This is a genomic window from Luteimonas sp. 9C (assembly GCF_902506295.1).
In the GTDB taxonomy this organism is placed as follows: Bacteria; Pseudomonadota; Gammaproteobacteria; order Xanthomonadales; family Xanthomonadaceae; genus Luteimonas.
In genome coordinates this window covers 1,725,047-1,781,372 of sequence record NZ_LR733312.1, presented here as the reverse complement: position 1 = coordinate 1,781,372, position 56,326 = coordinate 1,725,047, and the positions used below count along the sequence as shown (strand labels likewise).

The 56,326-nt window shown below is 68.0% G+C and carries 52 protein-coding genes and 1 other RNA gene (2 of these 53 cut by a window edge); 28 read left to right on the top strand and 25 right to left on the bottom strand.

The window, feature by feature from the left end:
- Both secA and CURTO8I2_RS08130 read left to right on the top strand, forming a co-directional pair.
- On the top strand, positions 1-1,914 hold the 3' portion of the coding sequence (secA, locus tag CURTO8I2_RS08135; RefSeq protein ID WP_159680222.1) for a preprotein translocase subunit SecA. Its footprint begins 840 nt before the window's first position; only the last 1,914 of its 2,754 coding nucleotides appear in the window; its start codon lies off the left edge, out of view; the stop codon is at positions 1,912-1,914.
- A gap of 319 nt (positions 1,915-2,233) precedes the next feature.
- A complete protein-coding gene (locus CURTO8I2_RS08130; RefSeq protein WP_159680219.1) occupies positions 2,234-3,181 on the top strand; it encodes a Nudix family hydrolase in 948 nt (315 codons plus the stop codon).
- Positions 3,182-3,248: 67 nt separating this feature from the next.
- Here CURTO8I2_RS08130 and coaE read toward each other — a convergent pair whose 3' ends face one another.
- The 4 genes from coaE to pilB form a co-directional block, all read right to left on the bottom strand.
- Complete coding sequence (gene coaE, locus CURTO8I2_RS08125; protein WP_159680217.1) at positions 3,249-3,863, bottom strand: dephospho-CoA kinase; 615 nt, start codon at positions 3,861-3,863, stop codon at positions 3,249-3,251.
- 13 nt (positions 3,864-3,876) lie between these two features.
- Positions 3,877-4,740 (bottom strand): A24 family peptidase, encoded by an 864-nt coding sequence (locus tag CURTO8I2_RS08120; protein ID WP_159680215.1) that lies wholly within the window; start codon positions 4,738-4,740, stop codon positions 3,877-3,879.
- 26 nt (positions 4,741-4,766) lie between these two features.
- A complete protein-coding gene (locus CURTO8I2_RS08115; protein WP_236551131.1) occupies positions 4,767-5,921 on the bottom strand; it encodes a type II secretion system F family protein in 1,155 nt (384 codons plus the stop codon).
- Between the two features lie 344 nt (positions 5,922-6,265).
- On the bottom strand, positions 6,266-7,990 hold the full coding sequence (gene pilB, locus CURTO8I2_RS08110; RefSeq protein ID WP_159680210.1) for a type IV-A pilus assembly ATPase PilB: 1,725 nt from the start codon (positions 7,988-7,990) through the stop codon (positions 6,266-6,268).
- 119 nt (positions 7,991-8,109) lie between these two features.
- On the opposite strand from pilB, the gene CURTO8I2_RS08105 reads away from it, so the two are divergent.
- From CURTO8I2_RS08105 to CURTO8I2_RS08095, 3 genes are read left to right on the top strand one after another with little or no spacing between them, the layout of a single operon-like run.
- Positions 8,110-8,961 (top strand): glycosyltransferase family 2 protein, encoded by an 852-nt coding sequence (locus tag CURTO8I2_RS08105; protein WP_159681605.1) that lies wholly within the window; start codon positions 8,110-8,112, stop codon positions 8,959-8,961.
- On the top strand, positions 8,958-9,563 hold the full coding sequence (locus CURTO8I2_RS08100; RefSeq protein ID WP_159680207.1) for a class I SAM-dependent methyltransferase: 606 nt from the start codon (positions 8,958-8,960) through the stop codon (positions 9,561-9,563). Before CURTO8I2_RS08105 ends, CURTO8I2_RS08100 begins: the two co-directional genes overlap by 4 nt.
- Positions 9,560-10,504 (top strand): hypothetical protein, encoded by a 945-nt coding sequence (locus tag CURTO8I2_RS08095; protein ID WP_236551035.1) that lies wholly within the window; start codon positions 9,560-9,562, stop codon positions 10,502-10,504. Before CURTO8I2_RS08100 ends, CURTO8I2_RS08095 begins: the two co-directional genes overlap by 4 nt.
- On the opposite strand, the gene CURTO8I2_RS08090 is transcribed toward CURTO8I2_RS08095, so the two are convergent.
- The 5 genes from CURTO8I2_RS08090 to CURTO8I2_RS08070 form a co-directional block, all read right to left on the bottom strand.
- A complete protein-coding gene (locus CURTO8I2_RS08090; protein WP_159680202.1) occupies positions 10,480-10,899 on the bottom strand; it encodes a pilin in 420 nt (139 codons plus the stop codon). The two genes, CURTO8I2_RS08095 and CURTO8I2_RS08090, sit on opposite strands and share 25 nt — an antisense overlap.
- Positions 10,900-10,915: 16 nt before the next feature.
- The gene (locus CURTO8I2_RS08085; protein ID WP_159680199.1) at positions 10,916-12,844 is read right to left on the bottom strand and encodes a hypothetical protein; all 1,929 of its coding nucleotides are present in this window, start codon (positions 12,842-12,844) and stop codon (positions 10,916-10,918) included.
- A gap of 84 nt (positions 12,845-12,928) precedes the next feature.
- Entirely contained in the window at positions 12,929-13,357 is a 429-nt protein-coding gene (locus tag CURTO8I2_RS08080; RefSeq protein ID WP_159680196.1) for a pilin, read from the bottom strand.
- A 391-nt stretch (positions 13,358-13,748) separates the two neighbouring features.
- Positions 13,749-15,179: a sigma-54 dependent transcriptional regulator gene (locus tag CURTO8I2_RS08075; protein WP_159680194.1), complete on the bottom strand. Its 1,431-nt coding sequence runs from the start codon at positions 15,177-15,179 to the stop codon at positions 13,749-13,751.
- Between the two features lie 310 nt (positions 15,180-15,489).
- Positions 15,490-17,112, bottom strand: coding sequence for an ATP-binding protein (locus CURTO8I2_RS08070; RefSeq protein WP_236551034.1), 1,623 nt, complete (start codon positions 17,110-17,112; stop codon positions 15,490-15,492).
- A gap of 174 nt (positions 17,113-17,286) precedes the next feature.
- Between CURTO8I2_RS08070 and sucC the strand changes: the two genes are divergently transcribed.
- The 5 genes from sucC (at position 17,287) to rpoD (ending at position 23,723) form a co-directional block, all read left to right on the top strand.
- Complete coding sequence (sucC, locus tag CURTO8I2_RS08065) at positions 17,287-18,447, top strand: ADP-forming succinate--CoA ligase subunit beta (RefSeq protein ID WP_159680189.1); 1,161 nt, start codon at positions 17,287-17,289, stop codon at positions 18,445-18,447.
- 134 nt (positions 18,448-18,581) lie between these two features.
- A complete protein-coding gene (sucD, locus tag CURTO8I2_RS08060; RefSeq protein WP_159680187.1) occupies positions 18,582-19,454 on the top strand; it encodes a succinate--CoA ligase subunit alpha in 873 nt (290 codons plus the stop codon).
- Between the two features lie 153 nt (positions 19,455-19,607).
- Positions 19,608-21,245, top strand: a complete 1,638-nt coding sequence (locus CURTO8I2_RS08055) for an NAD+ synthase (protein ID WP_159680184.1) — start codon at positions 19,608-19,610, stop codon at positions 21,243-21,245.
- A gap of 105 nt (positions 21,246-21,350) precedes the next feature.
- Positions 21,351-21,788, top strand: coding sequence for a D-aminoacyl-tRNA deacylase (gene dtd / locus CURTO8I2_RS08050; RefSeq protein ID WP_159680181.1), 438 nt, complete (start codon positions 21,351-21,353; stop codon positions 21,786-21,788).
- Positions 21,789-21,842: 54 nt separating this feature from the next.
- Positions 21,843-23,723 carry an RNA polymerase sigma factor RpoD gene (gene rpoD / locus CURTO8I2_RS08045; RefSeq protein ID WP_159680179.1) on the top strand — a complete coding sequence of 627 codons (1,881 nt, stop codon included), beginning with the start codon at positions 21,843-21,845 and terminating at the stop codon, positions 23,721-23,723.
- A gap of 177 nt (positions 23,724-23,900) precedes the next feature.
- Here the strand turns inward: rpoD and rpiA are convergent, their stop codons facing one another.
- The 7 genes from rpiA to CURTO8I2_RS08010 all read right to left on the bottom strand — a co-directional run bounded on the left by rpiA (position 23,901) and on the right by CURTO8I2_RS08010 (position 28,777).
- Entirely contained in the window at positions 23,901-24,551 is a 651-nt protein-coding gene (gene rpiA / locus CURTO8I2_RS08040) for a ribose-5-phosphate isomerase RpiA (protein ID WP_159680177.1), read from the bottom strand.
- The gene (locus CURTO8I2_RS08035) at positions 24,548-25,027 is read right to left on the bottom strand and encodes an EVE domain-containing protein (protein ID WP_159680175.1); all 480 of its coding nucleotides are present in this window, start codon (positions 25,025-25,027) and stop codon (positions 24,548-24,550) included. The genes rpiA and CURTO8I2_RS08035 overlap by 4 nt, the downstream gene beginning before the upstream one ends.
- Positions 25,028-25,037: 10 nt before the next feature.
- Positions 25,038-25,622, bottom strand: a complete 585-nt coding sequence (locus tag CURTO8I2_RS08030; protein ID WP_159680172.1) for a 5-formyltetrahydrofolate cyclo-ligase — start codon at positions 25,620-25,622, stop codon at positions 25,038-25,040.
- A 55-nt stretch (positions 25,623-25,677) separates the two neighbouring features.
- Positions 25,678-25,862, bottom strand: a non-coding RNA gene (ssrS, locus tag CURTO8I2_RS08025) — 6S RNA.
- 110 nt (positions 25,863-25,972) lie between these two features.
- Complete coding sequence (locus CURTO8I2_RS08020; protein ID WP_159680169.1) at positions 25,973-26,272, bottom strand: cell division protein ZapA; 300 nt, start codon at positions 26,270-26,272, stop codon at positions 25,973-25,975.
- A complete protein-coding gene (locus CURTO8I2_RS08015; RefSeq protein ID WP_159680166.1) occupies positions 26,269-26,490 on the bottom strand; it encodes a TIGR02449 family protein in 222 nt (73 codons plus the stop codon). The genes CURTO8I2_RS08020 and CURTO8I2_RS08015 overlap by 4 nt, the downstream gene beginning before the upstream one ends.
- Positions 26,491-26,521: 31 nt before the next feature.
- Positions 26,522-28,777 (bottom strand): bifunctional diguanylate cyclase/phosphodiesterase, encoded by a 2,256-nt coding sequence (locus tag CURTO8I2_RS08010; RefSeq protein WP_236551033.1) that lies wholly within the window; start codon positions 28,775-28,777, stop codon positions 26,522-26,524.
- Positions 28,778-28,873: 96 nt separating this feature from the next.
- Between CURTO8I2_RS08010 and CURTO8I2_RS15435 the strand changes: the two genes are divergently transcribed.
- On the top strand, positions 28,874-29,413 hold the full coding sequence (locus CURTO8I2_RS15435; RefSeq protein ID WP_255475805.1) for a UPF0149 family protein: 540 nt from the start codon (positions 28,874-28,876) through the stop codon (positions 29,411-29,413).
- A gap of 1 nt (position 29,414) precedes the next feature.
- Positions 29,415-30,740 carry an aminopeptidase P N-terminal domain-containing protein gene (locus tag CURTO8I2_RS08000; protein ID WP_159680161.1) on the top strand — a complete coding sequence of 442 codons (1,326 nt, stop codon included), beginning with the start codon at positions 29,415-29,417 and terminating at the stop codon, positions 30,738-30,740.
- 84 nt (positions 30,741-30,824) lie between these two features.
- Here the strand turns inward: CURTO8I2_RS08000 and pepQ are convergent, their stop codons facing one another.
- The 7 genes from pepQ to rph form a co-directional block, all read right to left on the bottom strand.
- Positions 30,825-32,177 (bottom strand): Xaa-Pro dipeptidase, encoded by a 1,353-nt coding sequence (gene pepQ / locus CURTO8I2_RS07995; protein ID WP_159680158.1) that lies wholly within the window; start codon positions 32,175-32,177, stop codon positions 30,825-30,827.
- Positions 32,178-32,443: 266 nt separating this feature from the next.
- On the bottom strand, positions 32,444-32,788 hold the full coding sequence (locus tag CURTO8I2_RS07990) for a PilZ domain-containing protein (RefSeq protein WP_159680156.1): 345 nt from the start codon (positions 32,786-32,788) through the stop codon (positions 32,444-32,446).
- On the bottom strand, positions 32,785-35,055 hold the full coding sequence (locus CURTO8I2_RS07985; RefSeq protein WP_159680154.1) for a DUF1631 family protein: 2,271 nt from the start codon (positions 35,053-35,055) through the stop codon (positions 32,785-32,787). The genes CURTO8I2_RS07990 and CURTO8I2_RS07985 overlap by 4 nt, the downstream gene beginning before the upstream one ends.
- A gap of 182 nt (positions 35,056-35,237) precedes the next feature.
- On the bottom strand, positions 35,238-36,401 hold the full coding sequence (gene hemW / locus CURTO8I2_RS07980; RefSeq protein ID WP_159681603.1) for a radical SAM family heme chaperone HemW: 1,164 nt from the start codon (positions 36,399-36,401) through the stop codon (positions 35,238-35,240).
- 46 nt (positions 36,402-36,447) lie between these two features.
- Entirely contained in the window at positions 36,448-37,053 is a 606-nt protein-coding gene (gene rdgB, locus CURTO8I2_RS07975) for an RdgB/HAM1 family non-canonical purine NTP pyrophosphatase (RefSeq protein WP_201295491.1), read from the bottom strand.
- A complete protein-coding gene (locus CURTO8I2_RS07970) occupies positions 37,050-37,442 on the bottom strand; it encodes a VOC family protein (protein ID WP_159680151.1) in 393 nt (130 codons plus the stop codon). The genes rdgB and CURTO8I2_RS07970 overlap by 4 nt, the downstream gene beginning before the upstream one ends.
- A complete protein-coding gene (gene rph, locus CURTO8I2_RS07965) occupies positions 37,439-38,167 on the bottom strand; it encodes a ribonuclease PH (RefSeq protein WP_159680149.1) in 729 nt (242 codons plus the stop codon). The genes CURTO8I2_RS07970 and rph overlap by 4 nt, the downstream gene beginning before the upstream one ends.
- A 106-nt stretch (positions 38,168-38,273) precedes the next feature.
- On the opposite strand from rph, the gene CURTO8I2_RS07960 reads away from it, so the two are divergent.
- The 11 genes from CURTO8I2_RS07960 to CURTO8I2_RS07910 all read left to right on the top strand — a co-directional run bounded on the left by CURTO8I2_RS07960 (position 38,274) and on the right by CURTO8I2_RS07910 (position 49,752).
- On the top strand, positions 38,274-39,134 hold the full coding sequence (locus tag CURTO8I2_RS07960) for a YicC/YloC family endoribonuclease (RefSeq protein WP_159680146.1): 861 nt from the start codon (positions 38,274-38,276) through the stop codon (positions 39,132-39,134).
- Positions 39,135-39,254: 120 nt separating this feature from the next.
- A complete protein-coding gene (gmk, locus tag CURTO8I2_RS07955) occupies positions 39,255-39,893 on the top strand; it encodes a guanylate kinase (protein WP_159681602.1) in 639 nt (212 codons plus the stop codon).
- 112 nt (positions 39,894-40,005) lie between these two features.
- Positions 40,006-40,308, top strand: coding sequence for a DNA-directed RNA polymerase subunit omega (gene rpoZ, locus CURTO8I2_RS07950; protein WP_159680144.1), 303 nt, complete (start codon positions 40,006-40,008; stop codon positions 40,306-40,308).
- A gap of 150 nt (positions 40,309-40,458) precedes the next feature.
- Positions 40,459-42,633 carry a bifunctional (p)ppGpp synthetase/guanosine-3',5'-bis(diphosphate) 3'-pyrophosphohydrolase gene (locus CURTO8I2_RS07945; protein ID WP_159680143.1) on the top strand — a complete coding sequence of 725 codons (2,175 nt, stop codon included), beginning with the start codon at positions 40,459-40,461 and terminating at the stop codon, positions 42,631-42,633.
- A 63-nt stretch (positions 42,634-42,696) separates the two neighbouring features.
- Positions 42,697-43,080, top strand: a complete 384-nt coding sequence (locus CURTO8I2_RS07940; protein ID WP_159680141.1) for a RidA family protein — start codon at positions 42,697-42,699, stop codon at positions 43,078-43,080.
- A 16-nt stretch (positions 43,081-43,096) separates the two neighbouring features.
- Positions 43,097-45,205, top strand: a complete 2,109-nt coding sequence (gene recG, locus CURTO8I2_RS07935) for an ATP-dependent DNA helicase RecG (RefSeq protein WP_159680139.1) — start codon at positions 43,097-43,099, stop codon at positions 45,203-45,205.
- A 196-nt stretch (positions 45,206-45,401) separates the two neighbouring features.
- Positions 45,402-46,052 carry a response regulator transcription factor gene (locus CURTO8I2_RS07930; RefSeq protein ID WP_159680138.1) on the top strand — a complete coding sequence of 217 codons (651 nt, stop codon included), beginning with the start codon at positions 45,402-45,404 and terminating at the stop codon, positions 46,050-46,052.
- Between the two features lie 175 nt (positions 46,053-46,227).
- Entirely contained in the window at positions 46,228-47,163 is a 936-nt protein-coding gene (locus CURTO8I2_RS07925; protein WP_159680136.1) for a nucleoside hydrolase, read from the top strand.
- Between the two features lie 81 nt (positions 47,164-47,244).
- On the top strand, positions 47,245-47,496 hold the full coding sequence (locus CURTO8I2_RS07920) for a type B 50S ribosomal protein L31 (protein WP_159680134.1): 252 nt from the start codon (positions 47,245-47,247) through the stop codon (positions 47,494-47,496).
- A 260-nt stretch (positions 47,497-47,756) separates the two neighbouring features.
- Positions 47,757-49,058, top strand: coding sequence for a citrate synthase (locus tag CURTO8I2_RS07915; RefSeq protein WP_159680133.1), 1,302 nt, complete (start codon positions 47,757-47,759; stop codon positions 49,056-49,058).
- A gap of 232 nt (positions 49,059-49,290) precedes the next feature.
- Positions 49,291-49,752, top strand: a complete 462-nt coding sequence (locus CURTO8I2_RS07910) for a hypothetical protein (protein WP_159680131.1) — start codon at positions 49,291-49,293, stop codon at positions 49,750-49,752.
- 34 nt (positions 49,753-49,786) lie between these two features.
- Here CURTO8I2_RS07910 and CURTO8I2_RS07905 read toward each other — a convergent pair whose 3' ends face one another.
- On the bottom strand, positions 49,787-50,419 hold the full coding sequence (locus CURTO8I2_RS07905) for a hypothetical protein (protein ID WP_159680130.1): 633 nt from the start codon (positions 50,417-50,419) through the stop codon (positions 49,787-49,789).
- Positions 50,420-50,583: 164 nt separating this feature from the next.
- Positions 50,584-53,133: a penicillin-binding protein 1A gene (locus tag CURTO8I2_RS07900; RefSeq protein ID WP_159681601.1), complete on the bottom strand. Its 2,550-nt coding sequence runs from the start codon at positions 53,131-53,133 to the stop codon at positions 50,584-50,586.
- 204 nt (positions 53,134-53,337) lie between these two features.
- Here CURTO8I2_RS07900 and CURTO8I2_RS07895 point away from each other — a divergent pair, with 204 nt between their 5' ends.
- The 5 genes in view from CURTO8I2_RS07895 to pilQ are tightly spaced (at most 23 nt apart) and all read left to right on the top strand, a layout consistent with a single transcriptional unit that may run on beyond the window.
- Entirely contained in the window at positions 53,338-54,396 is a 1,059-nt protein-coding gene (locus CURTO8I2_RS07895) for a pilus assembly protein PilM (protein ID WP_159680128.1), read from the top strand.
- A complete protein-coding gene (locus CURTO8I2_RS07890; RefSeq protein WP_159680126.1) occupies positions 54,396-55,046 on the top strand; it encodes a PilN domain-containing protein in 651 nt (216 codons plus the stop codon). Before CURTO8I2_RS07895 ends, CURTO8I2_RS07890 begins: the two co-directional genes overlap by 1 nt.
- A complete protein-coding gene (gene pilO / locus CURTO8I2_RS07885; protein ID WP_159680124.1) occupies positions 55,043-55,714 on the top strand; it encodes a type 4a pilus biogenesis protein PilO in 672 nt (223 codons plus the stop codon). Before CURTO8I2_RS07890 ends, pilO begins: the two co-directional genes overlap by 4 nt.
- Before the next feature lie 23 nt (positions 55,715-55,737).
- Positions 55,738-56,256: a pilus assembly protein PilP gene (locus CURTO8I2_RS07880; protein WP_236551129.1), complete on the top strand. Its 519-nt coding sequence runs from the start codon at positions 55,738-55,740 to the stop codon at positions 56,254-56,256.
- Between the two features lie 14 nt (positions 56,257-56,270).
- Positions 56,271-56,326, top strand: the beginning of a protein-coding gene (pilQ, locus tag CURTO8I2_RS07875; protein WP_159680120.1) for a type IV pilus secretin PilQ. It continues 1,843 nt past the right edge of the window; only the first 56 of its 1,899 coding nucleotides appear in the window; the start codon lies at positions 56,271-56,273; its stop codon lies beyond the right edge, outside the window.

Here is a 56,326-nt window from a genome sequence, read left to right as displayed (position 1 = left end):
CTGCTGCGCAAGGCCGGCATCCTCGGCGAGGACGAGAGCCTCTACGCCCCGCAGAACATCCACGTCGTGCACCACCTCAACGCCGGCCTGCGCGCGCACGCGATCTACCAGCGCGACGACCACTACATCATCCGCGACGGCGAGGTCATCATCGTCGACGAGTTCACCGGCCGTACGCTGCCGGGTCGCCGCTGGTCGGACGGCCTGCACCAGGCGGTGGAAGCGAAGGAAGGCGTGCCGGTGCAGCGTGAGAACCAGACGCTCGCCAGCATCACGTTCCAGAACCTGTTCCGCATGTACGGCAAGCTTTCGGGCATGACCGGTACGGCCGATACCGAGGCCTACGAGTTCGAGAGCATCTACTCGCTCGAAGTGGTGGTGATTCCGACCCACCGTCCGATGATCCGCAAGGACAATCCCGATGCGGTGTTCCTCAACCGCGCGGGCAAGTACCGTGCGGTCGCGCGCGAGATCCAGGCCGCCAACGAGCGCGGCCAGCCGGTGCTGGTCGGTACGACCTCGATCGAGGTGTCCGAGCTGCTCAGCGAACACCTGCGCAAGGAAGGCATCCACCACGAGGTGCTCAACGCCAAGCAGCACGAGCGCGAGGCGACGATCATCGCGCAGGCCGGTCGTCCCGGCGCGGTGACCATCGCGACCAACATGGCCGGCCGCGGTACCGACATCGTGCTCGGCGGCTCGCTCGAGACCGAGCTGGCGACACTGGAAGCCGAGTCCGGCGTGCCGGTCGACGAGGCCACGAAGACCAGGCTGCGCAGCGAGTGGCAGGTGCGCCACGACGCGGTCAAGGCCGCCGGCGGCCTGCACATCATCGGCACCGAGCGCCACGAATCGCGTCGTATCGACAACCAGCTGCGCGGCCGTTCGGGCCGCCAGGGCGATCCGGGTTCGAGCCGCTTCTACCTGTCGCTCGAAGACAACCTGATGCGCATCTTCGCCGCCGACTGGGTGCAGAAGGTCATGGCGCGCATGGGCCTGCAGGAAGACGACATCATCGAGTCGCCGCTGGTCACCAAGCAGATCGCGAACGCGCAGCGCAAAGTGGAAGCGCACAACTTCGACATCCGCAAGAACCTGCTCGACTTCGACGACGTGAACAACGACCAGCGCAAGGTGATCTACGGCCAGCGCGACGAGTTGCTGGACGCGGAGAGCATCCAGGACAACGTCGACGGCATCCGCGCCGACGTCGTGGCCGGCATCGTCGGCCGGTACGTGCCGCCGCAGTCGATCGACGAGCAGTGGGACCTGCCGGGCCTGGAGTCGGAAATCGACCGCGAATTCGGCGTGCGCCTGCCGCTGGTCGACATGGCCAAGTCCAGCGACGAACTGGATGCCGAGCAGATCGCCGAACACGTGCAGAAGGAAGTCGACCGCCTGTTCGTTGAGAAGGAAGCCTCGCTCGGCGACGAGACGATGCGCATGCTCGAGAAGCACATCATGCTCAACGTGCTCGACCAGGGCTGGAAGGAACACCTCGGCCGCATGGACTACCTGCGCCAGGGCATCCATCTGCGCGGGTACGCGCAGAAGCAGCCGAAGCAGGAATACAAGCGCGAAGCGTTCGAACTGTTCTCGGAGATGCTCGACAAGGTCAAGCATGACGTCGTGACGATGCTCGCCCGCGTGCGCGTGCGCAGCGAGGACGAGATCGCCGCGCTGGAGGCCGAGGAGCGTCGCCAGATCGAAGCCAAGCTCAACCAGGCCCAGTTCCAGCACGCCGACGCGGGTGGCTACGGCGCCGACGAGGAAGCCGAGGACGTGCGCGCGTCCGCGGCCGCCCAGGGCCCGCAGGCCACGATCGTCCGCGACGGCGACAAGGTCGGCCGCAATGACCCGTGCCCGTGCGGCAGCGGCAAGAAGTTCAAGCACTGCCACGGGCAGCTGAGCTGAGTTCCGTTCAGCGGGTTTTCCGGTACCTCTTCCTCCGCGAGTGGGTCGTCGACGCGCAGAGCGCGTCGGGTGAGGGTCGGCGTCTCGCGTAGAGCACCGTCACCCCGACCCCACTACAGGCCCCAGCCCTCGCGCCAGCGCGAGGGCGTTTGTAGTCACGGAAGCCGGTGGCTCGCACGCGTGCTTTTACCCTGGAGGGAGAGGGGCTCGACGGCGTCGAAGCCGGGGCGACTGGGCGGTCTTCCGGCGATTGCGGTCATGGCTGGCAAACCGCCCGCACCCCGCCTAACCTGAAGCCCTGTCCGGAGCGTCGAGCGGCATGAGCGAACGCGTCATCGAAGTCGTCGCCGGCGTCATCACCGACAAGCGCGGCCGGATCCTGCTGTCACGCCGCACGCCCAATCGCGACATGCCCGGACTCTGGGAATTTCCCGGCGGGAAGCGCGAAGCCGGCGAGACGCCGGAAGCTGCGCTGATTCGCGAGCTGGACGAGGAACTCGGCATCCGTGTCACCGTCGGCGCGCCGCTGATGACCGTGCCGCAGCGCTACCCGAGCAAGCGCCTGCGGCTCGACGTCCGGCATATCGCGCACTGGGAGGGTGTGCCGAAGGGTCGCGAAGGCCAGGCACTGACCTGGGTGGCGCCCGACAAGCTGGGGCGCTATTCGATGCCCCCCGCCGACCTGCCGGTCGTGGCCGCGCTGCAGACGCCCGATCGCTATCTGGTGACGCCGCCGCCGGGCGCCGACGATGGACCGTGGCTGGAGACGTTTGAGACCGCCCTGCGCCGTGGCGTCCGGCGCATCCAGTTGCGCCTGCACGGCATGCCCGCTGCTCGCCAGTCCGTGTTGCTGCAGCAGGCGGCGGCGCGCTGCCGCAGGTACGACGCGCAGCTGCTGTTCAACGGACCGGTCGAGGCCGCGCTGGCTGCCGGCGTCGGTGTCCATCTCCGGTCGGACGCGTTGCAGGCACTCGCGGCGCGTCCCGTCCCCGAGGGCACGCTGCTGGCGGCCTCCTGTCACAGCGCGGAAGACCTGTCCCACGCTGCCCGTCTGGGCTGCGATTTCGTCGTGCTCGGGCACGTCGCCGACACCGCCAGCCATCCCGGTGTGCCGGGCATCGGCTGGGACGCGTTCGCGCGGCTGCGCGAGACCACGGCGCTGCCGATCTACGCGATCGGTGGCATGACGCCCGCCGACATTCCCGAGGCCCGCCGCCATGGGGCCCAGGGCATCGCTGCGATCCGGAGCCTGTGGTCGCCCGGATGAGCGCGCGTCGGGTCGTGGTCGCGCAGGCAGGGCGCGGGTCGCCCGGTGGCCGCGCCACACGCGAAGCTCAGCGGGTCGCGCCTGCCATCTGCCGATATTTCGCATCGAGAACACCGACGGCGGCGTCCAGCGCATCGAGTGATCCATCGTTGAAGATCACGTCGTCCGCAATCGCCAGGCGCGCTGCGCGCGTGGCCTGGGCCGCCACCATCCGCTCGGCAAGCGCGGCATCGATCCCGTCGCGCGCCAGCAGCCGCGCCAGTTGAAGTTCGCGCGGCACGTCGATCACCAGCACGCGGTGCAGCCACGGGTACGCCGCGCGGCCGCCTTCGGTCAGCAATGGAATCGCCGCGACCGCGTACGGTCCGGGCGCCGCCTCGCAGGCGACGCGCAGGGCCTCGCGCACGCGGGGATGGATGATCGCTTCCAGTCGCAGCCGCGCCTCGGGATCTTCGAAGATCCGCCGCCGCATCGCAGCCCGATCAAGGCTGCCGTCGTCGGTCAGAGCGTCGGCGCCGAACGCTTCGACGACCGCTGCGAGGCCCGCACTGCCGGGTGCGACTGCATCGCGCGCCGCCAGGTCCGCATCGGCGACGACGATGCCGCGTCGTTCGAATGCCTGCGTGGCCGCGGTCTTGCCCGAGGCGATGCCGCCGGTCAGGCCGATGATCAACGCGCTCATTGCGAGGCAGTGGTCAGCCGAGGCCGGCGAACTGCTTGTAACGCTCGACCAGATCGTGGCCGAACATGAAGGTCACCCAGCCGGCGATGGCGAGATACGGCCCGAACGGAATCGGCGTGGACCGGTCACGACCCTGCACGGCCAGCATGATCGAACCGATGATCGCGCCGGCCACGGCTGAGAGCAGGATGATCGGCAGCAGACCGCTCAGTCCACACCACGCGCCGAGTGCGGCGAGCAGCTTGAAGTCGCCATGGCCCATGCCTTCCTTGCCGGTGGCCTGCTTGAACAGCCACCAGACCGTCCACAGGCTCGCATAGCCCACCACCGCGCCCAGCAGCGCAGGTTTTGCGGGCATGTAGAGATTGTCGAGACTCGCGATCAAGCCCAGCCACATCAACGGCAAGGTCAGGGAGTCGGGCAGCAGCTGGGTCCGCAGGTCGATGCCCGAGGCCGCGACCAGGAACCCGGTCAGCACCAGCGCACCGAAGCCCTGCCAACCGAAGCCGAAACGCCACACGCAGGCCACGAACAGCAGCATCGTCAGCAGCTCGACCGCCGGGTACTGCATCGAGATCGGCGTCTTGCAGCTGCGGCACTTGCCGCGCAGCGCCAGCCAGCTCAGGACCGGGATGTTCTCGTACCACGACAGCTGATGGCCGCAATGCGGGCAATGCGACCGCTCGACGACGATGCCGGGCGGCGGCGGATCATAGAGCTCCGGCTCGCCGAGGATCTCGCGCGAATCGCGTTTCCACTGCCACTCCATGCGCCGCGGCAGCCGAAGGATCACGACATTGAGGAAGCTGCCCACCAGCAGGCCGAAGCCGGCGGCGAGCGGGAAGCCCAAGGCGGGGTTCTGGTCGAGAAACGCCATTTACAGGATCACTGCGGAAAAACGCATCAGACGACCGACGCCAACTTGAAGATCGGCAGGTACATGCCGATGACCATGCCGCCGACGAGGCCGCCGATGAACACCATGATCATGGGTTCGAGCAGACTGCTCAGCGCATCGACCGCATTATTGACCTCTTCCTCGTAGAACTCGGCCACCTTGAACAGCATCGTGTCGAGTGCGCCGGCCTCTTCGCCGATCGCGGTCATCTGCACCACCATGTGCGGGAACAGATTCACCTGCTTCATCGCCATGTTGACTTGGTAGCCCACCGACACGTCATCGCGCATCCGCAGCACGGCTTTTTCGTAGACAGTGTTGCCCGTCGCGCCCGACACGATATCCAGCGCTTCGACCAGTGGGACGCCCGCTTTGAATGTCGTCGCCAGCGTCCGCGCGAATCTTGCAATGGCCGCGTTGTGCAGCAGCTGGCCGATCACAGGAATCTTGAGCAGAAGACGATCAATGCCGTGCTGCATGGGTACAGAGCGTCGATACGCGAACATGAAGCCTGCGATGCTTCCCGCAAAAACCAGCAGGACGATCCACCACCACGCCACCATGAAACGGCTGGCCGACACGATCATCTGGGTAAACGCGGGCAACTCGGCGCCGAAATCCTTGAACACCGACTCGAACTGCGGCACCACGAAGATCAGCAGAATCGCGCTGACGATGATGGCAACCGCGATCACCGCGATCGGGTAGAACAGGGCCTTCTTGATCTTGCCCTTCAGTTTTTCGGTGTTCTCTTTGTAGGTCGCGATGGTGTCGAGCACCGTCTCCAGGACACCTGCAGATTCGCCAGCGCGGACAAGATTCTGGTAGAGCTCATCGAACTGGACCGGGTGCTTGGACAGCGCCTCGTTGATCGACGAGCCGCCCTCGATGTCCAGGCGCATCGTATTCAAGAGCTTTGCCATGCGTGGGTTCTTGTTGCCGTTCCCCACGATTTCCAGCGCCTGCACCACGGGCACGCCGGACTTGATCATGGTCGCGAACTGGCGACTGAAGACCGAGATGTCCTTCGGTGTGATCTTCTTGCCAGCACCACCGAACAGAGGCTTGCCCTTCGCTTTGATGACGCCGGGCTGGATTCCCTGTCGCCGCAACTCGGCGCGCAGCATGTTGACGTTCTTCGACTGCTGCTCGCCCTTCATCTTGACGCCGCGCTTGTCGGTGCCCTCCCAGACGAACGTCTCCAGGGTCACGCCCTCGCGGACGGGGAGCGCGGGCTTGTTGCCGACGGTTTTGCGGGCGGCGGTGCGGGTGGCAGACATGCGGGTGTTCCCCCAGATGAACCGGCTTTCCCCAGCCGGGCAGATGGCCGCATGGTAGCGGCTTGGCGTACAAAGTGGCAGATCGCGCCGTGACCGGTTGCCGGGTTCCGTACTCGGGTCTGAAGCGCCGGGCGGCCGGCTCGACCTCAGGACGCGCGTCTACCCCCGCAGGCGGCTTGAACCGGACCATGGAACTGCGCGCACGTGTGCGCGACTCCCCATGGTCAATCCTTCGTGACCCGGTTGATCTCCGCCAGGCTCGTCAATCCCTGCCGCGCCTTCTCCAGCGCCGACTTGCGCAGATCGTTGACGCCTGCGCGTGCGGCGACCTCGGCGATCTGGATCGCGTTGCCACCCTGCAGGATGATTTCCTGGATCTGCTCGCTCATCGGCATCACCTGGTACACGCCCACGCGACCCTTGTAGCCGTTGGTGCACTCGTCGCAGCCCACTGCTTCGTGGATCTCGATTCCCGCGCGCACCTGGTCTTCGGTATACCCCTCGGCCAGCAGCGCATGGTCGGGCAGGTCCACCTTGCGCTTGCAACGTGAGCACAGACGGCGGGCGAGTCGCTGCGCGATCACCAGCGTGACCGAGCTGGTGATGTTGTAGGGCGCAATGCCCATGTTCATCAGGCGGGCGATGGTCTGCGGCGCATCGTTGGTATGCAGGGTGGACAACACCATGTGGCCGGTCTGCGCGGCCTTGATCGCGATTTCCGCGGTTTCAAGGTCACGGATTTCGCCGACCATGATGATGTCCGGGTCCTGGCGCAGGAACGAGCGCAACGCGGCGGCGAAGGTCATGCCGCGCTTGTTGTTCTGCTGCACCTGGTTGACGCCGGGCAGGCGGATTTCCACCGGATCCTCGGCGGTCGAGATGTTGCGGGTCTCGTCGTTGAGAATGCCCAGCGCCGTGTACAGCGACACCGTCTTGCCCGAGCCGGTCGGGCCGGTCACCAGCACCATGCCGTAGGGCTTGTGAATGGCTTCGAGGAAGAGTTTCTGCTGCTCCGGCTCGTAGCCCAGCTTGTCGATGCCCAGCTTGGCCGCGCTGGCATCCAGGATACGCAGCACCACCTTCTCGCCGAACAACGTGGGCAGGGTGCTGACGCGGAAGTCGATCTGCTTGGTCTTGGACAGGTTGAGCTTGATGCGCCCGTCCTGCGGGATGCGCTTCTCGGCGATGTCGAGCTGCGCCATGACCTTCAGGCGCGCAGTGATGCGCCCGTTGAGCTTGACCGGCATCTTGGCGACCTGCTTGAGGATGCCGTCGATGCGCAGGCGCACCCGGTAATCGGTCTCGTAGGGCTCGAAGTGGATGTCGGAGGCGCCGCGCTTGATCGCATCCACCAGCACCTTGTTGACGAACTTGACGATCGGCGTGTCGTCCTTGCCGTCGACCGCGTTCTCCATCTTGCCCGGATCGTCGTCGGTGCCGACATCGAGCGCGTCGAGTCCGTCCCCGTCGTCGAGTGCGTCGCCGAAGCTGTCCGAGGACTGCAGCCAGACCTCCAGCGTACGGCGGATGCTCTCCTCGTCGACCAGGATCGGTTCGACCGTGAGGTTGGTGTGGAACTTGATCTCGTCGAGTGCATGCGTATTGGTGGGGTCCGCCGTGCCCACGAACAGCCGGCTGCCGCGCTTGAACAGCGGCAACACGCCGTGCTTGCCCAGCAACTCCTCGCTGACCAGCTTGACCGCGCTGGCCTGGGCATCCATGACCGCCGGGTCGAAGACCGGCATGCCGAATTCGATCGAGTTGGCAGCCGCCATCTGCGCCGCGGTCACCAGCTTCTGTTCGCGCAGATAGGCCGAAATCTGCTTGCGCGCTGCGGTCGCTTTCTCCAGCGCATCGCGCGCGGCGGCTTCGTCCAGCGCACCGTCGAGGACAAGACGGCGGGCGATGCCGGTGATACCGACCAGATTCGGGGTCGCGACGGCGCTCATAGGCGGTTTCCAGTGTGGCTGGACGCACTTTACTGCATGGAGACCGCCCGGACGCGCCTCCGCGCACTTTGCGCGCGGCAGGGCGCAGGCTACGCTCTCATCCGGGAAAGGGGAGCGCGATGCGGATATCGGTGGTGATGCCGGCCAAGAACGAGGCCGAAGGACTTCGGAAGATCCTGCCGCTGCTGCTGCAGTGTCAGCCCGACGCGGAAGTCGTCGTGGTGGACGACGGCTCGAGCGACGACACCGCGGAAGTCGCACGCGCGCACGGGGCACGCGTCGTGGGCGCGCCCTACTCGATGGGCAATGGCGCCGCGATCAAGCGTGGCGCCCGCGCGGCGACCGGCGACGTGCTCGTCTTCATGGATGCCGACGGCCAGCATGACCCTGCGCACATCGAGCCGCTTCTCGAGCGTTTGCGCGCGGGATACGACATGGCGGTAGGCGCGCGCGACGCGTCGGGTCAGGCCAGCCGCGGCCGCAGCTTGGCCAACGGCTTCTACAACCGCCTGGCCAGCTGGATGACGGGGCATCGGATCGCCGATCTCACGTCCGGATTCCGAGCCGTGCGTGCGGACAAGTTCCGCGAGTTCCTGCATCTGCTGCCGAACGGGTTCTCCTATCCCACCACCTGCACCATGGCGTTCTTCCGCAGCGCCTATCCGGTCGCCTACGTGCCGATTCCAGTGGCGCAGCGCATTGGCAGAAGCCATCTACGGCCGATGCGGGATGGTGTGCGGTTCCTGCTGATCATCTTCAAGATCGCGACGCTGTATTCGCCCTTCAAACTCTTCATGCCGGCCAGCGTCGGATTCTTCCTGATCGGACTGGGCTACTACGGCTGGACGTTCGCAACCGAGCATCGTTTCACCAACATGAGTGCGTTGCTGCTGAGCGCGGCCGTCATTGTGTTCCTGATCGGTTTGGTCTCCGAACAGGTCACCGCGTTGACCTACCGGCGCGACGCATGACCCACGATTCCGACGCCCAGTTCACCGGCAAGTACGAGAGCGGTGGAATCGGCGCGCGTCTCGTGGACGGGTTCTATTCGGGCGTGCGCAGCCTTCTGGAGCCCGCGTTACGGGGCGGGGATACCCTGGTCGAGGTCGGCTGCGGTGCCGGATATTCAACCGAGCGACTGCGCCGCTGGTTGCCCGCGGATGTGTCGATCTGCGCATCCGACATCGGCGACACGCTGGTGGCGGCCACGTCTGATCGCAATCCCGGTGTTCCCGTCTTCCGGCAGTCCGCATATGCGCTGGCCATGGGCGATGCGTCGGCGGACGTCGTGGTCATGATGGAAGTCCTCGAGCATCTCGACGCGCCCGAACGCGCACTCGACGAGTTGGCCCGTGTCGCGCGTCGACATGTGCTCATTTCCACGCCACGCGAGCCGGTCTGGCGCGCAATGAACATGTGCCGCGGCAAGTATCTCGGGCAGTGGGGCAATACGCCGGGACACGTGCAGCACTGGTCGCGCAGTGGACTGGTCAGGCTGGCGGCCACGCGCTTCCGTGTGGAGGCGGTGCGCTCACCGTTGCCGTGGACGATCCTCCTGCTGTCACCACGATGAGCCGCGGGCGACTGGTCCGCTGGATCAAGGCGCTCTATGTCGTTGCCGTGTGCGTCGCGATGGTCTGGTATGCGCGTGATCTGGATGTGGCGTTGGTGGCGTGGGCCGAATGGCTTGCGACGCCGGCGCCGTATGCCTTCGCGATCGCCTGGGTGGCGATGGCGTGGATACTCGGCTTCGCCTGGACGGAAGTGGTGCGTGCGCATCTCGGCCTGCGCTTGGCCGCGAAGGACTGGCTGCCGCTGCAGGCCATGGCCTGGCTCGGGCGCTATCTTCCCGGCAAGGTCGGACTCTTCGCCGGCAAGCTGGGACTGGTGTCGCGCCATGGCGTGACGGCGCGTGCGCTCGGATTCACCGTGCTCTACGAACAGCTCGCCTTCGTCTTGGCCGGCCTGGCGCTGGCGGTGTGCGTATCGGCGGCGGCACTGGGGCTGGATGGGTCGATCGCACGCGCGTGGGACACTGCGGTGGTGTGGCGCCTGCTGACAGCCTGTGCGCTGGCTGTCGTGATCGTGCCGGCGATGCGAGTGTCGCGACCGCTCGGCGGGCTGCAGCGCACGCCGCCCACCCACCGAGAATGGGGCGTGCCGCTGCTGTATCTGCTCGCGCACGTGTGCGCAGGTGCCGGTCTGTTCGTGTGCCTGCGCTCGATGCCCGGCATGGAAGGGGCGGGCCCATCGATGACGTACGTCGTCGGATTGCTGGCTGCGGCCAATGTGGCAGGCATCCTCGCCGTGTTTGCGCCGGCGGGGCTGGGCGTGCGCGAGTTCGTGCTGGTGGCGGGCCTCGCCCCCTGGCTGCCTGCGTCGGACGCGGTGGTCCTTGCCGCCGTGTTGCGTGTGCTGTCGGTGGCGGCGGACCTGTGCTTCAGTGCGCTGGCCTGGTCATTCGCGCGGCTGCTGGGCAGCACCCGGTCTCAGCGGCAGGCCGAGGGTACGTAGCGCGCGTCCACGCCGCTGCAGTTCCAGTGCAGGCTGCCGGCGTCCAGTACGGCCTGCATGGCCAGGGTCTGGCCGGCGATGCGGTTGCTGGCCTGATTGCCCAGCCGCACATCGATCTGTCCGGCCGGCCCGATCGTGACCGACTCCACATAGGGCCCGGCGATCGAGCCCGGCTGCGCGATTCCGGCCGCCGCGTTGTCGGCTGGAAACGTACCCGAGTATGCGTGACGCATCGCGATGGCGGTGCGCGCATCGCTGGACAGCGAGAAGCCCTCGGCGACCTGCGCGCGCGCCACGTAGTCCTGGTAGGCGGTCAGCCCGATCGCGGCCAGGATGGCGATGATCGCGACGACGATCATCAGTTCGATCAGCGTGAATCCCCGGGTACGTCGCATCGATGGGCTGCCTTGTTCAAGGGGGCGGATGTCCGTCCCGGGTGTCGGCGGCGCTGGACAACGCGTCCAGTTCCGCCAGTTCCTGACGCAGCAGGCCGGCCTCGGGTCCGCTCGCCAGCGCCAGGGTCACCGCGCGGCCCTCCTGCACGGCCGCCGCGTCCCCGGATGCAAGCAGGAACTTTGCCAACGCCACGCGGTAGCCGGTATAGGCCGGCGCCAGTGCGACTGCCTCGCGCTGCATCGCGATTGCCAGCGGGCGGTCGTCGAGCACGTTCCAGGCGAAGTTCGCGTACAGCGTGTGTACGGCGGGACTGTCGGGATTGCGCTGCAGCACTGCGAGGAACGTCTGCAGAAGCTGCGCGTCGTCAAACCGGCAACGCATCTGGATGCGGCATTCGGACAATGCGAACAGCGCGCTCAGTCCTTCCGGTCCCAGTGCGCGACGGGTGATCCGCTCGCGCAGCGCCTTCCAGGTCGCGGGCGCGCTCGGGCGCCCGGCGCGTCCCTCGATCAGCAGCAGGCCCTGGAGCGGCAGTGACGACGGCCCGGGCAGTGCGGCCGCGCGCGACATCTGTGCGTGGGCCAGGCCCCAGGCCGGGGACGCGGGATCTTCACCGGCGCGCGCCATGAGTTCCTTGGCCAGATCGTAGCTGGCGCGCTGCGAAGTCGGGTTGCGGTTCTCGAGCGTCCACGCCAGCCGCAGCGGATCGCCCCAGCTCGCGGCCTGGATCCAGCACAGCGTCGCCAGCGCGATCACAGGCAACATGGCCAGCACTGCGCGCGCGTCGGCATGCAGCCTCGCTCCGACGGCTGCCAGTGGCTGCACCAGGGCCAGCAGCACCCCGAACAGCGCCAGATAGTTGCGATGTTCGAACGCCAGCTCCAGCGGGATGACATTGCTGGTCAGCGCATGGGCCATGAAGAACCAGCCGATGCCCAGCGTCACCAGGGGCCAGCGTCGCCAGCAGGCCAGCGCCACCCCCAGCATTGCCAGCAACAGCGCGCCCGCCCAGGCGGTGCTCGCCGGCTGCAGCGGCCCGCGCGAGATCGCGACGTTGTCGTAGTAGAACCACAGGCTGTCCGGCAGCGGCAGCAGGCATTGCCGCAGGTACATCGCCAGCACCGGCAACTGGGTCCACAGTCGCTCCGTGAGCGAGAACTCGCGGATCGCGTAGAGCGAGTCGGGCGCGGTCAGCGGGAGGACGATGCGGACGTATGCGGCCATCGCCAGCGCGGCGCCAATGCCGTAGGCCCACAGCCACCCCCGGTCACGGCCGCCGCGCGCATTGCGGAAGCGGAAGACCGTCAGTTCGATCAGGAAGGCGAAGCCCGGCGCGAGCGCGGCGGTCTCCTTGAAGCCGAGGCCGAACACGATGGCGGCGCCCATCGCCAGCAGCCAGGGCCAGGCGCGTGCGCCGCGCAGCTGGGACTGGCGCAGGCGGACATAGGCCAGCAGGGCCAGCAGGGTGCCCGTGGCGGCGCCCAGTTCCATGCGCTGCACCACGTACAGCGCGCTGGAGACCTGCAGCGGATGCAGGGCCCAGGCCGCCGCCAGCAGCGCGGGGGCGAGTGCGCCGGTGAGCGCCGCATGCGGCGCCGCGCGCAGCAGGGCGCGGGACAGCGCGTAGACCAGCACGCCGTTGAACGCATGCAGGGCGAGACCGGTGGCCTTGAGCCAGAACGGGTCCATGCCCGTCAGCACGTGGTTCAGCGCGAAACTCGCGATCGCCAGCGGCCGGCCGGCGGGGCTGGCCACGCCGCTGCGCAGCGCGGCCAGCCATTCCTGCAGCGCGAAGCTGCGCAGCTTCCAGCCGTCCTCCAGCACCAGATTGCTGAAATCGTCGAAGAGGAAACCGCCGGCCAGGCCAGGCGAGAAGACGACGAATGTGGCCAGCGCCAGCAGCGCGGCAATCCAGGGCGGCGACGGAATCCGGAGGCTCTTCATCACTCGTTCCAAAAAAAGGGGCCGCTTGCGCGGCCCCTCGATGAGCAGATGTCGACGCGACGCGTCGTCACCGTGTCTCCGCGATTAGCGGCAGGCGCTCGGCAGGAACTTGTTATCGATGGTGCTGGCGTCGCAAGCCCACGAAATCGAACCGTCGTTGTCGGTCGGGGTGAACACAAGCGTGTCGCCCGAGACCTTGTCACTTGCGTCATTGCCCATGGTGGCGGTGACCGTGCCCGCGGCAACTGCCACCTGGGTGACGTACTTGCCGACGATCGAACCCGCTGCCGACAGGCCGGCGGTGCTGTTGGTGATGCCGGTGAACGTGCCCGTGTTGGCGAACTGTTCGGCAACCGCAGTCTTCGCACCCGCGGACAGGGTGGCGGCTTCCGACACCTGCGAACGGGCGACGTAGTCCTGGTAAGCCGGCAGCGCGATGGCGGCCAGGATGGCGATGATCGCGACCACGATCATCAGTTCGATCAGGGTGAAGCCCTTCTGCATCTTCTTCATGGTGTATCCCCTAGGAGTGATTGATTCCACGTGCCGCGTGGCCGGCTGGTGCCGATCCGTGGGCAGCCGTGCGACCTGCACGTGCGTAGGGGATAACGCACAAGGCGTGCCAACTTTTCCGCCCACGATTGACCCCGTAATGTGCCGGTGCGCACGGTCGGTGGGCACGTGCGGGAACGGATGGTGCGCGATCGCGTCACAAGGTGACGCATTGTGTCGAGTCGGGGCCCGCGTCCAGCGCAGCGACGCCGATGGCTTATCCGGCCTTCGGTGTCCGGATCGATGCAACGGGGCCGCGGCAACCTGCACGCAGCGGCGCGCAGCATGCGGGATAGGGTGTGATATCCGCGGCGCGGCCTGGATCACGCGCCGCCGGCCATCGACGTGCCGATCAGTCGATACCGAGCTTCTTCAGCTTGTAGCGCAGCGCCCGGAACGTGATGCCCAGCGCCGCCGCAGTCTTCGTCTTGTTGTAGCGGTTTTCCTGCAGCGCCTGCTGGATGGCGGCGCGCTCGATGTCCTCGATGAAGGACGGCAGCGCCGAGCTGGCAGTGTCGTAGGGACTGAGCGTGCGCGGGTCGCGCGGCGGCGCGGCGCTGGGCGGCAGGGCCTGGTGGGTGCCGGTGACGAAGGGCGAGGCCTGCTGCGGCTGTGCGGTCTGCTGGGCGCCCCGGGCGACCGGCAGATGCAGGTCGGCGGCAGTGATGAGGTCGTCGTCGGCCATGGCCAGGGCGCGCTCGAGGATGTTCTCGAGTTCGCGGACGTTGCCGGCGAAGCCGTAGGCCTCGAGCGCGGCGACGGCGTCGGGTGCCAGCGTCGGCGCGGGGCGGTGCATGGCCTGGGCGAGGCGCTGCAGGATGGCGTCCGACAGCAGCGGCAGGTCGCCGGCACGCTCGCGCAGCGGCGGCACGTGCAGGCCGATGACGTTGATGCGGTAGTAGAGGTCGTGGCGGAAGCGGCCGTCGTTGACCAGCTGCGACAGATCCTTGTGCGTGGCCGAGAGGATGCGCACGTCGACCTGGATCTCGGCGGCGGCGCCGACCGGGCGGATCGACTTCTCCTGGATCGCGCGCAGCAGCTTGACCTGCATCGCCAGCGGCAGCTCGGCGATCTCGTCGAGGAACAGCGTGCCGCCGTCGGCAGCCTGGAACAGGCCCGGCTTGTCGCTGTGCGCGCCGGTGAAGCTGCCCTTCTTGTGGCCGAAGAACTCGCTTTCCATCAGTTCGCCGGGGATGGCGCCGCAGTTGACCGGCACGAACGGACTGCTGGCGCGCGCGCCCTGCGCATGGATGGTGCGGGCGACGAGTTCCTTGCCGGTGCCGGACTCGCCCTGGATGAACACCGGCGCCTGGCTGCGGGCGACCTTGGCGATGGTGTTGCGCAGCGTGACCATGACGTCGGAGGTGCCGAGCAGGCGGCTGCTGTGTTCCTCGGTGTCGCGCTTGGCGCGATCGCCCAGTTCCAGCGCCTGGCGGACCAGGCCGCGCAGGACGTGGATGTCGACCGGCTTGCTGACGAAGTCGAAGGCGCCGACCTTCAACGCCTCGACCGCGGCCTCGACGTTGCCGTAGGCGGTGATCATGGCGACCGGCGTGCCGGGAAAACGCGTGCTGATCTCGCCGACCAGATCCAGGCCCGAGCCGTCCGGCAGGCGCATGTCGGTCAGGCACAGATCGTAGGTGGACGCGGCCAGCAGTTCGCGTGCGGCGGCGAGGGTCGGTGCGGTCTCGGTCCGCAGCCCCATGCGGCTGAGCGTCAGCACCAGCAGCTCACGGATATCGTGTTCGTCGTCGACGATCAGCACGCTGCGGGTTTCGCTCATCGATTCGCCACACAACCGGGTCCGAGGTGTGACGCATAGTGACAGATTCTGTCAAAAGCGACGAGGCTTGCGCGGGGTCGGCGCGCGCAGCGCGCCCGGTCGGTGACGCGTCCGTCGGCGGTCTGATCTTGCGCCTGCGTGCCGGGCGATACGGACCGGATGCCCCGGGGCGAGGATGTCGCGGGAAGGCGCAGTGCCGTCCGCGGCGGCATGCCGCTGGAGTCACGCGGTTGCTCCGGCCTGGGAGGACAGCCGCCCGGAGCCGCGACGGCCGTGCGCACTCCAGCGCGATCTCGCGCCGCAGCCGGCGTCAGCCTGCGTTGCGCAGCAGTGTCTGCCGCGCGGCCAGGGTGACGCGGAAGCAGGCGCCGCCGCCCGGCACCGCCACGTATTCCAGATGGGCCTCGTTCGCGCGGCACAGTTCGTGGCCGATGTAGAGGCCCAGGCCGGTGCCGCTTTCGGATGTGGTGAAGAACGGACGGAACAACTGGGATGCGACGGCGTCGGGAATGCCGGGGCCGCGGTCGAGCACACTGAGCGTGGGGCAGTCTCCGGCCTGCTCGAGGCGCAGGGTGATGCGCGCCGGCTCGCCCGGCATCCGCCCGTAGCGGACGGCGTTGTTGACGAGCGCGGTCAGCACCTGCTGCAGGTGGCGCGGGTCGAAGATCGCGCGCAGCGTGGGCTGGTCGCAGCTCACCTTCAGTTCCGCGTTCTCGTCGGTGACGATCATCCGGTAGTCCTGCACGAAGCCGTGCGCCACGGCGACGAGGTCCACGTGTTCCGGGCGCGCACGTTCGCGGCGGGCGAGGCCGAGCACGCTTTCCACGATGCCGTTGGTGCGCATGCATTGCTGGTGGATGATCTGCAGCAGGCGGCGATCGGCCTCTCCGATCTGGTCCGATTCCTCCATCAGCTGGGTCGCGTAGCTGATCGCGGCGAGCGGATTGCGGATCTCGTGGGCGAGGCTGGCGGAGAACCGGCCCATGGTGGCGAGGGTCAGCGATTCGGCGCGGCGCGACACCAGCGAGGTGTCGTCGAGGAACACCAGCGTGCTGTCGCTCTCGGCCAGCAGGCGGACGAAGCGCGGCATCACGTCGGTGTGTTCGCGCAGAGTGAGCGGGGCACTGTCGATGCTGCCGCTGCGCAGCCACTCGGCCAGGCGCATCGCCAGCGGCGGCGCAAGCTGGCCCAGCGTGCGGCCGTGCAGGCCGTCCTCGCCCGGCGTTTCGGCGTCGCCGATCAGCAGCGTGGCGGCCTCGTTGGTCAGGCGGATGTGGCCGCTGCCGTCGACCAGCAGCACGCCGGTCTGCATGCGCCGGATGATCAGCTCGTTGATCTCGGCCAGGTTCGCGGCCTCCGCGCCGCGGCGGTCGGCCAGCGCCTGCGTCTCGCGCACCTGCTTGCCCAGCTGCCGGGTCAGCGAGGCGGCGGCGAAGAAGCCCAGCCCGAACATCAGCATCTCGGCGAAGGGGCGGTCGAAGGTGCCGGTGCCGAACAGGCCGGACAGGCGCTCGACCAGCAGCGCCAGCGCGGCGGCCGTGGCGATCAGCAGGCTGGTGCGCAGGGTGACGAACAGCGACGCGGCGCCGATGTTGAACAGCAGCAGCATCGCGATGCCGGGCGCGACTTCCGGGATCGCGTGGGTGATCAGGGTGGCGACGCCGATGTCGACGCCCACGCCCACGACCGCATGGCTGGCGAAGTCCGCGCGGGCGCGCCGCGCATGCCACCACAGCCCGGCCGAAGCGATCAGATAGCCGACGCTGACCGAGATTGCGACCGGCGCATCGGTCATCGCCCCGAGCGTTTCGCCCCAGGGACTGAACACCAGCAGCGCGAGCAGGGCGGCTTCCAGCACCCGGTAGAGCGCGAACAGCGCGAGTTCGCGCTGCAGCAGCGACGGGGTCAGCGTGGACGCTGCGGACAGGGGCACGGGGGCGTTCCATCGGAGCTGGACGGCCGAGTATAGGCGTCGGTCCGGGACGGCCGGGTGGGGCGGTTTTGCCCGCCGCCGCCGCATGGGCGAGAATAGCGGACCCCCGTCGACCCGCCGCGCCCTCCGCGCCGCCCGTCGGCCGGTGTCTTTTCCTTTCCGTACGGACCCCACATGAACTTCCACGAATACCAGGCGAAGCAGTTGTTTGCCGATTACGGCATCCCCGTGCCGGCAGGACGCGTCGCGTCCACCGCCGATGAAGCAGTCGAAGCAGCGAACGCCCTGGGCAAAGGCCCCTGGATGGTCAAGGCCCAGATCCACGCGGGCGGCCGCGGCAAGGCCGGCGGCGTGAAGTTCTGCAAGACCACCGACGACGTGAAGGCCGCTGCGGCCAAGATGCTCGGCACCAGGATGGCCACCTATCAGACCGCCGGCGTCGAGCTGCCGGTCAATCTGGTGCTGGTCACCGAAGCCGGCGAGATCGCCAAGGAACTGTATCTGTCGGTGCTGGTCGACCGCGGCACACAGTCCATCACCTACATCGTCTCGAGCGAGGGTGGCGTGGACATCGAGCAGGTCGCTGCCGAGACGCCGGAGAAGATCGAGAGCCTCAACGTCAACTTCGTGGAAGGCTTCCAGGCCTACCAGGGCCGCGAGATCGGCTTCAAGATCGGCCTGACCGCCAAGCAGGCCAACCAGCTCGCCAAGATCATGGGTGGCCTCTACACCCTGTTCAACGAGAAGGACCTCGCGCTGGTCGAACTCAACCCGCTGGCGATCCTCGACAACGGCGACCTCTACGCGCTGGACGGCAAGGTCGACTCCGACGACAACGCCGCGTTCCGTCACAAGGATCTGGCGGCGATGCGCGACGCCACGCAGGAAGACGAGGCCGAGGCGCGTGCCAGCCAGTACGACCTGAACTACGTGACCATGGACGGCAACATCGGCTGCATGGTCAACGGTGCGGGCCTGGCCATGGCGACGATGGACGTGATCGCACTCAACGGCGGTTCGCCGGCGAACTTCCTCGACGTCGGCGGCGGCGCGACCAAGGAGCGCGTCACCGAAGCGTTCAAGCTCATCCTGTCGAGCGACAAGGTCAAGGCGATCTTCGTCAACATCTTCGGCGGCATCGTCCGCTGCGACATGATCGCCGAGGGCATCATCGCCGCGGTCAAGGAAGTGGACGTCAAGGTGCCGGTGATCGTGCGCCTCGAAGGCACGAATGTCGAAGCGGGCAAGCAGCTGCTGGCCGACTCGGGCCTGGCCATCACCGCGGCCGACGACATCAACGACGGTGCCAAGAAGGCCGTCGCGGCCGCCGCCTGATTCCGATCGACTCTATTTCCTTCCCTTCTCCCTCTGGGAGAAGGTGCCCGAAGGGCGGATGAGGGTGCTTGCATCCATGCGGCCCTCACCCCAACCCCTCTCCCAAGGGGAGAGGGGCTCAACAGGACAATTCCATGAGCGTTTTGATCAACAAGAACACCAAGGTGATCGTGCAGGGCTTCACCGGCCAGCAGGGCACCTTCCACGCCACCCAGATGGTGGAGTACGGCACCCAGGTCGTCGGCGGCGTCACGCCGGGCAAGGGTGGCACCACGCACATCGAACTGCCGGTGTTCAACACCGTGCGCGAAGCGGTCGACGCCACCGGCGCCGACGCCTCGGTGATCTACGTGCCGCCGCCGTTCGCGGCCGACGCGATCCTCGAAGCCGCGGCTGCCGGCATCAAGGTCATCGTCTGCATCACCGAAGGCATCCCGGTGCTCGACATGCTGCGCGTCAAGAACGTGCTGAAGTCGCATCCGGACGTGACCCTGGTCGGTCCGAACTGCCCGGGCGTGATCACGCCGGGCGAGTGCAAGATCGGCATCATGCCGGGCCACATCCACATGCCGGGCAAGATCGGCATCGTGTCGCGCTCGGGCACGCTGACCTATGAAGCGGTCAAGCAGACCACCGCGGCGGGCCTGGGCCAGTCGACCGTCATCGGCATCGGCGGCGACCCGATCAACGGCCTGAACTTCGTCGACTGCCTCAAGCTGTTCAACGAAGACCCGCAGACGCTGGGCATCATCATGGTCGGCGAGATCGGCGGCGACGCCGAGGAAGCGGGCGCCGAGTACATCAAGGCGCACGTCAAGAAGCCGGTCGTGGGTTTCATCGCCGGCGCGTCGGCCCCTCCGGGCAAGCGCATGGGCCACGCCGGTGCGATTGCCTCGGGCGGTTCGGGCACGGCGGAAGGCAAGTTCAAGGCGATGGAAGCGGCGGGCGTCAAGACCGTCCGTTCGCCGGGCGACCTGGGCGAAGCGATCGCTGCGCTCGTCAAGTAATCGCCCTCGGGTGATTCGAAAAAGGCCGCCCCCGGGCGGCCTTTTTTTTGCGTCGCGAACCGCGTCCCCGCACGACCGATGGCGGCGCAGGTGCGTGCGGCGTGCGCAGGCCCGGCCGCTATGATGGATGCTCCCGACCGCGTGCCCGCCGACATGACCGATTCCCTGCGTATCGCACTCGCCCAGTTCGACTTTCCGGTCGGCGACGTCGGCCGCAACGCCGAGCGCATCGCAGAGATGATCAGCGCGGCGCGCGACGAGTTCGGTGCCCACGTCGTGGTGTTTCCGGAGCTGGCGATCAGCGGCTATCCGCCCGAAGACCTGCTGATGCGCCCCGGGTTCCTGATCGACTGCGAGGCGGCGCTGATGCAGATCGCCAAGGACGTGCGCGGCATCGTTGCGGTGGTCGGCTGGCCGGAATCGGCAGGCAGCGTGCTCTACAACTCCGCCAGCGTGCTGCGCGACGGCAAGCTCGAGCGCACCTACCGCAAGCGCGAGCTGCCCAACTACAACGTGTTCGACGAGCGCCGCTATTTCCACGTCGACCCCGACGGCGAACCCTGTGTGGTCGATGTCGGCGGCGTGCCGGTCGGCGTGCTCGTCTGCGAGGACCTGTGGTTCCCCGAGCCGCTGGCCGACACCGCCGCGGCCGGCGCGGCGGTCGTCGTCGTGCCGAACGCTTCGCCCTACGAGCGCGGCAAGCATCGCCAGCGCGACGCTCTGCTGGCCGAGCGCACCCGCGAGAGCGGCGTGGCGCTGGCCTACGTCAACGTGGTCGGTGGGCAGGACGCACTGGTGTTCGATGGCGCATCGGTCGTGGCCGACGCCGACGGCACCGTGCACCCGGCAGCGGCCGCCTTCGACGACCAGTGGCTGGTGGTGGATTTCGATCCGGACTCGCGCGCGTTCTCGCCGGTGGTCTGGGTCGATGATGGCGACGAGAGCATCGATGCGCTGGCCTGGCGCGCGGTGGTGCGCGGCACGCGCGACTACTGCGGCAAAAACGGGTTCTCGAAGGCGTGGGTCGGGCTGTCGGGGGGCATCGACTCGTCGGTGGTGCTGGCGATGGCCGTCGATGCACTGGGCGCGGACCACGTCACCGCGGTGCGCATGCCGTCGCGCTTCACCGCGGGCCTCAGCAACGACCTGGCCGCCGAGCAGTGCGAGGCGCTCGGCGTGCGCATGCTGACCATTCCGATCGAGCTGCCGTTCCAGGGCTTCCTGGACACGCTGACCGACGCCTTCGAAGGCAAGGCCGTCGACATCGCCGAGGAAAACCTGCAGTCGCGCACCCGCGGCGCGATCATGATGGCGCTGTCGAACAAGCACGGCGGCCTGCTGCTGACCACCGGCAACAAGAGCGAATACGCGGTGGGCTACGCGACGATCTACGGCGACATGTGCGGCGGCTATGCGCCGATCAAGGACCTCTACAAGACCGAGGTCTTCGGCCTGTCGAAATGGCGCAACACGGTCGGCGGTGCGCCGGTGATTCCGCCCGCGGTGATCGCCCGGCCGCCATCGGCCGAATTGCGCGACAACCAGCTCGACCAGGACTCGCTGCCGCCCTACGACGTGCTCGACGCGATCCTGCGCCGCTTCGTGGACCAGGAGGAATCGCGCGACGAGATCGTCGCGGCGGGCTTCGATGCGGCCACCGTCGACCGTGTGCTCCGGCTGGTACGCATCAGCGAATGGAAACGGCACCAGGCCGCGCCGGGGCCGAAGATTTCGCGCCGCGCATTCGGGCGAGAGCGGCGGTATCCGATCAGCAACCGGTATTCGGGCTGATGGGCCGGCACCTCGGTCAGTCTGCGAGCGCGCGCCTGCGGAGGGGAGGCGTGGCGTGACCGGTGCCTCCGAGCTTCGCGAGGGGCCGGCTGGCGGTGCCCGCCCGTGCTGAGCCTGATCCAGCGCGTCAGCGAAGCCGCCGTCCGCATCGACGGCGCGGTCGTCGGCCGGACCGGTCCGGGGCTGCTCGCGCTCGTCGGCATCGAGCCCGGGGACGGCGAGGCCCAGATCGCCCGCATGGCCGAACGCCTGTTGGCCTACCGGGTCTTCGCCGACGACGCGGGCCGCATGAATCGCTCGCTGGCGCAGACCGGCGGCGGCCTGTTGCTGGTGAGCCAGTTCACGCTGGCGGCCGATACCGGCTCAGGCAATCGGCCCGGCTTCAGCACCGCGGCGACGCCCGATGTGGCTGAACGGATCTTCGACCGCCTGGTCGCCGTCTGCAGGTCGCGTCATCCGGGGGTGGAAACCGGCCGCTTCGGTGCCCATATGGAAGTCAGCCTGGTCAACGACGGCCCGGTCACCTTCCTGCTCAGGGCATGATCCCGGCCCCGCTGGTGGTATAATTACGGGTTCACTTTTCAGACGGTGCGCCACATGGCGAATGAACGTCCCGCCCAGCAGTCCGACATCAAGATCCTGATCAGCAAGGGTCTGGAGCAGGGCTATCTGACGTATGCCGAGGTCAACGACCACCTGCCCGACGACATGGTCGATCCGGAGCAGATCGAAGACATCATCGGCATGATCAACGGCATGGGCATCGCGGTCCATGAAGTGGCGCCCGATGCCGAGACCCTGCTGCTGGCCGGCGAATCCAGCGGCAACCGCGAAGTCGACGAGACCGCCGCGGAAGAAGCCGCGGCCGCGCTGACCTCGCTCGATACCGAAGGCGGTCGCACCACCGACCCGGTGCGCATGTACATGCGCGAGATGGGCACGGTCGAGCTGCTGACCCGCGAGGGCGAAATCGCCATCGCGAAGCGTATCGAGGAAGGTCTGAACCAGATGATGACCTCGGTGGCGAGCTTCCCGTGGTCGGTGCAGCTGCTGCTCGAGGAATATGAACTGCACAAGGGCGGCAAGAAGCGTCTGGCCGAGGTCGTGGCCGGCTTCAACGATCAGCTGCTCGAAGAGCTGGCCGCCGAGGAAGAAGCGGCGGCGGGCAACGCGCCGGCCGCCGTCGAGGCGGTCGAAGAGGCCGACAGCGACGACGACGACTCCGACGATTCCTCCGACGAGGAAGAGAGCACCGGCCCGACCGGTCCGGATCCGGAAGAAGTCCTGCGCCGCATGGACCTGATGGCCGACCTGTTCAACAAGTTCCAGAAGTCGTACGCCAAGAATGGCGCGACGGCCAAGGCCTCGATCAAGCTGCGCGCGGAGATGGCCGAGGTCTTCATGACCTTCAAGCTGCCGCTGCCGCTGACCGACCTGCTGGTCCGCAAGCTGCGCGAGGTCGTGTCCGAGCTCAAGGACCACGAACGCCGCATTCTCGACCTGTCGACCCGTGTGGCCAAGATGCCGCGCAAGGACTTCATCCGCGCCTGGGACGGCAACCAGACCAATACGGGCTGGGCGGATGAGATGATCAAGCGCAAGCAGAAGTGGTCGTCCGGCCTGAAGGACGTGCGCGACCAGATCGTCGCCGAGCAGGAAGCCACGCTCGCGATCGAGAAGGCGATGGGCGTGACCCTGGGCGATCTCAAGGAGATCAACCGCGCGATGGCCTATGGCGAGGCCAAGGCCCGCAAGGCCAAGAAGGAAATGGTCGAGGCCAACCTGCGCCTGGTGATCTCGATCGCCAAGAAGTACACCAACCGCGGCCTGCAGTTCCTCGATCTCATCCAGGAAGGCAACATCGGCCTGATGAAGGCCGTGGACAAGTTCGAGCACCGTCGTGGCTTCAAGTTCTCGACCTATGCCACGTGGTGGATCCGCCAGGCGATCACGCGCTCGATCGCCGACCAGGCGCGCACGATCCGCATCCCGGTGCACATGATCGAGACGATCAACAAGCTCAACCGCATTTCCCGCCAGATGCTCCAGCAGTACGGCCGCGAGGCCACGCCGGAGGAGCTGGCCAAGGAAATGGACATGCCGGAAGACAAGATCCGCAAGGTCATGAAGATCGCGAAGGAGCCGATCTCCATGGAGACCCCGATCGGCGACGACGAGGACTCGCACCTGGGCGACTTCATCGAGGACACCAACGTGGAGTCCCCGATCGATGCGACCACCAACACCAACCTCATGGAAACGGTCCGCGACGTGCTCGCCGGCCTGACCCCGCGCGAGGCCAAGGTGCTGCGCATGCGCTTCGGCATCGACATGAATACCGACCACACCCTCGAGGAAGTCGGCAAGCAGTTCGACGTCACCCGCGAGCGCATCCGCCAGATCGAGGCGAAGGCGCTGCGCAAGCTGCGTCATCCCTCGCGCAGCGAGCAGCTGCGGAGCTTCCTCGACGTCGAGTAAGTCGAGGCTGCCTGCAACAAGAAAAAGCCCGCCGGAAGGCGGGCTTTTTCGTGGCTGTCTTGTCCGGCCCGGAAGAGCATGTCTGGCCTCAGCCCCGCCAGCCTTCCTGCTGCTCTTGCACGGTGGGTGCCCGCTCACCCGTATGACCGAAGTGATCCGGTGCGCCCAGCCCGCGGCTCACTCCAGGACGGTCGGCGTCGCCGTGCCCACGATCACCACGTCGGCCTTGCGGCGGGCGAACAGCCCGACGCTGACCACGCCCGGGATCTGGTTGAGCTGCGTCTCCAGCGCCACCGGATCGGTGATCGACAGGCCGTGGATGTCGAGCACCCAGTTACCGTTGTCGGTCTTCACGCCTTCGCGCCAGACCGGCTGGCCGCCGGTGGTCTCCAGGATCGTGCGCGCGACGAGGCTGCGCGCCATCGGGATCACTTCGATCGGCAGCGGAAACGCACCCAGGACCGGCACCTGCTTGGCGGGATCAATGATGCAGACGAACTGCTTGCTGGCTTCGGCGATGATCTTCTCGCGCGTCAGTGCCGCGCCGCCACCCTTGATCAGGTGTTTGCCCGGATCGCATTCGTCGGCGCCGTCGACGTACAGCGCCAGCGGACCGGTCGCATTGAGTTCGAGCACGTCGATGCCGTGCCCGCGCAGGCGTTCGGTGCTCTGGTCCGAACTCGACACCGCGCCGTCGATGCGGTGCCTGATGCGCGCCAGTGCGTCGATGAAATAGGCGACGGTCGAACCGGTGCCGACGCCGACGATCATGCCGTCTTCCACGTATTCGATCGCCTTCTCGGCGGCCAGGCGCTTGCCTTCGCTCATCGCTTCTTCTCCAGGGACACCAGCAGTTTCCATTGCGCGGCCGTGACCGGCAGCACAGACAGGCGTGCGCCTTTCCGGATCAGCGCGAACTCCTCGCCGAGCTCGGCGCTGTGCTCGCGGATCTCCGCCAGCGCAATCGGATGGGCCAGCGTGCGCACGTAGCCAACATCGACGAGAAACCAGCGCGGCGTCTCTTCGGTGGCCTTCTCGTCGAAATACTTCGAGGTCTTCTTGAACTGGCTGGGATCGGGGTACGCGGTGGATGCGACCTCGGCGATGCCGTAGATCCCGGGCACGTCGGTGTTCGAGTGATAGAACAGCACGCCGTCACCGACTCGCATGCCGTCGCGCATGAAGTTGCGCGCCTGGTAGTTGCGCACGCCGGTCCAAGGCTCGGTGCCCACGCGGGCGAGATCGTCGATCGAGAAGTCCTCGGGTTCGGACTTCATCAGCCAGTAGCGTTTGCGGGTGCTCATCGTGTCTCGATCAGGCGGCGGCGGTGGGCGGGTGGAGCGTGTTCGATTCGGTGCAGATCGCGTCGAGCGGCACGTCCCAAGGCGCGGCATCGAGCGCCTCGACCTGCTGCAGCGCGAATGCTGCGCCGACCAGCAATGGCGGCGCCGCCTGCGCAAGCCGGAAGTCGAAGCTCCGGTCGTACCAGCCGCCGCCCATACCCAGCCGGTGGCCGCGCGCATCGAAGCCCACCAGCGGCGCAACGACCAGCGCCATCGCGCTCGCGTCGAGCGCGGAGGCCGGTTCGACGTCGGGCTCGGGAATGCCGTAGCGGTTGGTGACCAGCGGGTCGCCGGCGCGCCAGGGCGCGAAGCGCAGCACCTCGTCGTGCAGCACCGGCAGGCAGTAGACGAGCCCGGCGGGCAGTCGCATCTGGAAGACGTGGAGGCCGATCTCGCCGTCGCTGGCCCAGTAGCCGGCCACGTAGCCGGCACTCGGCCAGGCAGGCAGCGCGAACAGTTGCGCCGCGAGCCCTTCGGCGGCGGCGATACGGGCAGGCGCGGGCAGGGCACGACGCTGGTCGCGCAGGCGTCGGCGGAGGGCGGTGCGGTCGGTCATGCGGCCGGGCTCGTCGTCGGTAGTGCCGGCGACGCGGCAGGCAGACTCAAAAAATACGTTCTCCGCCGATGCCGATGCAGGCGAAACGACCTTGAACCCGGGGTTCAAGTGGGAACGCTGGGATTCCTTCGGGCTTTCCGCTCGGGGGCGGACCGGCACTCCCGGTTTCCTGACGTCCCCGGTGTCGTTATTAAGGGACAAGGCGAATGTTTTGCACGCTGTCGAACACGGCAGAGAACGCAGGCGCAGTATAGCCAATCGATCCGCAGCGGGTGTTCCGTTCGTCGGTCGCGACGTGGCGGACCGCGGTGTGGATTCAGTTGCGTGCAGGCGTCGCGAAGACGGAATGATCAGCGCTGTTCGGTGTCCAGCACGTCGAGCTTGCGGTGCAGCGACGCCACCGTGCTGGCGACTTCGTTCGAGCCGCGCGACTGTCCGTCACCGAGCTGCTGCAGTTCGTGCGCCAGATTGAGCGCTGCGAGAATCGCGATGCGATCGACGGCGGCCATGCGGTTGGCGCCGCGGATTTCGCGCATCCGCGTGTCGAGCAGCTTGGCCGCCGCCATCAGGCTGTCGCGTTCGTCGGGCGTGACGCCGACGGTGTATTCGCGATCCAGCACGCGGACGCTGACGGCCTCGGTGGCGCTCATGTGTGCTGCTCCAGGGACTTGAGCCGGGCGATCATCGCTTCGACCCGCGAGCGTGCCTGCTCGTTCTTCGACAGCAACTGGGCGCGCTCGCCGACGATGGATTCCTGCTGCTGGCGCAGGCTGCGGTTCTCGTCGCTGAGGATGCGCACGCGCTCGATCAACGCGTCGATTCGCGACGTCAGTCTGTGCAGTTCGGCGATGACGTCGGATTCGGTCATTGCCGCACCATAGGCAGCGCGCAGGTGGCGGTCAAGGCAGCGCGACCAGCGACTCGCGGCGCGCCAGGAGCAGGGCATCCGGGCGCCAGTTGCGCATGAAGGCCAGGCACTGCAGCGCATCGAGTGGTGGCGACAGCCAGAAGCCCTGGATCTCGTCGCAACCCCGGTCGGAGAGGAACCGCATCTGGGCCTCGGTCTCGACGCCCTCCGCCACCACGCGCAGACCCAGCGAGTGCGCCATGGCGACGATGGTCGGCGTGATCGCCGCATCCTCGGCGTCGTGGGGCAGGCCGTCGACGAAGGCCTTGTCGATCTTGATCGTGGTGATCGGCAGGCGCTTGAGATAGGCCAGCGACGAATAGCCGGTGCCGAAGTCGTCGATCGCCAGCGACACGCCGAGCGCGCGGAACGCCTGCAGGCGCGCGGCGGTCTGCTCGGCGTTGGCCATCAGCACGCTTTCGGTGAGTTCCAGTTCGAGCAGATGCGGCGGGATGCCGACGTCGTCGAGCACGCGCTCCACCACGGCCACGAAGTCGCCGCGCAACAGCTGCAGGACCGAGACGTTGACCGAGACGTTGAGGTCGTCCAGCCCGTGCTGGCGCCAGCGCTGCAGCACCAGGCAGGCCTCGCGCAGTACCCATTCGCCGATCTCCAGGATCAGCCCGCTTTCCTCGGCGATCGGGACGAACTCGGCCGGCGGGATGTCGCCATGCTCCGGACTGGACCAGCGCAGCAACGCCTCCACGCCGGTGATGCGCGGCGGCGACAGCGACAGCCGCGGCTGGAATACTAGGCGCAGTTCGCCGCGGTCGAGCACCTTGCGCAGCGCACCCGAGATCGTCGCGCGCTGGCGGACCGCCAAGTCCATGTTGTCGTTGTAGCGCATGAACGTGCGGCGCCCGGCCGCCTTGGCCTGGTACATCGCGGTGTCCGCCTGCTTGAGCAGTTCGGTGGGCACCTGGGCGTGGTCGGGATAGAGACTGATGCCGATGGACGGCGAGATCGACACCTCGCGGCGATCGTCGATCAGCAGGGGCGCCTCGAACGCGTTGATGATCTCGCGCGCCATGTGCTCGGCATCGTCGGGCCGCTCGAGACTTTCGAGCAACACCGTGAACTCGTCGCCTCCCAGCCGCGCCACGGTGTGCTGCGCGCCAACCGTCTGCTGCAGGCGGGTCGCGGCTGCGCGCAGGATGCGGTCGCCGGCGGCGTGGCCGAGCGAATCGTTGACGTCCTTGAAGCGGTCCAGGTCGAGGAACAGCACCGCCAGCCGGGTGTCTTCGCGATGCGCGCGCACGATCGCACGCGACAGGCGCTCGGAGAGCAGCGAACGGTTCGGCAGGCCGGTGAGGGTGTCGAAGTTCGCGAGGTAGCGCAGTTCCTGTTCGGTGCGCTTCTGCTGGGTGATGTCGTTGTAGACGCAGACGTGCAGCACGCTGTCGTCGTCGGCGTCGCGCACGGTCCGCAACTCCAGCGCGGCCAGCAGCTCTTCCCCGTCCTTGCGGCGCTGCCACAGCTCGCCGCTCCAGTGCCCCTGTTGCCCGGCCTGTGTGCGCATGCGCCGGGCGAGCGCGCTGTCGTGCTGGTCGCTGTCGAGCAGCGACGCGTTGCGTCCGAGGATCTCCGTTTCCGCATAGCCGGTCATGCGCAGGAAGGCCGGATTGACGGACACGAAGCGGAATTCCGCGTCCAGCACCGCGACCGCCTCGGCCATGCTGCGCAGGATGGTGGCGGCGATCTGGCGTTCGCGTTCGGCTTCGCGCGTTGCCGACACGTTGAGCGCGGTGCCGGCGATGCGCAGCACGTTGCCGGCGTCGTCGCGCTCGACGGCGCGGCCCCGCACGCGGACCCAGGCCCAGCCGCCCTCGCCATCGGCGACCCGCAGCTGCGCCTGGTAGCGACCGGCATCGCCGTCGAGATAGCGGCGCAGCGATTCGCGCGCGAGGGCCATGTCGTCGGGATGGACCAGCGCGTCGACGGCCATGCTGTCTTCGAGCAGACGGCCTTCGCCATGCGGTGCGTGCTCGCGCAGGCGCCGCAGCTCCCCGCTGCCGACGTCGTAGTCCCAGTAACGCTCGCCGGTGGCCCACAGCGCGAGCTGCAGCCGGTCGCTGTGATCGTTGATCTCCGCGACGAACGCGTGCTCGCTGCTGCGCCGACGCACCACCATGACCACCAGCAGGACCAGCAGCGCGAGCAGCACCGCGGCGCCGGGCACGTGCAGCTGGCTGGGTTCGATCACGCGTCGGCGCTCCGTGCCGGGATCGGCGAAGGCGAGTGTAGGCACGCGGGCGCCGTGGCAACAAGCGGGACGGTCGATGGCGCAGACGCGGTTGGTACACTGGCGCACCCGTCCCAGAGCGCCCCCGCCGTGTCCGACACCCTGCCGAGCCTTGCCGAAATCGACGCCGAGATCCGCCATCTGCAGTTGGCGATGCCGGGCAGCGAACTGCACGGTGGCCTCAGTGGCTGGCTGGCGGGCGGTGGTGACGACGTGGCCGCCTGGCTGGCGCCGGTGCTCGCCGATGCAGGCCTGCCCGCGCCCGCGGCCGGCAGCGCGCTGGACCGCCTGCGGGTGGCCACCGCCCACCAGCTCGAGGACCGGGATTTCGCATTCGCATTGCTGATGCCCGAAGACGCGGCCCCGCTGTCGGTGCGCAGCGCGGCCCTGTTCGACTGGTGTCGCGGGTTTCTCGGTGGGTTCGGTCTGGCGGCGGGCGAGCGGTCGTCGCTGTCGGAAGAAGGCAACGAGGCGCTGGCCGATCTCGCGCGGCTGGCCGCTGCCCAGCCCGATGCGGACGATGAGGACGATGCGGTCGAGGAGGACGCGCTGACCGAGATCGAAGAGTTCGTACGTGTCGCCGTGCTCCTGCTGCACGGCGATGCCGCACTGGGGCCGCGTCACCGCAACCGGCTGAACTGACATGGCGGGCGCGAGCGGCATCACCGCCGCCACCTATCTCAAGCGCCGTCGCCAGCTGATGCGGCTGGCCGGCGACAACGCGATCCTGGTGCTGGCCAGTGCGCCGGAGCGCGTCCGCAGCCGCGATACGCATCACGCCTACCGGCAGGATTCCGACCTCTGGTATCTCACTGGTTTCGCCGAGCCCGATGCGGTGCTGGTGCTGGTGCCGGGCCGCAAGCATGGCGAGGCGCTGCTGTTCTGCCGCGAACGCGACCTGGAGCGCGAAGGCTGGGACGGTCCGCGCGTCGGGCCCGAAGGCGCGGTCGCGGCCCTGGGCATGGACGATGCGTATCCGATCGACGATCTCGACGAGATCCTGCCCGGCCTGCTCGAAGGCCGTACGCGTGTCTATTATCACTTCGGCCGCGACACCGAGTTCGACCTGCAGCTGATCGGCTGGCTCAACCGCGTGCGCGCGCAGGTGCGCGTGGGTGCGCAGCCGCCGCACGAGTTCCTCGAGCTCGGCCATCTGCTCGACGAGATGCGGCTGTTCAAGGATGCCGGCGAGCTCAAGCTGATGCGGCGCGCGGCGAAGATCAGCGTCGAGGCGCACGCCGCGGCCATGCGCGCGGCGCGCCCGGGCATCCACGAGTACGCCCTGCAGGCCGAACTCGACTACGTGTTCCGCCGGCACGACGCGGTGCCGGCCTACGAGAGCATCGTCGGCGCAGGCGCCAATGCCTGCGTGCTGCATTACCGCGCCAACAATGGCCAGGCGCGCGACGGCGACCTGGTGCTGATCGATGCAGGCGCCGAATACCGCGGCTACGCCGCCGACATCACCCGGACGTTCCCGGTCAACGGCCGCTTCACGCCTGCGCAGCGCGCATTGCACGACGTGGTCGAATCGGCGCAGCAGGCCGCACTCGCGCAGGCGCGGCCGGGCGTCGCCTACGAGTCGGGCCACAACGCCGCGGTCGAAGCGCTGACCGAGGGCCTGCTGCGGCTCGGGTTGCTGAAGGGCAAGCTGGCGGCGCGCATTGCAGACGGCAGTTACAAGCGCTTCTACCGTCACAAGACCGGGCACTGGATCGGCCTCGACGTGCACGACGTCGGCGACTACCGCATCGAAGGCGAATCGCGCCTGCTGGAGCCCGGCATGGTCTTCACGATCGAACCCGGCCTGTACGTATCGACCGACGACACCACGGTGGATGCGAAATGGCGCGGCATCGGCATCCGCACCGAGGACGACGTGCTGGTCACGAAGACCGGCCACGAGGTGCTGACGACCGGGCTGGCGCGCACGGCTGACGAGATCGAGGATTTCATGGCGCGCCGATGAGCGCCCCGGCGCCTACGCAGCGCGCAACGCGCGCTGCGTGATCTTTCAGCGGAAGCGGGCCACGCAGCGCGGGCCCGGGCTTGATCAGGCCGCCGCGTGCTCGTCCGCCCACGCGTCGCGCGTGAGGTTCTCGGGCGCATCGTCGGTGCAGACCACATCGTCCTCGATGCGGATGCCGCCATAGGGGCGGAAGGCGGCCACGCGCGCCCAGTCGATGCTGTCGCCGTGTCCGGCGGCCTTCAGGTCTTCGAGCAGCATGTCGACGATGTAGACGCCCGGTTCGATCGTCACGACCATGCCCGGCGCCAGCACGCGGGTCAGGCGCAGGAACGGATGGCCATCGGGCTTGGCGATGACGCCGCCGGTCTCCGATGCGGCGAAACCGGCCACGTCGTGCACCTGCAGGCCGATGCCGTGACCCAGGCCGTGCGGGAAGAACGCGGCGCTGACGCCGGTCGCCAGTGCGGCTTCCGGCGACACCTTGATCAGGCCGAAATCGCGCAATACACCGGCGAGGGCGAGGTGTGCGTCGAGATGGAGCTGCTTGTAGTCGGTGCCGCCGCGCACCTGCGCGACCAGCGCCTGCTGCGCGGTGTCGACCGCTTCGATCATCGCCTGGAACTCGCTGCCGGTATCGGTGGCGTAGGTGCGGGTGATGTCGGCGGCGTAGCCGGCATGGCTGGCGCCGGCGTCGATCAGGAAGCTGCGCACCGGGTCGGGCGGCAGACGTCCGAGCTCGGTGTAGTGCAGGACGGCTGCATGTTCGTTGAGCGCCACGATGTTGCCGTAGGGCAGTTCGTTCGCGTCCTGGCCGGCGGCCTGGCAGTACGCCAGATGGATGCCGAACTCGCTGGCGCCGGCGCGGAACGCGCGCTCGGCCGCCGCGTGTGCACGGACGCCACGGCGCGAGGCCTCGCGCAGCATCGACAGCTCGTAGGGCGTCTTGAACGCGCGATGGTAGTCGAGGTGATCGACGACGGCCTGCGGATTGTTCGGCTTGTAGGCGCCGTAATGCCCCAGCGCACTCTGTGGCTCGCCGAGGATCGCGCAGCGCGCCGCGTTCTTGGACAGATGCTGCTGCGCGTCTTCAGGCTTGCGGATCACGACGATGTCGAAGTGCTCCACCCAGTCGCCGGACGGCGCTTCCGGTACCACATGCCAGTAATCACGCGGCTGCAGGTACACCAGTTTCGGCCGCGCACCGGGCGTGATGACCAGCCAGCTGCCCGGATTGCGCGTCAGCGGCACCCAGGCCTTGAACTGCGGATTCACCGCGTACGGATAATCGCGGTCGTCGAACAGCTGGTAGTGGAGCGTGCCGCTCGGAATGACGAGATGGTCCAGGCCGGCGCGCTCGAGCGCGGTCGCGGTGCGCGCCTGCAGCGTCGCGAGGTGATCGGCGTAGAGGCTGGCGGCGGTCGAAGCAGACGTGGACATCTTGATCCCGGGGCGGCGAGTGGACCGGTCTATTCTGCCGTATTGATGCAGGTGCGTTGTTTTGCGGCCGTGGGCTTCTGCTTCTAGGTGCGCTTCCGCTGTTGTCGCGGTTTTGCCTTTGCTCCCTTTCCTGATCGGCGTGCGATAGCGAGCTCACACACCCGGTAGGCGCCGCCCATCCATGGGCGGCGCCCGATGGATTTGCTCACATGGGCCATTGCGTCTAGACGAAAAAAAGCTGGCGCAGTGCGCCGCGACGCCGAACGTCAGGCGTAATGACTTCCCGGCGCATTGACCCACCCCTGCAACCGATGCGCCAACGATGGCGTTGTTGCGATGAAGCGGAAGCCTGCCCAGCTCGCACCGGCGAGCGTCGCATCGTCGAGCCACAACAGATGCGCGCCGATCTCGACCGGTGCGTCCGGCGCGTCGGGCAGCGTGAAGGACAGCTGGTACAGCGCATCCTCGACAAAGGGTTCGCTGGCGATCAGCAACATGCCGGTCTCCGACAGATTGCCCACTCTGCCGACGACGCGGGCGGTCATCGCATCGGTCACCAGGATGACGTCGGGTGCCTTGCGGCGCTTGGCGCGGCGGAATTCCTGGATCATGCCGTCGCCTCCGGTGCGCGGTGCTCGCTGCGCCCGGCGAAGCTGCGCAGGGCGCCCATGGCGGCCTGCCAGGCGCGGTCGACCAGATGGCCGCGGTCGGCGGTCACCACGCGCGCATTGCCGGTGGCCATCAGGCGTGCGACGGCGTCGAGCGACTGCTCGCCCGTGCGCTGGCCGCGCTGGTTGACGAACAGCACATGGTCGGTGATCGGGCTGTACCAGGACATGCGCCGGCGCACCATGTCGCCCTGCTGGTTCGTGGTGAATTCGATCCAGGTGCCGAAGGGCAACGTGCGCAGATGGTCGTACTGCGCCTGCTCCTCGGGCGTGCGCGCCGGCGGCTTCTCGCGGCGCGCGGTGCCGGCCTCTTCGCCCAGACGCGCGCGCGCCTTGAGCTTCATTGCCAGTTCGGTACGCGAAGCGGCGTCGTCCTCGTCGCTGCGGTGGCTGGTCAGGCGCTGGGCGATCACCGTCGCCTCTTCGCCGTGGTAACCGACCTGGCCGAGCGCGGATTCGACATCCGACTGCAGCGCGCCGTCGTTGCAGGGCGCGGTGTCGAGCGATGCGTCGACGATGCGACGCGTCATTGCCAGCTGGTGGTCGGCCTCCGGCGAGGCTTCGCCGTGACGCAGCAGGGTCAGCGTGAGGACGTCCGCCCAGGCCTGGTCGAGCAGCGCACGCGAGAAGCGGGGCAGTCGACGGTCGCCGACGACGCCCTGCATCAGTTCGTCGGCGCGTGCGCGCGCGGCAGCCAGTTTCTCGCGGCCGCGGGCGGCCTCGACGTGGCGCCGCTCCTGCAGTTCGGCGGTGCGCGCCTGCGTCTGCAGCTGGGCCTGGACCCGCGCGTTGCCTTCGGCGAACACCGCCATGTCGCCTTCGTAGTTCCCCACCACGAAGGCCACCGCGGACCGCAGGGCGGCCTGCACGCGGGGATCGAACGCGGTGTCGTCGTGCCAGTTGGCCGCGCTTTCGGCGACGGTGTTGAGCAGCTGCCGCGCCGGATGCCGCTGGCGGGTGAAGAAGGAATGGTCCTGCAGCGCCGCGCGCAGCACCGGAATCTGCAGTTCGCGCACCAGCGGCGCGGCCGGCGCCTCACTCCGGATCTCCTGCTCGATGTGCCCGTAGAGCATGCCGAGCAGCTCGAACGCGTCTTCGTCCTGTGGCGCCAGACTGGCGCCTTCGCCGCTGCGCTGGCGGGCCTGCGCCAGCAGGGAGCGCTTGATCTCGACGAGGCTGCGCCCACCGCTCTGCGGCGGCTGGTGCTGGAGCTGGCGCAGCGCATCCGACACCTCGCGCGTGGCGAGCTGGCGCCGGGGCAGGGGCGCCTCGCCGCGCGGCTGGAACTTGCGCAGCAGTTCGCGACGTCCGGACATCAGCGCCTGCAGACGCGCGAACGCCGCCTCGTGCGACTGCGCGTCGTCGGTGCCGTCATCGGTTGTGTCGGGTTCGCCCCAGGCGGTATAGGGCCGCTGCGCATCGTCGGCCTGCGTGCGTGGCGTCTCGGGAGGTTCGGCAGTCCTTGCCACGGGGGTCGGTTCCTTGGTTTCGACAGGCTCGGCGCGCGCGCGCATAGGCACGAAGGTCAGCGCGGGCAGGATGCCGTCATCGGCGAGCTGCACATCCAGACGCTCGAGCACCCGGGCGTAGCCGGGCATCACCACGCGATCGAACATGCGGTAGAGCAGCAGCCGGGCGTCGTGCTCGATCTCCAGCGCGCGGGCGGCCGAGGCGATCGCCCGGCACAGGCATTGCGGGCCCAGCGGCAGTCGCTCGGCATCGAAGGCAGGCGTCGCGGCGAGCACGCCGAAGCGCTGGCCCAGCAGATGCAGCGACAGGTTCGCGCGGCCTTCCTGGCGGCTGGCGATCTCGCGCAGCACCGTGCCTTCGTCCATCACCGTGTCTTCGACCAGGCTCAGCGGGCCGAAGGATCCGGTGTCCAGCGGTGCGGGCGGCGGTGGCAGTGCCGGCGTGCGGATGGCGGCGACCGACCCTTCCAGCGCGAGCAGGAACCGCGGCACGAGGTCCGCGCGATTGGCGCGGAACGCGCGCAGCGTGGCCATATAGCCCGATTCCAGGCCCGGATGGCGCGCGTGATCGGCAAGCCGGAAGAGCTCCTGCTCGAACTCGGAGACGAGGTTGGACAGGCCGCCGTCGAGTTCGGTGGAGACCAGCGACAGGGCGCGCTCGAGCGTGCGACGCACGCGCGGTGGCAGACCCGCCGCAGCGAGCGAGCGGGGCGGTGGAGGGGCGTGTGCGGTCGCGGGCATTCCGGTTGCCGTGCTGGGCATGAGGACGCACTCTTTAACATGCGCGCGAGGCCTTCACCACAGGGAATCCAGTGCCGGCGGCCGACGACGCGCGAGCGCGGCCTCCCGTGCATGCGAACGCCGGATCCGGCGTGCGGCGGCCACGCATCTGCTGCAATGCGTCAAGCGGCTGCGCGCCGGCGTCAGTCCTCGAGAAACAGGGCGACGACGTCGTTGGTGAAGCGCCGGCCCAGTTCGGTCGGCACGATGCGGTCGCCGTCGCGTTGCAGCCAGTCCCGATCGAACGCGACGGCGAGTGGCGCATCGATATGCGCGGGCGTCAGACCGGTCGTGGCCTCGAAGCCGGACAGTGTGAAACCGTCGACCAGTCGCAGCGCATTGAGCATGAACTCGAATGGCCGTCGGCCCGGCGCGATGCGCTCGTCGCCGCCGATGCCGGCCTGCGTGCCGGCGCCCGCCAGCCACGCCACGGGATGCTTGGATTTCCAGCGGCGCAGGATCGTCTGCTCGCTGCCCAGCGTGAGCTTGCCGTGCGCGCCGGCGCCGATGCCCAGGTAGTCGCCGAAGCGCCAGTAGTTGAGGTTGTGCGCGCACTGCCGACCCGCGCGCGCATACGCGGACACTTCGTACTGCGCATAGCCGGCCTCGGCCAGCAGCGCCTGGCAGTGCTCCTGCATGTCCCAGGCGAGATCGTCGTCGGGGATGCCGGTCGGCGGACGCGCGGCGAACACCGTGTTGGGTTCCAGCGTGAGCTGGTAATGCGAGATGTGGGTCGGCGCGAGCGCGATCGCGCGCCGCACGTCGTCTTCCGCCATCGCCAGCGTCTGGTCGGGTAGGGCGTACATCAGGTCGAGATTGAAATTGTCGAAGCCTGCGTTGCGGGCGAGATCGACTGCCGCGGCTGCCTGCGCGCTGTCGTGGATGCGGCCGAGTTTCCTGAGCGTGGCGTCGTCGAAGGTCTGGATGCCGAAGCTGATCCGGTTCACGCCGGCGCGCCGGTAATCCTCGAAGCGCCCGTGCTCGGCGGTGCCGGGATTGGTCTCCAGCGTGATCTCGGCCTCGGGCGCGAACCGCAGACGGGAGGACGCGCCCTGCAGGATGCGTTCGATCGCATCCGCCGGAAACAGGCTCGGCGTGCCGCCGCCGAAGAACACGCTGTGCACGGTGCGGCCCCAGACCAGCGGCAGATCCTGGTCGAGATCGGCGAGCAGCGCATCGACGTAGGCATCGAACGGGGGCGTGCCGCCCTTGAACTCGTGCGAATTGAAATCGCAGTAGGGGCATTTGCGCACGCACCAAGGCAGGTGCACGTACAGCGACAGGGGCGGCGGGATCAGCATCGACAGAAGGTCAGGGTAGCGGGCAGCGTGCGCACGTGCGCGCGGCGATGGCTCAGGCAACCGGGCCGGACAGCGTCAGCCGGTCGCGCAGCGCCTGCAGCGCCCGTGCGCGGTGGCTGATGCGGTTCTTCCGTTCGGGCGCCAGTTCGGCGGCCGTCAGGCCATGCCCCGGATCCAGGAAGACCGGGTTGTAGCCGAAGCCGTGGTGGCCGCGTGGCGCATCCAGAATGCGGCCTTCCCAGCTGCCTTCGGCGATCAGCGGCTGCGGATCGTCGGCATGGCGCAGCAGCACGATCACCGCATAGAAGCGTGCACCGCGTTGCGCCTCGGGCAGGCCGTCCAGTGCCCGCAGCAACTTGGCGTTGTTGGCGGCATCGTCGGTCGGGGTGCCGGCGTAGCGCGCGCTGTAGAGCCCGGGCGCGCCGCCCAGTGCATCGACGATCAGGCCGGAGTCATCGGCCAGCGCCGGCAGGCCGGTGACCTGTGAGGCGTGCCGTGCCTTGATCAGCGCGTTCTCGACGAACGTGGTGCCGGTCTCGGGCACGTCGTCCACGCCCAGCTCGCGCTGCGGCACGATCGTCAGCGGCAGATCGGCCAGCATGGCGCGCAGTTCGACGAGCTTGCCGGCGTTGCCGCTGGCCAGGACGAGCGTCTTCATGCGGCAGGCTCCAACAGGTCCCATTTCGTGCCATACAGATCGACGAAGACCGCGACGGTGCCGTAGGGCTCGACGCGCGGCGCTTCGAGGAATGTGACGCCGGCGGCCGTCATCGCCGCGTGGTCGCGCTTGAAATCGTCGGTGTAAAGAAAGTGATCGACGCGGCCGCCGGTCTGGTCGCCGATACGCGCGCGCTGGGCATCGTCGGCTGGCTGGGCCAGCAGCAGCGACGCCTCGTCCGCAGTGCCGGGGCCGATCCGGACCCAGCGCTTGCCGTCGCCGAGCGGACGATCCTCGAACACCCGGAACCCCAAGGCGCGCGTGTACCAGTCGATCGCCGCGTCGTAGTCGGCGACGAGCAACGTGGTCAGCGCGATACGCCGCTTCATCCCGCAAGCGCCTCGCGCTGCAGGGCGACCAGCTGGGCGACGCCGGTTTCGGCCAGCTGCATCATCGCGTCCATCTCGGCGCGACGGAACGCATGGCCTTCCGCGGTGCCCTGGACTTCGATGAAGCCGCCGCCGTCGTTCATCACCACATTCATGTCGGTGTCGCAGTCGCTGTCCTCGGCGTAGTCGAGGTCCAGCACGGGCACGCCGCGATAGATGCCGACCGAGATCGCCGCGATCGCGCCGTGCACCGGGTCGCGGGTGATCTCGCGCTTCGCGCGCAGCACGCCGATGGCATCGACCAGGGCGACATAGGCGCCGGTGATCGCGGCGGTCCGCGTGCCGCCGTCGGCCTGCAGTACGTCGCAGTCCAGCGTGATCGTGCGCTCGCCGAGCGCCTTGCGGTCCACGCAGGCGCGCAGGCTGCGGCCGATCAGGCGCTGGATCTCCAGCGTGCGGCCACCCTGCTTGCCACGCGAGGCTTCGCGATCATTCCGGGTGTTGGTGGCGCGCGGCAGCATGCCGTACTCGGCCGTGACCCAGCCCTCGCCCTTGCCGCGCAGGAAGCCCGGCACGCGGTTCTCCACGCTGGCCGTGCACAGCACGCGGGTGTCGCCGAAGCTGACCAGCACCGAGCCCTCGGCATGGCGCGTGAAGCCGCGCTCGAAGCGCACGGCGCGCAGCTGGTCGGCAGCGCGGCCGCTGGGACGGTTGAAGTCGGACATGGGGAGCCTGCAGGGGGAAAGCGGGCATGGATTCTAGCAGTGGCACCGGAACCGCCCCGGCGTGCGGTGGCATACTCGTCCGCCGTTTTCCGCAGTGAACGTGCCGATGATCCGCAGCATGACCGCCTTCGCCTCCGGCGAGCGCAGCACCGAGTGGGGCACCCTGGCCTGCGAACTGCGTGCGGTGAACCACCGCTTCCTCGAGCTCGGCACGCGGATGCCCGAAGAAATGCGCGCGGCCGAGCCTGCACTGCGCGAACGCATCGCGACGAAGGTGTCGCGCGGCAAGGTCGATCTGGGCCTGCGCCTGCGCAGCGCCGAGGGCGGCGGCGAGCTGCAGCTCAACCAGGCGCTGCTGTCCCAGTTGCAGGGCCTGGCCCAGGACCTGCGCGGCGGATTCCCCGAGCTGCGCGCCAGCCTGACCGAACTGCTGCAGTTCCCCGGCGTGCTGCAATCGCGCGGCGTCGACCCCGCCGCGCTGCAGGTCGAAGTGCTGGCCCTGCTCGACACGGTGCTCGACGATTTCGTCGCCGCCCGCGAGCGCGAAGGCGGCAAGCTGGTCGCGGCCATTCTGGAGCGCGTCGACGGCATCGCCGCGATCGCGGCCGAGATCCGCGTACTGATGCCGCAGATCGGCGAAGCCCAGCGCGCCAAGCTGCAGGCGCGGCTCGACGATCTGCCGCACCCGGTCGAGCCGGGCCGCATGGAGCAGGAACTGGTCATGTGGCTGCAGAAACTCGACGTGGACGAGGAGCTCGATCGTCTCGACAGCCACGTCGTCGAAATCCGCCGCGTGCTGGGCCAGCGCGAGCCGCAGGGCCGGCGCCTGGATTTCCTGCTGCAGGAGTTCAACCGCGAGGCCAACACGCTGGGCTCCAAATCGGTCGACCGGCGCAGCTCGCAGGCGGCGATCGAACTCAAGGTGCTGATCGACCAGATCCGCGAGCAGGTGCAGAACATCGAGTGATCCTGCGCGGGCCGGCCCGCCTCCGGCGCGGGCCCGCGTAAAGCGGTACGATGCGCGGCCTTTCGAGCGCTGGAGACGGGCGTGACCCCCGAATCCCATCCTGCCGCGGATACGCCGCCGATGCGCGGCACGCTGTTCATCGTCGCCGCGCCCTCGGGCGCCGGAAAATCCAGCATCGTCAACGCGTGCCTGGCGAAGGATCCGGACATCGCCCTGTCGATCTCGTTCACGTCGCGCCTGGCGCGGCCGGGCGAGCGCCATGCCGAGCACTACCATTTTGTCGGCAAGGATGCGTTCCAGCAGATGATCGAGGCCGGCGATTTCTTCGAGTACGCGCAGGTGCACGGCGACTGGAAGGGCACCGCGCGGCAGTCGGTGGAACCGCAGCTCGCCGCCGGCAAGGACGTGCTGCTGGAGATCGACTGGCAGGGCGCGCGCCAGGTGCGCGACAAGGTGCCCGAGGCCGTGAGCGTCTTCATCCTGCCGCCCTCGCGCGAAGCGCTGGACCAGCGCATGCGCAAGCGCGGGCAGGACAGCGAAGCGGTGATGACGCAGCGCCTCGCCGCCGCCCAGGAGGAGATGTCGCACTACGACGAGTTCGATTACGTCGTGGTCAACGAGGATTTCGACACCGCCGTGGCCGAGATGTGCGCGATCTTCCGCGCCAGCCGGTTGCGTCGCGAGCGCCAGGCCGAGCGCCATGCCGCGCTGATCGCGCGTCTGCTGCGCGAAGAAGCGGCGCCGATGGCGTTGAAATAGACCTAACTGATTGATTCGTATAGCCGGCGCTTGCGCCGGCATGGGGCCGGCGCTACGATGCGCGACCCTTTTTCGTCAATTCGCGCGGCCCATCCGGTCGCCGGGAGCCCGTATGGCCCGCATCACCGTAGAAGATTGCCTGGAAGTCGTCGACAACCGCTTCGAGCTGGTCATGCTGGCCGCACGTCGCGCCCGCCAGCTCGCCAATGGCGTCGAATCCCAGCTCGACAACAGCGAGAACGACGACAAGCCGACCGTGCTGGCGCTGCGCGAGATCGCCGCGCGCCGCATCGATCAGCCCTTCATCGAAGCCGTCGACAAGTCCGAGCGCGAGCGCAAGGAACGCGAGGCGCTGGAGTGGGCCGCCGCCGAAGTCGTGGCCGACGAGGACATGGGCAAGGGCGACGATCTCTGATCCGCCTGCCGCGCCGCTGACGCGCGGCGCTCGACAGCGTCACCGACGACCCCGCTCCGGCGGGGTCGTTGCGTTTCGGGGTGCGGGACCGGCGCGCGGCCGGGCGTCGATGTGGTTCCAAAACCCCCAGCGTGCCCGTAGGCTTCGTGGATGACAGCCGCCGTCCCCGCCGACACCGCGTTCGCACCGCCCGACGTCCCCGCGGACGATGCGGTGCCCGAGTACATGCGGGTGCTCGAGCGGGCGGCGCAGTACCTGCCCGACGAGCAGCGCGTGCAGTTGCGGCGGGCGTGGTCGGTCGGCGCGGCCGCGCACTCGGGCCAGATGCGCAAGTCCGGCGAGCCCTACATCACCCATCCGGTCGCGGTGGCGGTGGTGCTGGCCGAACAGAAGGTCGACATCGAAACGCTGGTCGCGGCGATCCTGCACGACACCATCGAAGACACGCCGCTGACGCGCGAGGCGCTGGCGTCGGCCTTCGGCGAGACCGTCGCCGAACTGGTCGAAGGCGTCACCAAGCTCGACAAGCTCAATTTCGGCAGTCGCCAGGAAGCGGACGCGGAGAGCTTCCGCAAGATGATGCTGGCGATGGCGCGCGACCTGCGCGTGATCCTGATCAAGCTCGCCGACCGCCTGCACAACATGCGCACGCTCGGCGCGCAGCCGGGTCCGTCGCGCGAGCGCATCGCGCGCGAAACGCTCGACATCTACGCGCCCATCGCCCAGCGCCTGGGCATGAACAAGATCAAGGCCGAACTGCAGGATCTCGGGTTCCATGCGCTGCATCCGATGCGGCACACGATCCTGGAAAAGCGCATCCGCAACCAGCCGCTGGTGCGGCGCGAGGCGCTGGCGAGCATCGAAGCGCAGCTGGCGCAGCGGCTCGCCAGCGCGGGTCTGCAGTACCGGCTCGTGGGGCGGGTCAAATCCCCCTGGAGCATCTACAACAAGATGCAGGGCGAGGGCAAAACCTTCACCCAGGTCATGGACGTGTTCGGCTACCGGATCATCGTCGGCAATGCCGCCGACTGCTACCACGCGCTGGGCATCGCGCATTCGGTGTTCAAGCCGCTCGACGGGCGCTTCCGCGATTTCATCGCCATTCCCAAGGCCAACGGCTACCAGTCGCTGCACACGGTGCTGTTCGGTCCCTATGGCGCGCCGATCGAAGTGCAGATCCGCACCGAGGAAATGGAGCTCATCGCCGAACGCGGCATTGCCGCGCACTGGGCCTACAAGCACGGCGGCGACGGTCCGAACAGCGCGCAGTCGCGGGCGCACACGTGGATCGCCGGACTGCTCGAATCCCAGCGGGCCACCGGTTCGTCGCTGGAGTTCCTCGAGAACGTCAAGGTGGATCTGTTCCCGGACGAGGTCTATCTGTTCACGCCCAAGGGCGACATCATGTCGCTGCCGCGCAATTCGACTGCGTTGGATTTCGCCTACGCCGTGCATACCGACATCGGCAACCGCGCCGTCGCCGCGCGTGTCGACGGAAAATTGGTGCCGCTGCGCACGGTGCTCGCCAGCGGCCAGCGCGTGGAAATCGTCATCGCCAAGTCGTCGATGCCGCGTCCGCAGTGGCTGGAGTTCGTGGTCACCGGCAAGGCGCGCACCGCCATCCGCGCCCAGCTCAAGCATCTGCAGCACGAAGATGCGGTGCAGCTCGGTCATCGCATGCTCGACCGCGCGCTGGAACTGCTGGGCACCTCGCTCGACCGGTTGCCGCAGGAGCGTCTCGACGCGTATCTGGTCGAAGCGAAGTATCCCCGGCTCGAAGAACTCATGGCCGACATCGCGCTGGGCAACTGGATGCCGGCGCAGGTGGCGCTCGCGCTCGCGCAGCACGACGGCGGCGTGCCGACGGAACAGATCGCGCGCGCCGGCGAGACGATCCGCATCCGCGGGGACGAGCGCGGCGTCATCACGTTCGCCAACTGCTGCATGCCGATCCCCGGCGACGACATCATGGGCTACCACACCACCGGCCGTGGCATCGTCGTGCACCGCGTGGATTGCCCGAACGTCGCCGAGTTCCGCAAGTCGCCCGAGCGCTGGGTCGCGATCGACTGGGACCGCGAGGTCGTCGGCGACTACAACGTCGCGCTGCGCATCGAGGTGGAGAACCATCCGGGCGTGCTGGCCCAGGTGGCGGCGGCGATCGCGCGCGTGCACTCGAACATCGACGGCGTGGAATACCTCGAGCGCGACAGCACCATCGCCGCGATCCGCTTCTCGATCGAGGTCAAGGGCCGCAAGCATCTGGCCGAGGTGATTCGCCGGACACGGCGCCTGCCGGTGGTGCACGGCGTGCAGCGGATGTAATCCGAATCGCGGCCACGTGCGCTCCCGGTAGAATGCGGGCTTTCCCGTTGCCGGAGTTCCGCGATGCCCCGCACGCCCGTTTCCACGACCGATGCGCCTGCCGCCATCGGCCCGTACTCCCAGGCCATCCGCGCCGGCAATACCGTGTATTGCTCGGGCCAGATTCCGCTCGACCCGGCCACCGGCGAGATCGTCGCCGGCGACATCACCGCGCAGGCGCGTCGCGCGTTCGACAACCTCAAGGCCGTGGCGGTTGCGGCCGGCGGCAGCCTGGACGACATCGTGCGCGTCGGCCTCTACGTCACCGACCTGGGCGAGTTCGCGCAGGTCAATGCGGTGATGGCCGAATACTTCGCTGCGCCGTATCCCGCACGTTCCACCATCGAAGTGCCGGCGCTGCCCAAGGGCGCGCGCTTCGAGGTCGATGCGATGATGGTGCTCGGCTGAGCCCCATCGGCCCCGCATGAGCCGGTCCGGCACGCACGCACCGACGCTTGCCGACGCGGGCCAGGCGCCGGTGTCCGCCTTGTCGGGGGTCGGGCCCAAGGTTGCCGAAAAGCTCACGGCCCGCGGTCTGGCGACGATCGGCGACCTCTGGCTGCATCTGCCACGTCAGTACGAAGACCGGACGCACGTCACCCCGATCCGCCATCTGCGCGGCGGCGTGCCCGCACAGGTCGAGGGCCGGGTCGAAGCGATCGAGAAAGGATTCCGGCGCCGGCCGATGTTGCGTGTCGCGATCGGCGACGAGTCCGGCGGCACGCTGGTACTGCGCTTCTTCCATTTCCGCGCGGCGCAGGTCGCGCAGTTCGCCGTGGGCACGCGCCTGTGCTGCTTCGGGACGCCGCGTCCGGGGCAACAGGGTCTGGAGATCGTGCACCCGAGCTACCGCTTGCTCGACGACGACGCGATGACCGTGCTCGACGATCGTCTCGATCCGGTGTATCCCGCGATCGAGGGCGTCGGTCCGCAGATGCTGCGTCGGCTGGTCGGACAGGCCCTCGACCGGCTGCCCGGCGACGCGGCCCTCGAACTGCTGGCGGGCGAGGATCTGGCGGCGTTGGACATGCCGACCCTGCGCGAAGCGCTGCTCTATGTCCATCGGCCGCCGCACGATGCGGACGTCGCGATGCTGGCGTCCGGTCGTCATCCCGCGCAACGGCGACTGGTGTTGGAGGAGATGCTCGCCCACCACCTCAGTCTGCGCCGGCAGCGGATCGCGCTGCAGGCGCACCGCGCGCCGCCGCTCAGATCGGGCGCTGTGGCCGCATCGCTGCAGGCGTCGCTGCCGTTCGCGCTGACCGGCGCGCAGGCGCGGGTGCATCGTGAGCTGCTGGCCGATCTCGTGCGACGCAAGCCGATGCTGCGGCTGGTGCAGGGCGATGTGGGCAGTGGCAAGACCGTGGTCGCCGCGCTCGCCGCTGCGGCCGCGATCGATGGTGGTCGCCAGGCGGCGTTGATGGCGCCCACCGAACTGCTGGCCGAGCAGCATGCGCAGAACCTGCGCGCATGGTTCGAGCCCATCGGCGTACGGGTGGCGTGGCTGGCCGGCAAGGTCACCGGGCGGGCGCGCACCACGGTGCTGGCGGAGATCGCGTCGGGCGCCGCGCAGCTCGTGGTGGGGACGCATGCATTGATGCAGGCGGGCGTCGCGTTTCACGACCTCGCGCTCGCGATCGTGGACGAGCAACACCGGTTCGGTGTGCACCAGCGACTGGCGCTGCGCGACAAGGGCGCGGGCGGCGACTGCGTGCCCCATCAACTGGTGATGACCGCAACGCCGATTCCCCGCACGCTGGCGATGTCGGCCTACGCCGATCTGGACGTGTCGGCGATCGACGAGCTGCCCCCCGGACGCACGCCGGTACAGACGGTCGTGCTCAGCAGCGAGCGACGGCCTGCGCTGATCGAGCGGATCCGACACGCCTGCGCCGATGGGCGCCAAGCGTATTGGGTCTGCACGCTGATCGACGATTCGGACGAGGTCGTCGCACAGGCCGCGCAGACGACGTTCGACGCGTTGTCGAGCGCATTGCCGGCACTGCGCGTGGCACTGGTCCACGGGCGCCTGAAGCCTGCGGCCAAACAGGAGGCGATGCGCGCGTTCAAGCGCGGCGACATCGACCTGCTGGTTGCAACCACCGTCATCGAGGTCGGGGTCGACGTGCCCAACGCCTCGCTGATGGTGATCGAGAACGCGGAGCGGCTGGGACTTGCCCAGCTGCATCAACTGCGCGGACGCGTCGGGCGCGGCAGAGCCGCATCGAGCTGCGTACTGCTCTACCAGGCGCCGCTGTCACGGCTGGCGCGCGAGCGTCTGGACACCATGCGCACCACCAGCGACGGCTTCGTCATCGCCGAAAAGGATCTCGCCTTGCGTGGGCCGGGTGAGCTGCTGGGCACGCGCCAGACCGGGTTGGCCGAATTCAGACTGGCGGACCTAGTGCGCGACGCCGATCTGCTGCCCGCCATTCATCGGATTGCAGCGGGCATGCTCGAGCGTGCGCCGGAGATCGCGGACCGCGTCGTCAGCCGCTGGATCGGTGGCGCGACGCGCTACGCCGCAGCCTGAGGATGGCGCCGTCTCCGACGGCGTCGCCGGCGGATTCACCATCCCATCATCTCGAAGAATTACGGTATCGGTTCGCGGCAAATATGTGATCCGGGTCGCGCTTCGGCTGTAGCGTTCGTGCGCATCGATGTGGAAAATCACGGATCACACTCGCGGTTGGCATCGCGGGGCTGGTCATGTCACCCAGGGAGGGATGATGGACACAACGCGCATCTTCATCGCGGACGATCATCCGTTCACGCTGGCCGGTGTGCGTGCGGAGATCGAGCAGGCAGATGAGCCGCTGGTGATTGCAGGGGAAGCCTCCCATGGCGCCGCCCTGCTCGACTTGCTGGGGCAGTCGTGCCCGGGGGATCTTCTGGTCACCGACTTCTCCATGCGCGGGCCGCCCTGTCGAGATTGCGATGGGCTACCGCTCGTGCTGACCGTGCGTCGACAGTGTCCTGCCCTGCCGATCATCGTGCTGACCGAGCTGGACAACCCGGCAATGCTCCGGGCCTTGGTGGACGCCGGCGTGCGCGGCCTTGTGGACAAGGGCTCCGCGCGCAGCGAACTGCTCAAGGCGATCCGGAAGGTGGCGACAGGGCGCATCCATTTCTGTCCTGCAATGCGCGCCGCCCTCGATCAGGCCGGCGGTCTGGACGGCTCGCAGAAAGCGATCTCGCCCCACGAAGCAGAGGTCGTGCGCCTGTTCGTCGGGGGACTGACGGTCAGCGAGATCGCAGTGCGACTGTCGCGCAGCGTGAAGACCATCAGTCGCCAGAAAAGCGATGCGATGCACAAGCTGGGACTCGGCAACCACACCCAGCTGTACGCGTACGCGCGCGATCACGGTCTGACGTCCTGACACCGTGGACGACCGATGCCCATGGCGTTCCCTGCTGGCGCATCGATGCGCCGACCGCGACTCGCGTGCGGCTCTGCGGGCGCCCATGCAGACCAGCGCGCTCATGCGCGTGGCTGTACGCCCGCGACTTCGGCAGGCCCGTACGCGTTGCACGAAAGCCGGGCGATAATGCGGCATGACCGACAAAATCCCGCTGCTGATCGATACGGACCCCGGCGTCGACGACGCCCTGGCATTGCTGCTCGCCTTCGATGACGATGCGCACGATGTCGTGGGGCTGACCATTGCCGCCGGCAATGTCGGCCTGCATCACACCGTCGCCAACGCGCTGAAGCTGTGCGAAGTCGCCGGACGTCCCGATGTACCCGTGTTCGCGGGCAGTCCGTCGCCGCTGCTCCATGCCGCGCCCGATGCCGCGTACGTGCACGGCAACGACGGGTTCGGCGACATCGGCTACGCACCCGCGTCGCGCGGCGTCGAGGCCGAACACGCTGCGCTGGCGATCCTGCGCCTGTCGCATGTCCATGCCGGACGCCTGGTCCTGGTCGCGCTGGGGCCGCTGACCAATGTCGCACTGGCGCTGAAGCTCGATCCGACGCTGCCGTCGCGCGTCGCGCGTTTCGTGGCGATGTCCGGCGCGGTGACCGGCCACGGCAACATCACGCCGAGCGCCGAGTTCAACGCCTACTTCGACCCGGAGGCGGCGAAGATCGTGTTCGATGCGTTCCCGTTGTTCGACCTGGCCGACTGGGAGGCCACCGTCGCCCACGGTCTGCCGCACGACGCGGTGCTGGGCTGGATGCAGGCCGGTGGCGGGATCGGCCGGTTCTACGAAGCGATCTCGCGCAAGACGCGCGAGTGGTCCGCGGACCGTCGTGGTGACGACTGGCATTCCGCCGATGCGCTGGCGATGGCCTGGGTACTGGAGCCCGGCGGGGCGCTGGAGATCGCCGAGCGCCCGATCGACGTGGTGCTCGAGCAGGGCCCGGCCCGGGGCGCGACGATCGTGGACTGGAACCGGCAGCTGGGCCGGTCCGACAACGTCCGGATCCTGATGCGTTACGACACCGGGCGGTTCCATGCCCGGGTCCGCAACGTGCTCGCCCGCTGATCCTGTACCGGCCGGTGCTTGCGCCCCGTGCCGGTCGATGGTTAAAATGCCGCTCTTCCCTTGCGCAACTTTGGTGCCGCCATGAAGGCCGACATCCATCCCGAATACCGCGAAGTCGTCTTCCAGGACGTCACGTCCGACGGTTTCAAGTTCCTCACCCGCTCGACCCTCGCCGCCACGGCGAAGGAAAAGATCCAGTGGGAGGACGGTAACGAATACCCGCTGATCAAGATCGAAGTGTCTTCGGCCACGCATCCGTTCTATACCGGCCAGAACAAGATCATCGACACCAGCGGTCGCGTCGACAAGTTCCGCAAGCGCTACGCCAAGTAAGCGCGCGCGGAACGATGTGTGCCGCGCACGCGGCAGGCATCCTCCGACGACCCAGCGGCCGCCCTCGGGCGGCCGTCTGCATTCCGGACATCGCATCGCGGCGCCGCATGACGTGGCGGCGAGATCCGTCGTGTTCGACTTTCGTGGCATGCCGCATACCGGCGCGCATGGAGCCGCTATGCGATAATTGACGCGTTGCGGCATGCGCCGCCCGCCAGGCCGGACGGCGTCGCCGCCCGGGGAAATGAGGAGCCTCCAGAGTGTCTGAATCCAACGCCAAGCTCGACCAGGTCACGCTCGATGCCGCCGGCAAAACGGTGACGCTGCCCGTTCTGCACGGCACGCTCGGCAACCCCTGCGTCGACATCTCGAAGCTGCCCAAGGAAACCGGCTGCTTCACCTACGACTCCGGCTTCACCGCCACTGCAAGCTGCAAGTCCGCGATCACGTACATCGATGGCGACGAAGGTGTCCTGCTGTACCGCGGCTATCCGATCGACCAGCTGGCCGAGAAGTCGAACTTCCTCGAAGTCGCCTATCTGCTGCAGGCCGGCGAGCTGCCGACCGCCGACGAGTTCGCCAAGTTCGAGCACGAGGTGACGCATCACACGATGATGCACGAGTCGCTCAAGAGCTTCCTGCAGGGCTTCCGCCACGATGCCCACCCGATGGCGATGCTCGCTGCTTCGGTCGCTTCGATGTCGGCGTTCTACCACGACACGCTGGACCTGCAGGATCCCGAGCAGCGCCGCCTGGCCGCGATCCGCCTGATCGCCAAGGTGCCCACGCTGGCCGCGGCCGCCTATCGTTATTCGATCGGCCAGCCGATCCGCTATCCGCGCAACAGCCTGGGGTACGTCGACCGCTTCCTGCACATGATGTTCGAAGTGCCGAGCGAGCCGCTGGAGCTCAATCCGGTCGTCGCCAAGGCGATGGATCTGCTCTTCATCCTGCACGCCGACCACGAGCAGAATGCGTCGACCTCGACCGTGCGTCTGGTCGGCTCCACCGGCGCCAATCCCTACGCGTCCGTCGCTGCCGGCATCACCGCGCTGTGGGGCCCTGCGCACGGCGGCGCCAACGAAGCGGTGCTCAAGCAGCTGGCCGAGATCGGCGATGCGAAGAACGTCGAGAAGGCGGTGCTGCGCGCGAAGGACAAGAACGACCCGTTCCGTCTGATGGGCTTCGGCCACCGCGTCTACAAGAACTTCGACCCGCGCGCGAAGATCATCCGCGAGATGACCCACAAGGTTCTCGGCGAGCTGGGCATCAACGATCCATTGCTCGATGTCGCGATGAAGCTCGAAGAGGCGGCGCTGAAGGACGACTACTTCGTCGAGCGCAAGCTCTACCCGAACGTCGATTTCTACAGCGGCATCATCTACAAGGCGCTGAACATCCCGACGGAGATGTTCACCGTGATGTTCGCGATCGGCCGCACGGCTGGCTGGGTGGCGCACTGGCTCGAGCAGCAGGTCGATCCGGAAGCCAAGATCGGCCGTCCGCGCCAGATCTACACCGGCTACGACGTGCGTGATTACAAGGGCGCCAGCCAGCGCTGATCCATCCGGGACACCGGGTATCGACCGGGTGTTGCACAACGGGGGCGGTCTTCGGGCCGCCTTCGTCGTTTCTGACGCTCGCCCGACCGTTGTCGGCAATCCCTGACATCCGTGGAAGGTGCTTTCCGGCTGCCGAGTCCGGGCAGGTTGCGCAGACTGCCCCGACGCGCGCCGCTCCGTGCCCCGTGCCTCACGGGCCGCCCGGCGCTCGACTCAGTCGAGGGGAAAGCGAATGAAGATGCGATCGATGTGGGGGGCACTGCTCCTCTGTGCTGCTGCGCTCGCGGCCGGCCATGTGGCTGCCCAGGAAATGTCGTTCCGGAGCGGACTGATCACCGGCATCAGTCCGATGCAGGTGCCCGCGTCCGCCCAGCCGCAGACGAAGCCGTCGCAGACCGGCGGCGCGTTCGGTCGTGCGCTGGGGAGGATGGCCGGGCGTGCAGCCTCCCGGGTCACGGGCGAGTACTCGTACGAAGCCTATGAGGTGGCCAGCGGTGCCACGCGCGACATGGTGGAAGGTGCGACCGCGGCTCCCGCGGCGGGCGCTCAGATGGTGACCGCCTACATGGTCATGATCCGGTTCGATGACGGCAGCGAGTCGGCGATCCGCGCCGCGAGTGCGAACGGACTCCAGGTGGGCGCCCGCGCACGCGTGTTCGGCACAGGACAGAGCGCGCAGATCGTCATGGAGTAGGTGCATGGGCCATCGTCCGGATGGCCTGCGGCACTCAGTCGGCGCCGTGCTCCAGCGCGATCAGCTGTTCGAGCTGCGATCGGGAGGCTCGGCGCATCGGCCGGTCGTCCATCGTGGACACAGGAGCCTGTCGCAGACTCGCTTCCGGCAGCACCGTCAGTTCGAACGTGATTGCTTCAGCCGCGAAGACCCATACGTCGAAATCGCCCGTCCGTTGACGGTCGAGCCGCAGCCGGCGCATCCGGCTGTCGGCGGGGATGCCGTGATCGTCGAGAAAGCGGGCGAGACTGCCCGGGTCGTCGGTATGCACATGCAATGCCACCGCGGAATGGGCGTCCGCGGTCCCTTCCAGGACGGGGCCGACGAGTCGCGGTGAGAACCGCTCGAAGAAACCCATCGCCCGCAGCGCCGCGGCGCGGCGCTCGCGCAGGGCGTCGGTCTGGCGGGCGCCCACGAACAGGCGCTGATATTCGCGCAATGCCTCTTCGATCTCGTGGTTGCGGGGCAGTGATGCGTCGTCGTGGATGCCGAGCCGGCTCGCCGCCTTGAGCTTGGCGGCGTGGAAATCGTGGATCCCGCCTTCGGCCATGAGGCGGGCGGCCTCGTGCGCGAGGCGATGGCGGCGTTCACGGGTCTGTGTTGCCGCGTGCTGACGTGCGCGATGCATACGCGTCCCCTGTCGTCGATCACCTGCATCCGACTGTACCCCGGCGCCGCGGCGGGTCAATACGTCGTGCGATACGCTTCAGCCACGGGATGCACCCGGGGGGCTGGTCTGCGTCCGACGCGGCCGCGGGCGGCGGGCGCGCGTCGACCCGAGGGCAGTGCCCGTCAGAAAATGTCGAACGCTTCCTCGGCCGGCACATCGTCGATCTGCAGGTCGATCTCCGACTCCATGCGATCCAGGTCCTCGGCCTTCACGTACTCGATGATGCCGCCGTCGGACGTGCTTGGCAGCAGACGACCGCCCGCAGTGACGGCGACCCGCACCATCCCTTCGGGCGGCTCGTTGGTGGCTTCCGGCACCCCGTCGAGCGCGACCCGCATGAAATCGATCCAGATCGGCAGCGCTGCGCGGCCGCCGTATTCGCGGTAGCCGAGCGAACGGTTGTCGTCGCGGCCGACCCAGACCGAGGTCACGAGATTGCCGCCGAATCCGGAGAACCAGGCGTCCCGGTGATCGTTGGTGGAGCCGGTCTTGCCGCCGACATCCTCGCGCTCGAGCACGCGCGCGGCGGTGCCGGTCCCCCGCCGCACGACATCCCGCATCATCGAGACCATCTGATAGGCGACGCGCTCGTCGATCGCGCGCGGCGCCATGACCGGCGCTGCACCATCCGCGCGGGGCTCGGGCGGAGGGGGGGCTTCCGCTGGTGCGGCGGTGACTTCGCGTGCTTCGGCCGCTGGGCCGAGGTTGAAACCGTCGACGACATGCCGCGGCGTCGAAGGCTGTCCGGGCGTGCCGCCAGTGCCGCAGCCACGACACGCGCGCGCCGCGTTCTCCTTGAACACCAGGGTGCCTTCGCGGTCGCGGACCTCGTCGATGAACCAGGGGGTGATTCGGAAACCGCCGTTCGAAAACACCGCGTAGCCGCGCGTCACATCCAGCGGTGTGAGCGACGGCGTGCCGAGGGCGATAGACAGATTCGGCGGGAGCTGTGACTCCTCGAAGCCGAAATGACTGATGTAACGGCGGGCGTAATCCACGCCGATCGCATCGAGCAGGCGCACGGCAACAAGGTTGCGCGACTGCACCAGCGCCTCGCGCAGGCGCATCGGGCCGACGAACCGGCCGTCCGAGTTCTGCGGGCGCCAATCCTGGCCGCGGCGCATGCGGAAGAGCACCGGCGCGTCGAGCACGATCGATGCGGGGTTGAAACCCTTCTCGAACGAAGCCGCGAAGATGAAGGGCTTGAAGCTGGAGCCCGGCTGACGACGCGACTGCGTGGCACGGTTGAAGTTGCTGCCCGCGAAACTGAAACCACCGATTAGCGCGCGCACTGCGCCGTCGTCCGGCTCCATCGAAACCAGCGTCGCCTGCGCCCTGGGCAACTGCTCGAGCTGCCAGGTGACGACGGGCGGAGGCAAAGCGTCCGGCGCGGCATCGGGCGATGCCTTGGCCGGCGTCTCGATGCGCCGCACGCGGGTCAGGTCGCCGCGCGTGAGCAGCGCGGCCGGGTTCTTGCCGGTCCAGCGGCTGGCCGCGGCATCGAGCGTCACGGTGCTGCCATCGGCGAGCACGACGTCGGCCGTGCCTTCGCCGCTGCGCACGACGACCGCCGGCAGCATGCCGCCCTGCGGCGCGATACCGCGCAGCCTTCGCGCGGTGGTATCGGCGTCCTCGCCGGTCGCCAGCTCGAAAGTATCGGCAGGCTTCACCCAGCCATGGCGCCGGTCGTAGGTGGTCAGCCCACTGCGGACGGCGAGCTCGGCGCCGGCCTGCATCGTCGGATCGATCGTGGTCGTGACGTGGTAACCGCGGGTCAGGACATCGCCGCCGTAGCGGGCCACCATTTCCAGTCGCACCATCTCCGCCACGTACGGTGCGAAGACTTCGATCGGGCGCTCGTGGGGGCTGGCATGCATCTCGACCGCGCGGGCGGCGGACGCTTCCTGCGCGCTGATGAAGCCCAGCTCCTGCATGCGCGACAGCACGTAGACGTCGCGACGTTCCTTCGCGCGCTCGGGATTGCTGAGCGGATTGCCGCTGGAGGGGAACTTCGGGATCGCGGCCAACGAGGCCATCTCGTCGAGGTCGAGCTCCGCCAGCGGTTTGCCGTAGTAAAACTCGGCCGCCGCGGCCACGCCGTAGGCGCGGTTGCCGAAGAAGCTCTTGTTGAGATAGAGCTCGAAGATCTCGTCCTTCGACAGGTTCTGCTCCATCTTCCGGGCGAGCAGCATTTCGGCGAATTTGCGCGTGAAGCTGTATTCCGAACTCAGGAAGAACTGGCGCGCGACCTGCTGGGTGATGGTCGAGCCGCCCGGCACGCGGCGGTCGCTGGTTGTGGCCAGAAGCCAGAGTGCGCGCGCGACACCGCGGTAGTCGATGCCGCCGTGCTCGTAGAAGCGGGCGTCTTCGGTCGCGAGGAATGCCTGCTTCAGGCGATCGGGTACATCCTCGATGTCGACCGGATAGCGGCGCGTCTCGCCGAAGAGGGCGATCAGTCGGCCATCCCGCGCATAGACGTACATCGGCTCCTGCATTTCGATGTCGCGCAACGCTTCGACGTCGGGCAGCTTGGAGGCCACCGCCGCGTAGAGGATGCCGCCGGTGATCGCGCCGAGGATGCCGAGCACCAGCACCAGGACCAGGGTCCAGCGCAGCAGGCGGCGAAGGCGGGATGGGCGGGGCTTGGGCGTCGACATGGGGGCTGGGCTCATGGCGGGAAAGTATAGGGGAGCCGCTTGCGGCCCGCCGGCGCGTCGGTGTGGAACGCGACTTGCACGGCCAGGGCGTCGGGCCCGTTCGCCGACCACTCGACGCCCGGGAGTCGACGATGCGTGTTGCCAATACCCGGAAAGTCCGCTATTTAATGCGCCGGGACACGAGGCGTGGCTAAACGCCCGTGGCAAAGGGGATATTTCGTGGGGCTCATCACAAAAAGCCAGGTGCCGGTCATCGGCGTCGACATCAGCTCGACCGCGGTCAAGCTGTTGCAGCTGTCGCGCCAGGGCAATCGCTACCGCGTCGAGCACTACGCGGTCGAACCGCTGCCGCCGAACGCGGTGGTGGAAAAGAACATCGTCGAGGTCGAGGCGGTCGGCGAGGCGATCCGCCGCGCGGTCTCGCGCTCGGGCACCAAGGCCAAGCATGCATCGGCCGCGGTCGCGGGTTCGGCGGTGATCACCAAGACCATCCCGATGCCGGCCGATCTCGACGAGGACGATCTCGAATCCCAGGTCGAACTCGAGGCGGTCAACTACATTCCGTATCCGATCGAGGAAGTGAACCTCGATTTCGAGGTGCTCGGGCCGATGCCGGGCAACGCGGAGATGGTGCAGGTGCTGCTCGCGGCGTCCCGTTCCGAGAACGTCGAGCTGCGCGCGTCCGCGCTGGAGCTGGGCGGTCTGACGGCCAGAGTCATCGATGTCGAGGCCTTCGCGGTCGAGAACGCGTTCGCGATGATCGCCGGCACGCTGAGCATGCCGGCCGACGGCGTGGTCGCGCTGGTCGACGTCGGCGCGACGATGACCACGCTCAACGTCCTGCGCAACGGACGCAGTCTGTACTCGCGCGAGCAGGTGTTCGGCGGCAAGCAGCTCACCGACGAGGTGATGCGGCGCTACGGTCTCAGCTACGAGGAAGCCGGTCTGGCCAAGCGTCAGGGCGGCCTGCCGGAAAGCTACGAGGTCGAAGTCCTCGAGCCGTTCAAGGAAGCCATGGTCCAGCAGGTCAGCCGGCTGCTGCAGTTCTTCTATGCGGGCAGCGACTTCAACCGCGTCGACCAGGTGGTACTGGCAGGCGGCTGCGCGTCGATTCCCGGCGTGGCGGACATGGTGGAAGAGCAGCTGGGCGTCCAGACCGTGCTCGCCAATCCGCTGGCGCAGATGACGCTCGGACCGCGCGTGCAGGCGCATGCGCTGGCACAGGACGCACCCGCATTGATGATCGCCTGCGGCCTGGCGCTGAGGAGCTTCGACTGATGTCCAGGATCAATCTCCTCCCGTGGCGCGCCGAACGGCGCAAGCAGCGGCAGAAGGAATTCGGCGTCATGGTCGGCATCGCTGCGGCGGCCGGCGTGGCGCTGTGGTTCCTCGTCAACATGTATTACAACGCGCAGATTGACGGTCAGAACGAGCGCAACGCGTTCCTGCAGCAGCAGATCGCCGCGGTCGACACGCAGATCACCGAGATCGACGCGCTCGAATCGCAACGTGCGCGTCTGTTGGCCCGCAAGGCCGTCATCGAGCAGCTGCAGGGCAACCGCTCGCAGATGGTCCACCTGTTCGACCAGCTGGTGCGGACGATTCCCGACGGCGTGCTGCTGACCTCGCTCAAGCAGGAGGGGCAGACCCTGACGCTCGAGGGGCGCTCCCAGTCGAATGCGCGTGTCAGTACCTACATGCGCTCTCTCGACGGATCCGGCTGGATGACCAGCCCGCAGCTGTCGGTGATCGAGGCACAGGATGGTGTGCCGGGTCTGCCGTACGCCTTCACCTTGAACGTGCAGTTGTCGACGCCGGCCGCCAAGGAAGCTGCGGCGGCCGAGGGTACCGATCCGGGCGCGCCGGCCGACGTCGTGCCGGAGACCGCACCGGTCGCCGCACCTACCGCAGAAGGAGCCGCGTCGTGAGCAAGAAGAAGGTGTCGCTCCGCGAGCTGGACATCAATAACACGGGCTCGTGGCCGCGCGAGTACAAGATCGGCGCCTGCATCCTGGTGGGCATGCTGATCTTTTTCCTGCTGTGGTACGTGATCACGCGCGAGAAGGGCGACGAGCTGACCGGTCTGGAGGCGCAGGAAGCAACGCTGCGCGCCGACTTCGAGACCAAGCAGGGCAAGGCTGCGAATCTCGAGCCGCTCAAGCAGCAGCTCGCCCAGATGGAACAGCAGTTGCAGCAGATGCTCCGTCAGTTGCCGAGCAAGACCGAAATGCCGGATCTGATCGTCGACATCTCGCAGACCGCGATCGCGACGGGCATCCAGAACGACCTGTTCAAGCCCGGCGAAGAGCTGCCGCGCGAGTTCTACGCCGAGCAGCCGATCGCGCTGCGAATGGTGGGGACTTACCACCAGTTCGGCGCATTCGTCAGTGGTGTGGCATCGCTGCCGCGCGTGGTGATCATGACGATGCACGACATCTCGCTGAAGCCTCGCGCGGGTGGCGCGGATGGACTCGCCGCGATTGGACCCAACTCCAGTCTCGAGCTTTCGGGCACCGTGAAGACGTACCGGTATCTGGACGAGGATGAGACGGCGGCACAGGCGCAGGCCGAGCAGACAACGGAGGGCACGCCGTGATGGCTGGCCAGACAGGCACCCTGATGCGCGGCGTTACGCTGCTGGTCTTGTCGCTGGCGGCCACCGGCTGCGGCCGGGGCGTGACCAGCGAGCCCGGCGAGGCGCCCAATCTCGAAGTGTGGGCCGAGGAGGTCAAGCAGCGCCCTGCGCCTGCGCTCGATCCGTTGCCCGTGATGCAGCAGTTCGAGACGTTCGAATACTCGGCGCAGGGCATCCGCGATCCCTTCAGCAATGCCTTCACCGACGACAGCGGTGGCAGCGGCCCGCGACCGGATTCGAACCGGCGCAAGGAGATCACCGAGCAGTACCCGCTGGACAGCATGTCGATGGTGGGGACGATTGGCACCGGCGGTCGCATCGTCGGTCTGGTCCTCGCGCCGGACAAGGTGACCTACCGCATTACCCCGGGCAACTACCTGGGACAGAACGATGGCCGCGTCACTTCGGTCAATGAAAATCGCATCGAGCTCGTTGAGCTCGTGCCCGATGGCGCCGGCGGCTGGTTGGAACGTCCGGCTTCGCTCGCGCTGAACGAACAATGATGAGGGGAAGCAACATGACCGTGAGCAATGCGGGGAGCCTGCAGTCGGGCCGGATGAAATCGGTGCGTGC

Bases quoted from the DNA above. Each gene is read 5' to 3' on its own strand.
- CURTO8I2_RS08130 (WP_159680219.1), top strand. From the start codon at position 2,234: ATGAGCGAACGCGTCATCGAAGTCGTCGCCGGCGTCATCACCGACAAG.
- coaE (WP_159680217.1), bottom strand. From the start codon at position 3,863: ATGAGCGCGTTGATCATCGGCCTGACCGGCGGCATCGCCTCGGGCAAG.
- CURTO8I2_RS08120 (WP_159680215.1), bottom strand. From the start codon at position 4,740: ATGGCGTTTCTCGACCAGAACCCCGCCTTGGGCTTCCCGCTCGCCGCC.
- CURTO8I2_RS08115 (WP_236551131.1), bottom strand. From the start codon at position 5,921: ATGAAGGGCGAGCAGCAGTCGAAGAACGTCAACATGCTGCGCGCCGAG.
- pilB (WP_159680210.1), bottom strand. From the start codon at position 7,990: ATGAGCGCCGTCGCGACCCCGAATCTGGTCGGTATCACCGGCATCGCC.
- CURTO8I2_RS08105 (WP_159681605.1), top strand. From the start codon at position 8,110: ATGCGGATATCGGTGGTGATGCCGGCCAAGAACGAGGCCGAAGGACTT.
- CURTO8I2_RS08100 (WP_159680207.1), top strand. From the start codon at position 8,958: ATGACCCACGATTCCGACGCCCAGTTCACCGGCAAGTACGAGAGCGGT.
- CURTO8I2_RS08095 (WP_236551035.1), top strand. From the start codon at position 9,560: ATGAGCCGCGGGCGACTGGTCCGCTGGATCAAGGCGCTCTATGTCGTT.
- CURTO8I2_RS08090 (WP_159680202.1), bottom strand. From the start codon at position 10,899: ATGCGACGTACCCGGGGATTCACGCTGATCGAACTGATGATCGTCGTC.
- CURTO8I2_RS08085 (WP_159680199.1), bottom strand. From the start codon at position 12,844: ATGAAGAGCCTCCGGATTCCGTCGCCGCCCTGGATTGCCGCGCTGCTG.
- CURTO8I2_RS08080 (WP_159680196.1), bottom strand. From the start codon at position 13,357: ATGAAGAAGATGCAGAAGGGCTTCACCCTGATCGAACTGATGATCGTG.
- CURTO8I2_RS08075 (WP_159680194.1), bottom strand. From the start codon at position 15,179: ATGAGCGAAACCCGCAGCGTGCTGATCGTCGACGACGAACACGATATC.
- sucC (WP_159680189.1), top strand. From the start codon at position 17,287: ATGAACTTCCACGAATACCAGGCGAAGCAGTTGTTTGCCGATTACGGC.
- sucD (WP_159680187.1), top strand. From the start codon at position 18,582: ATGAGCGTTTTGATCAACAAGAACACCAAGGTGATCGTGCAGGGCTTC.
- CURTO8I2_RS08055 (WP_159680184.1), top strand. From the start codon at position 19,608: ATGACCGATTCCCTGCGTATCGCACTCGCCCAGTTCGACTTTCCGGTC.
- rpoD (WP_159680179.1), top strand. From the start codon at position 21,843: ATGGCGAATGAACGTCCCGCCCAGCAGTCCGACATCAAGATCCTGATC.
- rpiA (WP_159680177.1), bottom strand. From the start codon at position 24,551: ATGAGCGAAGGCAAGCGCCTGGCCGCCGAGAAGGCGATCGAATACGTG.
- CURTO8I2_RS08035 (WP_159680175.1), bottom strand. From the start codon at position 25,027: ATGAGCACCCGCAAACGCTACTGGCTGATGAAGTCCGAACCCGAGGAC.
- CURTO8I2_RS08030 (WP_159680172.1), bottom strand. From the start codon at position 25,622: ATGACCGACCGCACCGCCCTCCGCCGACGCCTGCGCGACCAGCGTCGT.
- CURTO8I2_RS08020 (WP_159680169.1), bottom strand. From the start codon at position 26,272: ATGAGCGCCACCGAGGCCGTCAGCGTCCGCGTGCTGGATCGCGAATAC.
- CURTO8I2_RS08015 (WP_159680166.1), bottom strand. From the start codon at position 26,490: ATGACCGAATCCGACGTCATCGCCGAACTGCACAGACTGACGTCGCGA.
- CURTO8I2_RS08000 (WP_159680161.1), top strand. From the start codon at position 29,415: ATGGCGGGCGCGAGCGGCATCACCGCCGCCACCTATCTCAAGCGCCGT.
- pepQ (WP_159680158.1), bottom strand. From the start codon at position 32,177: ATGTCCACGTCTGCTTCGACCGCCGCCAGCCTCTACGCCGATCACCTC.
- CURTO8I2_RS07990 (WP_159680156.1), bottom strand. From the start codon at position 32,788: ATGATCCAGGAATTCCGCCGCGCCAAGCGCCGCAAGGCACCCGACGTC.
- CURTO8I2_RS07985 (WP_159680154.1), bottom strand. From the start codon at position 35,055: ATGCCCGCGACCGCACACGCCCCTCCACCGCCCCGCTCGCTCGCTGCG.
- rdgB (WP_201295491.1), bottom strand. From the start codon at position 37,053: ATGAAGACGCTCGTCCTGGCCAGCGGCAACGCCGGCAAGCTCGTCGAA.
- CURTO8I2_RS07970 (WP_159680151.1), bottom strand. From the start codon at position 37,442: ATGAAGCGGCGTATCGCGCTGACCACGTTGCTCGTCGCCGACTACGAC.
- rph (WP_159680149.1), bottom strand. From the start codon at position 38,167: ATGTCCGACTTCAACCGTCCCAGCGGCCGCGCTGCCGACCAGCTGCGC.
- CURTO8I2_RS07960 (WP_159680146.1), top strand. From the start codon at position 38,274: ATGATCCGCAGCATGACCGCCTTCGCCTCCGGCGAGCGCAGCACCGAG.
- gmk (WP_159681602.1), top strand. From the start codon at position 39,255: ATGCGCGGCACGCTGTTCATCGTCGCCGCGCCCTCGGGCGCCGGAAAA.
- rpoZ (WP_159680144.1), top strand. From the start codon at position 40,006: ATGGCCCGCATCACCGTAGAAGATTGCCTGGAAGTCGTCGACAACCGC.
- CURTO8I2_RS07945 (WP_159680143.1), top strand. From the start codon at position 40,459: ATGACAGCCGCCGTCCCCGCCGACACCGCGTTCGCACCGCCCGACGTC.
- CURTO8I2_RS07940 (WP_159680141.1), top strand. From the start codon at position 42,697: ATGCCCCGCACGCCCGTTTCCACGACCGATGCGCCTGCCGCCATCGGC.
- recG (WP_159680139.1), top strand. From the start codon at position 43,097: ATGAGCCGGTCCGGCACGCACGCACCGACGCTTGCCGACGCGGGCCAG.
- CURTO8I2_RS07930 (WP_159680138.1), top strand. From the start codon at position 45,402: ATGGACACAACGCGCATCTTCATCGCGGACGATCATCCGTTCACGCTG.
- CURTO8I2_RS07925 (WP_159680136.1), top strand. From the start codon at position 46,228: ATGACCGACAAAATCCCGCTGCTGATCGATACGGACCCCGGCGTCGAC.
- CURTO8I2_RS07920 (WP_159680134.1), top strand. From the start codon at position 47,245: ATGAAGGCCGACATCCATCCCGAATACCGCGAAGTCGTCTTCCAGGAC.
- CURTO8I2_RS07910 (WP_159680131.1), top strand. From the start codon at position 49,291: ATGAAGATGCGATCGATGTGGGGGGCACTGCTCCTCTGTGCTGCTGCG.
- CURTO8I2_RS07905 (WP_159680130.1), bottom strand. From the start codon at position 50,419: ATGCATCGCGCACGTCAGCACGCGGCAACACAGACCCGTGAACGCCGC.
- CURTO8I2_RS07900 (WP_159681601.1), bottom strand. From the start codon at position 53,133: ATGAGCCCAGCCCCCATGTCGACGCCCAAGCCCCGCCCATCCCGCCTT.
- CURTO8I2_RS07890 (WP_159680126.1), top strand. From the start codon at position 54,396: ATGTCCAGGATCAATCTCCTCCCGTGGCGCGCCGAACGGCGCAAGCAG.
- CURTO8I2_RS07880 (WP_236551129.1), top strand. From the start codon at position 55,738: ATGCGCGGCGTTACGCTGCTGGTCTTGTCGCTGGCGGCCACCGGCTGC.